The 51,116-nt window shown below is 59.4% G+C and carries 54 protein-coding genes and 1 tRNA gene (1 of these 55 only partly in view); 35 read left to right on the forward strand and 20 right to left on the reverse strand.

Annotated elements, in window-relative coordinates; translation table 11 throughout:
* On the forward strand, positions 1 to 114 hold the final stretch of the coding sequence (gene sbcB, locus ACW9H9_RS10800) for an exodeoxyribonuclease I (protein ID WP_457343141.1). The gene continues 1,314 nt to the left of window position 1, outside the view; the window shows 114 of its 1,428 coding nt (coding positions 1,315-1,428); its start codon lies beyond the left edge, outside the window; its stop codon occupies positions 112 to 114.
* A 91-nt stretch (positions 115 to 205) separates the two neighbouring features.
* Here the strand turns inward: sbcB and mvaT are convergent, their stop codons facing one another.
* Positions 206 to 583 carry a histone-like nucleoid-structuring protein MvaT gene (gene mvaT, locus ACW9H9_RS10805; RefSeq protein ID WP_457343140.1) on the reverse strand — a complete coding sequence of 126 codons (378 nt, stop codon included), beginning with the start codon at positions 581 to 583 and terminating at the stop codon, positions 206 to 208.
* A 349-nt stretch (positions 584 to 932) separates the two neighbouring features.
* Here mvaT and purU point away from each other — a divergent pair, with 349 nt between their 5' ends.
* The 3 genes from purU (at position 933) to ACW9H9_RS10820 (ending at position 3,698) form a co-directional block, all read left to right on the forward strand.
* Entirely contained in the window at positions 933 to 1,781 is an 849-nt protein-coding gene (purU, locus tag ACW9H9_RS10810) for a formyltetrahydrofolate deformylase (RefSeq protein WP_457343139.1), read from the forward strand.
* Between the two features lie 78 nt (positions 1,782 to 1,859).
* Positions 1,860 to 2,057, forward strand: coding sequence for a hypothetical protein (locus tag ACW9H9_RS10815; protein WP_457343138.1), 198 nt, complete (start codon positions 1,860 to 1,862; stop codon positions 2,055 to 2,057).
* A 162-nt stretch (positions 2,058 to 2,219) separates the two neighbouring features.
* Positions 2,220 to 3,698, forward strand: coding sequence for a helicase HerA-like domain-containing protein (locus tag ACW9H9_RS10820; protein WP_457343137.1), 1,479 nt, complete (start codon positions 2,220 to 2,222; stop codon positions 3,696 to 3,698).
* Positions 3,699 to 3,701: 3 nt separating this feature from the next.
* On the opposite strand, the gene ACW9H9_RS10825 is transcribed toward ACW9H9_RS10820, so the two are convergent.
* A complete protein-coding gene (locus tag ACW9H9_RS10825; RefSeq protein WP_457343136.1) occupies positions 3,702 to 4,157 on the reverse strand; it encodes a DUF721 domain-containing protein in 456 nt (151 codons plus the stop codon).
* A gap of 305 nt (positions 4,158 to 4,462) precedes the next feature.
* On the opposite strand from ACW9H9_RS10825, the gene secA reads away from it, so the two are divergent.
* From secA to ACW9H9_RS10840, 3 genes are all read left to right on the forward strand, one after another.
* A complete protein-coding gene (secA, locus tag ACW9H9_RS10830; RefSeq protein WP_457343135.1) occupies positions 4,463 to 7,198 on the forward strand; it encodes a preprotein translocase subunit SecA in 2,736 nt (911 codons plus the stop codon).
* A gap of 104 nt (positions 7,199 to 7,302) precedes the next feature.
* Positions 7,303 to 8,520 (forward strand): bifunctional glutamate N-acetyltransferase/amino-acid acetyltransferase ArgJ, encoded by a 1,218-nt coding sequence (gene argJ, locus ACW9H9_RS10835; protein ID WP_457343134.1) that lies wholly within the window; start codon positions 7,303 to 7,305, stop codon positions 8,518 to 8,520.
* 19 nt (positions 8,521 to 8,539) lie between these two features.
* Entirely contained in the window at positions 8,540 to 9,484 is a 945-nt protein-coding gene (locus ACW9H9_RS10840) for a Nudix family hydrolase (protein WP_457343133.1), read from the forward strand.
* 69 nt (positions 9,485 to 9,553) lie between these two features.
* Here the strand turns inward: ACW9H9_RS10840 and ACW9H9_RS10845 are convergent, their stop codons facing one another.
* Genes ACW9H9_RS10845 through ACW9H9_RS10855 form a run of 3 tightly spaced genes read right to left on the reverse strand, consistent with a single transcriptional unit; the run spans position 9,554 to position 13,134 of the window.
* Positions 9,554 to 10,132: a cob(I)yrinic acid a,c-diamide adenosyltransferase gene (locus tag ACW9H9_RS10845; protein WP_457343132.1), complete on the reverse strand. Its 579-nt coding sequence runs from the start codon at positions 10,130 to 10,132 to the stop codon at positions 9,554 to 9,556.
* Between the two features lie 2 nt (positions 10,133 to 10,134).
* A complete protein-coding gene (locus ACW9H9_RS10850) occupies positions 10,135 to 12,171 on the reverse strand; it encodes an ATP-binding protein (protein ID WP_457343131.1) in 2,037 nt (678 codons plus the stop codon).
* A 45-nt stretch (positions 12,172 to 12,216) separates the two neighbouring features.
* Positions 12,217 to 13,134 (reverse strand): putative 2-dehydropantoate 2-reductase, encoded by a 918-nt coding sequence (locus ACW9H9_RS10855; RefSeq protein WP_457343130.1) that lies wholly within the window; start codon positions 13,132 to 13,134, stop codon positions 12,217 to 12,219.
* 113 nt (positions 13,135 to 13,247) lie between these two features.
* Here ACW9H9_RS10855 and ACW9H9_RS10860 point away from each other — a divergent pair, with 113 nt between their 5' ends.
* Both ACW9H9_RS10860 and ACW9H9_RS10865 read left to right on the forward strand, forming a co-directional pair.
* Complete coding sequence (locus ACW9H9_RS10860) at positions 13,248 to 13,733, forward strand: YajQ family cyclic di-GMP-binding protein (protein WP_457343129.1); 486 nt, start codon at positions 13,248 to 13,250, stop codon at positions 13,731 to 13,733.
* Positions 13,734 to 13,869: 136 nt separating this feature from the next.
* A complete protein-coding gene (locus tag ACW9H9_RS10865; protein ID WP_457343128.1) occupies positions 13,870 to 14,715 on the forward strand; it encodes a mechanosensitive ion channel family protein in 846 nt (281 codons plus the stop codon).
* 175 nt (positions 14,716 to 14,890) lie between these two features.
* Here the strand turns inward: ACW9H9_RS10865 and ACW9H9_RS10870 are convergent, their stop codons facing one another.
* The gene (locus ACW9H9_RS10870) at positions 14,891 to 16,192 is read right to left on the reverse strand and encodes an OprD family porin (RefSeq protein WP_457343127.1); all 1,302 of its coding nucleotides are present in this window, start codon (positions 16,190 to 16,192) and stop codon (positions 14,891 to 14,893) included.
* A gap of 681 nt (positions 16,193 to 16,873) precedes the next feature.
* Between ACW9H9_RS10870 and ACW9H9_RS10875 the strand changes: the two genes are divergently transcribed.
* Both ACW9H9_RS10875 and ACW9H9_RS10880 read left to right on the forward strand, forming a co-directional pair.
* Entirely contained in the window at positions 16,874 to 17,299 is a 426-nt protein-coding gene (locus ACW9H9_RS10875; RefSeq protein WP_457343126.1) for an HIT domain-containing protein, read from the forward strand.
* Between the two features lie 3 nt (positions 17,300 to 17,302).
* Positions 17,303 to 17,509 (forward strand): SlyX family protein, encoded by a 207-nt coding sequence (locus ACW9H9_RS10880; protein ID WP_457343125.1) that lies wholly within the window; start codon positions 17,303 to 17,305, stop codon positions 17,507 to 17,509.
* A gap of 68 nt (positions 17,510 to 17,577) precedes the next feature.
* Here ACW9H9_RS10880 and ACW9H9_RS10885 read toward each other — a convergent pair whose 3' ends face one another.
* Entirely contained in the window at positions 17,578 to 18,183 is a 606-nt protein-coding gene (locus ACW9H9_RS10885) for a cold shock domain-containing protein membrane protein (protein WP_457343124.1), read from the reverse strand.
* A 427-nt stretch (positions 18,184 to 18,610) separates the two neighbouring features.
* Between ACW9H9_RS10885 and ACW9H9_RS10890 the strand changes: the two genes are divergently transcribed.
* The 17 genes from ACW9H9_RS10890 to ACW9H9_RS10970 all read left to right on the forward strand — a co-directional run bounded on the left by ACW9H9_RS10890 (position 18,611) and on the right by ACW9H9_RS10970 (position 31,690).
* Entirely contained in the window at positions 18,611 to 19,084 is a 474-nt protein-coding gene (locus tag ACW9H9_RS10890; protein ID WP_457343123.1) for a Dps family protein, read from the forward strand.
* A 187-nt stretch (positions 19,085 to 19,271) separates the two neighbouring features.
* Positions 19,272 to 19,619 carry a ribbon-helix-helix domain-containing protein gene (locus ACW9H9_RS10895; RefSeq protein WP_457343122.1) on the forward strand — a complete coding sequence of 116 codons (348 nt, stop codon included), beginning with the start codon at positions 19,272 to 19,274 and terminating at the stop codon, positions 19,617 to 19,619.
* 178 nt (positions 19,620 to 19,797) lie between these two features.
* On the forward strand, positions 19,798 to 20,019 hold the full coding sequence (locus ACW9H9_RS10900) for an FmdB family zinc ribbon protein (protein WP_075945722.1): 222 nt from the start codon (positions 19,798 to 19,800) through the stop codon (positions 20,017 to 20,019).
* A gap of 78 nt (positions 20,020 to 20,097) precedes the next feature.
* The gene (gene aspS, locus ACW9H9_RS10905) at positions 20,098 to 21,873 is read left to right on the forward strand and encodes an aspartate--tRNA ligase (RefSeq protein ID WP_457343191.1); all 1,776 of its coding nucleotides are present in this window, start codon (positions 20,098 to 20,100) and stop codon (positions 21,871 to 21,873) included.
* Between the two features lie 134 nt (positions 21,874 to 22,007).
* Positions 22,008 to 22,754, forward strand: coding sequence for a YebC/PmpR family DNA-binding transcriptional regulator (locus ACW9H9_RS10910; protein WP_457343121.1), 747 nt, complete (start codon positions 22,008 to 22,010; stop codon positions 22,752 to 22,754).
* Positions 22,755 to 22,833: 79 nt separating this feature from the next.
* The gene (gene ruvC, locus ACW9H9_RS10915) at positions 22,834 to 23,358 is read left to right on the forward strand and encodes a crossover junction endodeoxyribonuclease RuvC (protein ID WP_457343120.1); all 525 of its coding nucleotides are present in this window, start codon (positions 22,834 to 22,836) and stop codon (positions 23,356 to 23,358) included.
* A gap of 62 nt (positions 23,359 to 23,420) precedes the next feature.
* A complete protein-coding gene (gene ruvA / locus ACW9H9_RS10920; RefSeq protein ID WP_457343119.1) occupies positions 23,421 to 24,032 on the forward strand; it encodes a Holliday junction branch migration protein RuvA in 612 nt (203 codons plus the stop codon).
* Positions 24,033 to 25,091: a Holliday junction branch migration DNA helicase RuvB gene (ruvB, locus tag ACW9H9_RS10925; RefSeq protein WP_457343118.1), complete on the forward strand. Its 1,059-nt coding sequence runs from the start codon at positions 24,033 to 24,035 to the stop codon at positions 25,089 to 25,091.
* A gap of 139 nt (positions 25,092 to 25,230) precedes the next feature.
* Positions 25,231 to 25,686, forward strand: a complete 456-nt coding sequence (gene ybgC / locus ACW9H9_RS10930) for a tol-pal system-associated acyl-CoA thioesterase (RefSeq protein ID WP_457343117.1) — start codon at positions 25,231 to 25,233, stop codon at positions 25,684 to 25,686.
* Between the two features lies 1 nt (position 25,687).
* Positions 25,688 to 26,383, forward strand: coding sequence for a protein TolQ (gene tolQ, locus ACW9H9_RS10935; protein WP_457343116.1), 696 nt, complete (start codon positions 25,688 to 25,690; stop codon positions 26,381 to 26,383).
* 23 nt (positions 26,384 to 26,406) lie between these two features.
* On the forward strand, positions 26,407 to 26,859 hold the full coding sequence (tolR, locus tag ACW9H9_RS10940) for a protein TolR (RefSeq protein ID WP_457343190.1): 453 nt from the start codon (positions 26,407 to 26,409) through the stop codon (positions 26,857 to 26,859).
* Complete coding sequence (gene tolA, locus ACW9H9_RS10945; protein WP_457343115.1) at positions 26,859 to 27,932, forward strand: cell envelope integrity protein TolA; 1,074 nt, start codon at positions 26,859 to 26,861, stop codon at positions 27,930 to 27,932. Before tolR ends, tolA begins: the two co-directional genes overlap by 1 nt.
* 17 nt (positions 27,933 to 27,949) lie before the next feature.
* Entirely contained in the window at positions 27,950 to 29,230 is a 1,281-nt protein-coding gene (gene tolB / locus ACW9H9_RS10950; RefSeq protein WP_457343114.1) for a Tol-Pal system beta propeller repeat protein TolB, read from the forward strand.
* 52 nt (positions 29,231 to 29,282) lie between these two features.
* A complete protein-coding gene (gene pal, locus ACW9H9_RS10955) occupies positions 29,283 to 29,783 on the forward strand; it encodes a peptidoglycan-associated lipoprotein Pal (protein WP_034100156.1) in 501 nt (166 codons plus the stop codon).
* A 6-nt stretch (positions 29,784 to 29,789) separates the two neighbouring features.
* Positions 29,790 to 30,620 (forward strand): tol-pal system protein YbgF, encoded by an 831-nt coding sequence (ybgF, locus tag ACW9H9_RS10960; RefSeq protein ID WP_457343113.1) that lies wholly within the window; start codon positions 29,790 to 29,792, stop codon positions 30,618 to 30,620.
* A 177-nt stretch (positions 30,621 to 30,797) separates the two neighbouring features.
* Positions 30,798 to 31,445, forward strand: a complete 648-nt coding sequence (queE, locus tag ACW9H9_RS10965) for a 7-carboxy-7-deazaguanine synthase QueE (RefSeq protein ID WP_457343112.1) — start codon at positions 30,798 to 30,800, stop codon at positions 31,443 to 31,445.
* 169 nt (positions 31,446 to 31,614) lie between these two features.
* A tRNA-Lys gene (locus tag ACW9H9_RS10970) sits at positions 31,615 to 31,690 on the forward strand.
* A 250-nt stretch (positions 31,691 to 31,940) separates the two neighbouring features.
* Here ACW9H9_RS10970 and ACW9H9_RS10975 read toward each other — a convergent pair.
* The 6 genes from ACW9H9_RS10975 to ACW9H9_RS11000 form a co-directional block, all read right to left on the reverse strand.
* A complete protein-coding gene (locus tag ACW9H9_RS10975; protein WP_457343111.1) occupies positions 31,941 to 32,480 on the reverse strand; it encodes a dihydrofolate reductase family protein in 540 nt (179 codons plus the stop codon).
* Between the two features lie 235 nt (positions 32,481 to 32,715).
* The gene (locus tag ACW9H9_RS10980; RefSeq protein WP_457343110.1) at positions 32,716 to 33,351 is read right to left on the reverse strand and encodes an FMN-binding negative transcriptional regulator; all 636 of its coding nucleotides are present in this window, start codon (positions 33,349 to 33,351) and stop codon (positions 32,716 to 32,718) included.
* An 11-nt stretch (positions 33,352 to 33,362) separates the two neighbouring features.
* Entirely contained in the window at positions 33,363 to 34,214 is an 852-nt protein-coding gene (locus ACW9H9_RS10985; RefSeq protein ID WP_457343109.1) for a TauD/TfdA dioxygenase family protein, read from the reverse strand.
* Between the two features lie 42 nt (positions 34,215 to 34,256).
* On the reverse strand, positions 34,257 to 35,261 hold the full coding sequence (locus tag ACW9H9_RS10990) for a TauD/TfdA family dioxygenase (RefSeq protein WP_457343108.1): 1,005 nt from the start codon (positions 35,259 to 35,261) through the stop codon (positions 34,257 to 34,259).
* Positions 35,262 to 35,289: 28 nt separating this feature from the next.
* A complete protein-coding gene (locus ACW9H9_RS10995) occupies positions 35,290 to 35,829 on the reverse strand; it encodes an FcoT family thioesterase (protein ID WP_457343107.1) in 540 nt (179 codons plus the stop codon).
* 655 nt (positions 35,830 to 36,484) lie between these two features.
* Positions 36,485 to 37,408 carry a LysR family transcriptional regulator gene (locus ACW9H9_RS11000; protein WP_457343106.1) on the reverse strand — a complete coding sequence of 308 codons (924 nt, stop codon included), beginning with the start codon at positions 37,406 to 37,408 and terminating at the stop codon, positions 36,485 to 36,487.
* Positions 37,409 to 37,608: 200 nt separating this feature from the next.
* Between ACW9H9_RS11000 and ACW9H9_RS11005 the strand changes: the two genes are divergently transcribed.
* Complete coding sequence (locus ACW9H9_RS11005; RefSeq protein ID WP_457343105.1) at positions 37,609 to 38,010, forward strand: DUF4442 domain-containing protein; 402 nt, start codon at positions 37,609 to 37,611, stop codon at positions 38,008 to 38,010.
* 253 nt (positions 38,011 to 38,263) lie between these two features.
* On the opposite strand, the gene pstB is transcribed toward ACW9H9_RS11005, so the two are convergent.
* From pstB to ACW9H9_RS11035, 6 genes are all read right to left on the reverse strand, one after another.
* A complete protein-coding gene (pstB, locus tag ACW9H9_RS11010) occupies positions 38,264 to 39,043 on the reverse strand; it encodes a phosphate ABC transporter ATP-binding protein PstB (protein ID WP_457343104.1) in 780 nt (259 codons plus the stop codon).
* Complete coding sequence (pstA, locus tag ACW9H9_RS11015) at positions 39,043 to 39,915, reverse strand: phosphate ABC transporter permease PstA (RefSeq protein ID WP_457343103.1); 873 nt, start codon at positions 39,913 to 39,915, stop codon at positions 39,043 to 39,045. Before pstA ends, pstB begins: the two co-directional genes overlap by 1 nt.
* Positions 39,912 to 40,907 carry a phosphate ABC transporter permease subunit PstC gene (gene pstC, locus ACW9H9_RS11020; RefSeq protein ID WP_457343189.1) on the reverse strand — a complete coding sequence of 332 codons (996 nt, stop codon included), beginning with the start codon at positions 40,905 to 40,907 and terminating at the stop codon, positions 39,912 to 39,914. The genes pstA and pstC overlap by 4 nt, the downstream gene beginning before the upstream one ends.
* 68 nt (positions 40,908 to 40,975) lie before the next feature.
* A complete protein-coding gene (gene pstS / locus ACW9H9_RS11025) occupies positions 40,976 to 41,992 on the reverse strand; it encodes a phosphate ABC transporter substrate-binding protein PstS (protein ID WP_457343102.1) in 1,017 nt (338 codons plus the stop codon).
* Positions 41,993 to 42,187: 195 nt separating this feature from the next.
* Positions 42,188 to 43,330 (reverse strand): FMN-dependent L-lactate dehydrogenase LldD, encoded by a 1,143-nt coding sequence (gene lldD, locus ACW9H9_RS11030; protein WP_457343101.1) that lies wholly within the window; start codon positions 43,328 to 43,330, stop codon positions 42,188 to 42,190.
* Between the two features lie 121 nt (positions 43,331 to 43,451).
* Positions 43,452 to 44,078, reverse strand: coding sequence for a helix-turn-helix transcriptional regulator (locus ACW9H9_RS11035; RefSeq protein ID WP_457343100.1), 627 nt, complete (start codon positions 44,076 to 44,078; stop codon positions 43,452 to 43,454).
* Between the two features lie 153 nt (positions 44,079 to 44,231).
* Here ACW9H9_RS11035 and ACW9H9_RS11040 point away from each other — a divergent pair, with 153 nt between their 5' ends.
* The 6 genes from ACW9H9_RS11040 to nadA all read left to right on the forward strand — a co-directional run bounded on the left by ACW9H9_RS11040 (position 44,232) and on the right by nadA (position 50,485).
* The gene (locus ACW9H9_RS11040) at positions 44,232 to 45,224 is read left to right on the forward strand and encodes a catalase family peroxidase (RefSeq protein WP_457343099.1); all 993 of its coding nucleotides are present in this window, start codon (positions 44,232 to 44,234) and stop codon (positions 45,222 to 45,224) included.
* 20 nt (positions 45,225 to 45,244) lie between these two features.
* The gene (locus ACW9H9_RS11045) at positions 45,245 to 45,475 is read left to right on the forward strand and encodes a hexameric tyrosine-coordinated heme protein (RefSeq protein WP_457343098.1); all 231 of its coding nucleotides are present in this window, start codon (positions 45,245 to 45,247) and stop codon (positions 45,473 to 45,475) included.
* Positions 45,476 to 45,596: 121 nt separating this feature from the next.
* On the forward strand, positions 45,597 to 46,070 hold the full coding sequence (locus tag ACW9H9_RS11050; RefSeq protein WP_457343097.1) for a RidA family protein: 474 nt from the start codon (positions 45,597 to 45,599) through the stop codon (positions 46,068 to 46,070).
* A gap of 146 nt (positions 46,071 to 46,216) precedes the next feature.
* On the forward strand, positions 46,217 to 47,503 hold the full coding sequence (locus ACW9H9_RS11055; protein ID WP_457343096.1) for an OmpP1/FadL family transporter: 1,287 nt from the start codon (positions 46,217 to 46,219) through the stop codon (positions 47,501 to 47,503).
* Positions 47,504 to 47,635: 132 nt separating this feature from the next.
* Entirely contained in the window at positions 47,636 to 49,198 is a 1,563-nt protein-coding gene (locus tag ACW9H9_RS11060) for a lactate dehydrogenase (protein WP_457343095.1), read from the forward strand.
* Between the two features lie 228 nt (positions 49,199 to 49,426).
* Complete coding sequence (gene nadA, locus ACW9H9_RS11065) at positions 49,427 to 50,485, forward strand: quinolinate synthase NadA (protein ID WP_457343094.1); 1,059 nt, start codon at positions 49,427 to 49,429, stop codon at positions 50,483 to 50,485.
* 34 nt (positions 50,486 to 50,519) lie between these two features.
* On the opposite strand, the gene ACW9H9_RS11070 is transcribed toward nadA, so the two are convergent.
* Entirely contained in the window at positions 50,520 to 51,008 is a 489-nt protein-coding gene (locus ACW9H9_RS11070; protein WP_457343093.1) for an RDD family protein, read from the reverse strand.
* Between the last annotated feature and the right edge of the window lie 108 nt (positions 51,009 to 51,116).

A 51,116-nucleotide genomic window follows, 5' to 3' on the forward strand; every position in this document is an offset into this window, starting at 1 on the left:
GCGTTTAAGCAGGGCCGGCTGGAGTTGGCTGTTAGTGCTACACCGTTTCAGCAGCAGGTGCTGGATGAATGGCAGCAATATGCCGATTCTTTAGCGGCTCGATTAGGACTCTAGTCCAAGGACGGAAGAAGCACAGGCAATAAAAAACGCCAGCAAGCTGGCGTTTTTTTATTGCAATACGTATCAGGCAGCGTCCTTGCCGACCTTAGCCCAGCAGGCTCGACCAGCCTTCAACGACGTCACCGCCCCACTTGGCTTTCCACTCTTTCAGGGTCTTGTGGTTGCCACCTTTGGTTTCAATCACTTCGCCGTTGTGCGGGTTTTTGTATTGTTTAACTTTGCGCGCACGCTTGGTGCCGGTAGTTTTGACCGCGCCGCGTGGTGCTTTATTCAGTTTTGCTTCTGGGTCCAGCAACGCGATGATGTCGCGCAGGGACTTGTTGTACTCGCCCATCAGGGCGCGCAATTTGCCTTCGAATTCCAGCTCGGTTTTCAGTTTGTCGTCTTGGGACAGGTTCTTCAAACGGGCTTGCAGCTCTTTGATAGCTTCTTCGGTGGCGCGGTATTCGTTGATCAGAGACATGAGGACTACCTTATGTTGGACGCTGAGTGAAAGGGTTAGTGGCTCAATAATAGTCAGACCCTTACTCTAAGTAAACATACAAGGGTGCATTTATTTAATTTAGTTTGAAAGTTTGTGGGGAATGCAGGAGAACGACTTAATTAGTAAGGCAAATGCCCTAAAGAGGGGGTGTTAAACCGGGCTGAACGGGTATGAGTAGGTGAAAGTACGCACATATAGCAAGGTGAAACCGCCCGCGACTAAGGGGCGGTTGCCGTCGTCTTGATCAGAATAAGCGTGAGGAATACTGCAGTTTTTCTACGCAATCGCTAGAATGGCGGCCTTTGTGAAGTTCTGGAGTTTCCCCCTAATGCGCACTTTTCGTCTGGTGATTGCGTGCCCGGACCGGGTTGGCATCGTTGCCAAGGTCAGTAACTTTCTGGCTTCCCACAACGGCTGGATCACCGAAGCAAGCCACCACTCGGACAATCTCAGCGGTTGGTTTTTCATGCGTCACGAAATTCGCGCCGACACGTTGCCGTTCGGCCTTGAAGCGTTTCGCGAGGCGTTCGCGCCGATCGCCGAAGAGTTTTCGATGACCTGGCGTATCACCGATACCGAACAGAAAAAGCGTGTAGTGCTGATGGCCAGCCGTGAATCCCACTGCTTGGCCGACTTGCTGCACCGCTGGCACAGCGACGAGCTGGACTGCGAGATTGCCTGCGTGATCTCCAACCACGATGACCTGCGCAGCATGGTTGAGTGGCACGGTATCCCGTACTACCACGTCCCGGTCAACCCGCAGGACAAACAGCCCGCCTTTGCCGAGGTGTCGCGCCTGGTCAAGCACCACGCTGCCGACGTGGTGGTGCTGGCGCGCTACATGCAGATCCTGCCGCCAGACCTGTGCCGTGAGTACGCTGGCAAGGTCATCAATATTCACCACAGCTTCCTGCCGTCGTTCGTGGGTGCCAAGCCTTACCACCAGGCGTCGTTGCGCGGCGTGAAGCTGATTGGCGCCACGTGCCATTACGTGACCGAAGAGCTGGATGCCGGCCCGATCATCGAGCAGGACGTGGTACGCGTCAGCCACAGTGACAGCATTGAAGACATGGTGCGGTTCGGTCGGGACGTCGAGAAGATGGTCCTGGCGCGTGGCCTGCGTTATCACCTGGAAGACCGCGTGCTGGTGCATGGCAACAAGACCGTTGTGTTCTGATTGATGGCTTGAACACACAAGGGCCTGGGCGTTAAATCGCTTCAGGCCCTTTTTTTGCGCGCTGTTGAGGACTGGACGATGAACGATCCACTGGACAAAGCCACCTCCAAGGCCCCGGCGACATTGGGGGAGAGGTGTTTGAGCCGCTACGACCCGGATGACCTGGACGCTGAAGACGGCACCGACTTTCCAGGGGCGGCCCAATTATGGAAACAGCAGCAGGGCACGCCCGAACCTGAGGACGAACAGCCCGGTATCGCGCACCCGCCTGGTTAGACGTGGCACAGATTTTTGCTCAGGGTGTGTGGGCTCCGCTAAGGTCTTACTGTGACGTTTCCAGTGGGGTGGTAGGAAGTGTCTGATTTTTTTTAGGCGGATTGAACCTTTCGCGCGTCTGTATCAACCGTACAGTGCTAATGCAAAACCATGGGTGACCCGATGACCGATTCCTCGCAACTCCTTATTGGTGCAGACCTTGACGGTCAGCCGGTTTCGCAGGCCCTGCGCCTGGGCAACCGTCATGGCCTGATCGCGGGTGCGACCGGCACCGGCAAAACGGTCACGTTGCAGCGCCTGGCCGAAGCCTTCAGTGAAGCGGGCGTCGCGGTGTTTGCCGCCGACATCAAGGGGGATTTGTGCGGGCTGGGTGCTGCCGGTAATCCCCAGGGCAAGGTCGCTGAGCGTATCGCGGGGATGCCGTTTCTCAACTACACGTCAAAGGCTTATCCGGTGACGTTGTGGGACATTCACGGGCAGTCCGGTCATCCACTGCGCACCACCATGAGCGAAATGGGGCCGTTGTTGCTCGGCAGCCTGCTTGAACTCACGGACAGCCAACAATCGGCGCTCTACGCAGCCTTTAAGGTGGCGGACCGCGAAGGCCTGTTACTGCTCGACCTCAAGGACCTCAAGGCCTTACTCAACCACTTGCGCTATCACCCGCAACTGTTGGGCGACGACGCGGCCTTGATGACCACGGGTTCCAGCCAGGCGTTGTTGCGCCGTCTGGCCGTGCTGGAGCAACAGGGCGCGGATGCCTTGTTTGGCGAGCCCGCCTTGCAGCTGGAAGACATCCTGCAGCCGGCCAGTGACGGGCGCGGGCGCATTCATCTGTTGGATGCCAGCCGGCTGGTGCACGAAGCGCCGAAGGTCTACGCGACGTTTCTACTGTGGCTGCTGGCTGAGCTGTTCGAGCAATTGCCAGAGCGGGGTGACGCCGAAAAACCGCTGTTGGCGCTGTTTTTTGACGAAGCCCACTTGCTGTTTGCCGACACGCCCAAGGCGTTGCAGGAGCGCTTGGAGCAGGTGGTACGGCTGATTCGCTCGAAAGGTGTCGGGGTGTATTTCGTCACCCAATCGCCGGGCGACTTGCCAGACACGGTGCTCGCGCAACTGGGCCTGCGCATCCAGCACGGCCTGCGGGCGTTCACGACCAAAGAGCAGAAGTCGTTACGGGCAGTGGCCGATGGTTTTCGTCCCAACCCGGCGTTTGATGCCTTGGCGGTGTTGACCGAACTGGGCACAGGTGAGGCGCTGGTGGGGACGTTGCAGGAAAAAGGTACGCCCGAGGTCGTCCAGCGAGTATTGGTGGCGCCGCCGCAATCAAGGATCGGGCCGTTGAGCGACGCTGAACGGGCGGCCTTGATTGCCGGTTCGCCGCTGTTGGGGCGCTACGACAAGCCGATTGACCGCGAGTCTGCGTATGAGGTGCTGATGGCACGCAAGGACCTGGGTACCCAGGAAGAAGCCGCCCCCACGGCGCAAGAGCCCAGTTTTACCGACAAGGCCGGTGCGTTCCTGGGGACTGCCGCAGGCAAGGCCTTGAAGTCGGCGATGCAGCAAGCCGCGAATCAGATGGGCCGGCAGTTGGTGCGCGGGTTGCTGGGGTCGCTGTTGGGCGGCAACAAGCGCAAATAAAGGTCAGGCCTTGGGTTTGGCGTGGGCGGCCAGCCGTTCAAGCGCCGCTCGCAGGCTAGGGTCGCTGATGCCGTCGGCGGTGGCCTGGATGGTTTCGGCCGCGTCCACCGACAACCCCATCGTGTGCCCCACCGCGCCGTGCTGCACGGTGGGCGGCTGTACCTTGAACTGAATTCGCGTTAACCGCGCAAACTCTTCAAACGCTTGCAATTGGCGTTGCAGCCGCTTCTGTTGATAGCGCAAACGTGTCGCCCAATGGCCATCGGTGACGATCAACAGCAGATTGCCCTCGCGCCACGACGCCACATGGCAGTGTTCGCGGGCAGCGGGTTGCAGTTGGCTTTCCAGCAAGCGTTGCAGGTGGCCCAGGCGCTGCGCATGGCCCAGGATGGCTTTGAGCGGCTTGGCTTCGCGAAGCAGCACGGCCGGAGCACGGGCCGTAAGAGGGCGAAATGCCATGTTCAGACACCTTAAGTAACAGAGCCGCCATGTTAGCAGAAAGCGTCTACCACGCCCCGAGGCATTGTGCTGCCTGGGGTCGCCCCTCAATTCAATCGGTAACTTCTGCACCTGACGGGTTGAAGTTCTTTGAAAAGCCCTTATTTTAAACGAGCCCTCTCACTGCACCGTGCCAGCATCGTGGAATAACGCCACTTTCCTCACCCACGTTTCCGGGTAGAATGCGCGTTCGCATGCGGCCGTGAGGGCTGCTCGGGCCACTCACGGTGCGCCCTCCATCCCTAAGTGTGGAAGAACCTGCCGATATGTTTGCGCCTTTGTTAAAGAAACTTTTTGGAAGCAAGAATGAGCGTGAAGTTAAACGCATGCTCAAGACGGTGCAGCTGGTCAATGCCTTCGAAGAGCAGATGGTTGCGCTGTCGGACGAGCAATTGCGCGCCAAGACCGAAGAGTTCAAGGCCCGCATAGCCAAAGGTGAAACCCTCGACAAGCTGCTGCCCGAAGCCTTTGCGGTCGCCCGCGAAGCCGGCAAGCGCGTCATGGGCATGCGTCACTTCGACGTACAGCTGATCGGCGGCATGACCCTGCACGAAGGCATGATTGCCGAAATGCGTACCGGTGAAGGCAAGACCCTGGTGGCAACCCTGGGCGTTTACCTCAACGCACTGTCCGGCAAGGGCGTGCACGTTGTGACGGTGAACGACTACCTGGCTCGCCGGGACGCCAACTGGATGCGCCCGCTTTACGAATACCTGGGCCTGACCGTCGGCGTGGTCACGCCGTTCCAGCCGCCTGAAGAAAAGCGCGCCGCCTACGCCGCCGATATTACCTACGGCACCAACAACGAATTCGGGTTCGACTACCTGCGCGACAACATGGCGTTCAGCATGGAAGAAAAATTCCAGCGCGAACTCAACTTTGCCGTGATCGACGAAGTCGACTCCATCCTGATCGACGAAGCCCGTACCCCGTTGATCATTTCCGGCCAGGCCGAGGACAGCTCGCGCCTGTACACCGAGATCAACAAGCTGATCCCGCGCCTGACCCAGCACATCGAAGAAGTCGAAGGCGTAGTGACCAAAGAAGGTCACTTCACCATCGACGAGAAGACCCGCCAGGTCGAGCTCAACGAATCCGGCCACCAGTATGTGGAAGACATGCTGACCCAGATCGGCCTGCTCGCCGAAGGCGAGAGCCTGTACTCCGCACACAACCTGGGCTTGTTGACCCACGTGTACGCTGGCCTGCGCGCCCACAAGCTGTTCCATCGCAACGTTGAATACATCGTGCAGGATGGCCAAGTGGTACTGGTCGACGAACACACCGGTCGTACCATGCCGGGTCGCCGTCTGTCGGAAGGCCTGCACCAGGCCATCGAAGCCAAGGAAGTGCTCAACATCCAGGCTGAAAGCCAGACGTTGGCGTCCACCACCTTCCAGAACTACTTCCGTCTGTATAACAAGCTGTCCGGCATGACCGGTACTGCCGACACCGAAGCGTTCGAGTTCCATCAGATCTACGGCCTGTCGGTGATGGTGATCCCGCCGAACAAACCGCTGGCGCGTAAAGACTTCAACGACCTGGTGTTCCTGACCGCCGACGAGAAATACGCGGCGATCATCAACGACATCAAGGAAGGCATGGCCCAAGGCCGTCCGATCCTCGTCGGTACGGCGACCATCGAGACGTCCGAGCACGTGTCCAGCCTGCTTAATAAGGAAGGCATCGAGCACAAGGTTCTCAACGCCAAGTTCCACGAAAAAGAAGCCGAGATCATCGCCCAGGCCGGTCGCCCAGGCGCGCTGACCATCGCCACCAACATGGCCGGTCGCGGTACTGACATCCTGTTGGGCGGCAACTGGGAAGTGGAAGTGGCTTCGCTGGAAAACCCGACCCCCGAGCAGATCGCCCAGATCAAGGCCGACTGGCAAAAACGTCACCAGGCCGTGCTGGAGTCCGGTGGCTTGCAGGTGATCGCGTCCGAGCGTCACGAATCGCGCCGTATCGACAACCAGCTGCGTGGCCGTGCGGGCCGTCAGGGTGATGCCGGTTCCAGCCGCTTCTACCTGTCGCTGGAAGACAGCCTGATGCGCATCTTCGCCTCTGACCGGGTGAAGAACTTCATGAAGGCCCTGGGCATGCAGTCCGGTGAGGCGATCGAGCACCGCATGGTGACCAACGCCATCGAGAAGGCCCAGCGCAAGGTTGAAGGCCGTAACTTCGACATTCGTAAACAGCTGCTGGAGTTCGATGACGTCAACAACGAACAGCGTAAAGTGATTTATCACATGCGTAACACGTTGCTGGGCGCCACCAACATTGGTGAAACCATCGCCGACTTCCGCCAGGACGTGCTCAACGCCACCGTCAGCGCGCACATTCCGCCTCAGTCCCTGCCAGAGCAGTGGGATGTCGCCGGTCTGGAAGCGTCGTTGAAGAGCGACTTTGGTGTCGACTTGCCGGTCCAGCAATGGCTTGACGAAGACGACCACCTGTACGAAGAAACCCTGCGCGAAAAGCTCATGGTGGAACTGCTGGCCGCCTACAACGAGAAAGAAGAGCAAGCGAGCGCCGAAGCGCTGCGCACCTTCGAGAAGCAAATCGTACTGCGCGTGCTGGACGATCTGTGGAAAGACCACTTGTCGACCATGGACCACCTGCGTCACGGCATCCACCTGCGTGGCTATGCCCAGAAGAACCCGAAGCAGGAGTACAAGCGCGAGTCGTTCACGCTGTTCTCCGAACTGTTGGATTCGATCAAGCGCGATTCCATCCGTGTGCTCTCTCATGTTCAGGTGCGTCGCGAAGACCCGATCGAAGAAGAAGCCCGCCTGCGCCAGGAGGCCGAAGCACTGGCCGCCCGCATGCAGTTCCAGCACGACGAGGCCCCAGGCCTTGAGCAACCGGAAGTGTTGGGCGAGGAGGTCGATGTGGCCCTGGCGCAAACCCCAGTACGCAACGAGCAGAAGCTGGGCCGTAACGAGCTGTGCTGGTGCGGTTCGGGCAAGAAGTTCAAACACTGCCACGGCGAAATCAACTAAGGTTTTTGCCTGACGCTGCAACACCCTGCGCCGCGACCGGTTCTCACCGTCGCGGCGTTTTGCCATTTCATCACTGACATCAAATATTGTTTAGGAGCGCATTCATGGCTGTTGGTCTTGGTCCTTTGCCCACATTGCACCCGGTTGCCGGTTTTGAACTCGGTATCTCCTCGGCCGGTATCAAGCGCCCGGGGCGCAAGGATGTGGTGGTGATGCGCTGTGCCGAAGGCTCGACCGTCGCCGGTGTGTTTACCCTGAATGCGTTTTGCGCAGCGCCGGTGATCCTGGCCAAACAACGTGTTGAAGGCCCGATACGCTACCTGTTGACCAACACCGGCAATGCCAACGCCGGCACCGGCGAACCGGGTCTTGCCGCTGCCGCGCGCACCTGCGCCAAGCTGGCCGAGCTGACCGGTGTGGACGCCAGCCAAGTACTGCCGTACTCCACCGGTGTGATCGGCGAGCCGTTGCCGGTGGAAAAAATCGAAGGTGCGCTGCAAGCCGCGCTGGATGACCTGTCTGTGGATAACTGGGCGGCTGCGGCTACTGGCATCATGACCACCGACACCCTGCCCAAAGGCGCGAGCCGCCAGTTCGTGCATGAGGGCGTGACCGTCACCGTGACCGGCATCAGCAAAGGCGCGGGCATGATTCGCCCGAACATGGCGACCATGCTGGGTTACATCGCCACCGACGCCAAGGTCTCGCGTGACGTGCTGCAACGGCTGATGCTTGATGGTGCCAACAAGTCGTTCAACCGCATCACCATCGATGGCGACACCTCCACCAACGATTGCTGCATGCTGATTGCCACCGGCCAGGCGAACCTGCCGACCATCACCTCCACCGAAGGCCCGCTGTTCGCAGCCCTCAAACAGGCTGTGTTCGAGGTGTGCATGGACGTGGCCCAAGCCATCGTGCGTGACGGTGAAGGTGCGACCAAATTTGTGACCGTCGAAGTCAACGGTGGCGGCAATCATCAGGAATGCCTGGACGTGGGCTACACCGTGGCCCACTCGCCGCTGATCAAGACCGCACTGTTTGCGTCCGACCCGAACTGGGGCCGAATCCTGGCTGCCGTGGGGCGTGCCGGTGTGCCGGACCTGGACGTGAGCAAGATCGACGTGTTCCTGGGCGAGGTGTGCATCGCCAGCCGTGGCGCCCGTGCACAAACGTACACCGAAGCCCAGGGTTCGGCGGTGATGCAGCAGGAAGAAATCACCATCCGCATCGAATTGGGTCGCGGCGACTGCAGCGAAACCATCTGGACCACCGACCTGTCCCACGAATACGTGAAGATCAACGCGGAATACCGCACCTGAGATTGAGAGGATACGTGCGGTGAAACGAGTGCATGTAGCAGCAGCGGTGATTCGCGGTGTCGACGGCAGGATTCTGCTGGCGCGCCGCGCCGACACTCAGCATCAGGGCGGCCTGTGGGAGTTTCCCGGGGGCAAAGTGGAGGCCGATGAGTCGGTCGCCACGGCGCTGTCGCGCGAGTTGCGCGAAGAATTGGGCATCGAGGTCACCACGGCTCGCCCGCTGATAGAGGTACAGCACGACTACCCGGACAAACAGGTGTTGCTGGATGTGTGGGAAGTGTCGGCGTTTAGCGGCGAGCCCCATGGCGTCGAAGGCCAGCCACTGGAATGGGTGGCCCCGCGTGACCTGGTGAACTACGCGTTTCCGGCAGCGAACGCCCCCATCGTATCGGCGGCACGTTTGCCCAGTGATTACCTGATCACGCCGGGCGAGCTGGAAACACCGACCTTGTTGCGCGGTATCCAAAAAGCCATTGCTGGCGGTATCAAGCTGGTCCAGTTGCGCGCACCCAACGGCTACGACCCCAAATACCGCGACCTGGCGGTGGATGCGGTAGGCCTGTGTGCGGGCAAGGCACAACTGATGCTCAAGGGGCCGTTTGAATGGTTGGGGGATTTTCCTTCAGCGGGCTGGCACATGACCTCGGCGCAACTGCGCAAGTACGCCAGTAAAGGGCGACCGTTCGGCAAGGACCGCTGGCTCGCGGCCTCTTGCCATAACGCCGAAGAGCTGGCGCTGGCCGAACAGATGGACGTGGATTTTGTCACCCTGTCGCCGGTGCAACCGACCCAGACGCATCCCGACGCGCAACCGTTGGGTTGGGCGCAGGCGGCGGAGTTGATTCGCGGGTTCAGCAGGCCGGTATTTCTGTTGGGCGGGGTAGGGCCTGCCGAGCGGGAACAGGCTTGGCAGGCCGGGGCTCAAGGCGTGGCGGGCATCCGCGCGTTCTGGCCGCACGACTAAGCACAGGCACGCCCACCCTCATACCTTCAAACCTGTGGGGGTGGGCTTGATTGGCTTGTGGCCTGCTCGTCAATGCGGTTTGGCCGCCGCCTGCCACAAGATCTCCGCCACACCCTGGCGCTTGGCAATCACCCGCGCTACCACAAACAGCAAGTCCGATAGCCGGTTGATATACGCAAGCCCCACGCCCTCCAGCGGTTCCACCGCGTTCAAATGCTGACAGCGCCGTTCCGCACTGCGGGCCAGGCTACGGCACACATGGGCCTGGGCAATCAGCATCGAACCACCCGGCAAGATGAAGTTCTCCAGCGGCCCCACCTCTTCATTCCAGCGGTCAATCGCCGCTTCCAGGCGGTCGACCTCCGCCGCATTCAGCGCCTTGTACACGGGCATCGCCAGCTCGCCGCCCAGGTCGAACAACCGATGCTGACAAGGTGCCAGTACCTCACTCACTTCCTTCAGGGCTGGGTGTTGACCACCCTGTGCCTCAAGCCCCGCCAGCAGTAGCCCCAGCTGGCTGTTCAGTGCATCGACTTCGCCAATGGCCTCGACCCGCGGGTGGTCCTTGGGCACGCGGCGCCCGTCACCCAGACCGGTTTCGCCCTTGTCGCCGGTACGGGTATAAATTTTCGACAGGCGAAAGCCCATGGTCAACGCTCCAGATGAGTGAGTGGATCAGGCGGCAGGTGGCTGCCAGCCAAGGGCAGGCGCAGGGTAAAACAGGTGCCCTGGCCGAGGGTCGATTGCACCTCCATCTGCCCCTTGTGGTTGTTGGTGATGATGAAATATGACACCGACAACCCAAGCCCTGTGCCCTGGCCGATTTCCTTGGTGGTAAAAAACGGCTCGAAGGTGCGCTTGCGCACGCTCTCGCTCATGCCGATGCCGTTGTCCTCCACCTGGATCTCCGCCCACGGCGGGTTGAGCCGGGTGCGCAGGATGATGCGCCCGGGTTCGCTGTCGTCTTCGCGCAGGTGAATGGCCTGGGCAGCGTTTTTCAACAGGTTGAGCAGCACCTGCTCCAGCTCGTTGGCGGTGCCCGGCACCGGGCCCAATTGCGGGTCGAACTGGCGGATGATCGCCTGGCCCTTGAAGTCGAAACCGATGGCCAGGTCAAAATCATTGCCGGCGATGTCTACCGCCTGATCGATCAACGCTGGCAAGTCGCAAGGCGCCAGCTGCCGGTTGCTGCGCCGGCTGAAGCTGAGCATATGGGTCACGATCTTTGCTGCGCGGGCGCCGGCCTGTTGGATGCCGTCGAGTAATTGCGGGACTTCGCGGTTTTGCAGGTAGCGGTTGACGGTTTGCAGTTCGATGCCGACCTGTTCGGCATGCTCGAGGTTTTTTGGCAGTTCGGCGGACAGGCGGCGGCGGATGTTCTGCACGTTGTGCAAGATGGCGCCCAGCGGGTTGTTGATCTCGTGGGCCATGCCGGCCGCAAGGCCGCCGACCGAGAGCATTTTTTCCGATTGCACCATCATTTCTTCCAGGGACAGGCGTTGGGTGATGTCGTCGATCCGGATCACCACGCCGCGCCCGGCGCCGCCCATCAGTGGGTAGAACGTCAGGGCGTAGTGGCGGGGCTCGTCATCCTTGAGCCAGGTCACCCGCTCGATGCGCTCCACGGTGTGCTGCTCTACAGTGGCCTTGAGCTGGGGCAAGTACGGCTTGAGTGGCTGGAAGGCGAGAAAGATCGGCTGGTTCAACGCTTCGTCCAGCCGGGTGCCGGAAAGCGCGCTGGCTTCCTGGTTCCATTGGGTGACGTAGAGCTGTTCGTCGAGGGCGATCAGGGCCGAGGGCATCGAGTCGATGATGCTGTTGAGGTAGTTCTGAAAGCCGGTGAGCTTCTTCTCGATCTTGCTGCGCACCTGGACTTCCAGCTCCAGCTTGCGGTTGGTGTGGCGGGTTTCTTCGGCCAGCCCCTGGGCCTGGTCGTAGGCGGCTTGGGCGTCATCCCGCGCGCGCTTGAGTTGCTGCTCGCGCGCTTCGATGCGCGACAGCATGGTGTTGAAGGCTTCGGCCAGGCTGCCGATTTCGTCGTGGTTGCCACGCCCGGCCCGTAGGGCGTAGTTCTCTTCGCGGGTGACCTGGCGTGACAACTCTTCAAGTTCGTGGATGGGGCGGGTGATCAGGCGTTTGATCTGCCGGGCGATGACCAGCCACAGCAGCACGCTGAAAATCAGGATGCCCAGGCTGGCAGTGAGGGTGCCGGTATAAAAGGCCACTGGCAGTTCGCTGCTGGCCACCAGCAGCAAATGCCCGGGGGGTTGGCCCGGGCGGGGCAGGGTGATGATCTGGTTGCTGCGAAATTCGGTGGTGCGCCAGTCGTCGATGTCCCCGTAGCTGTCCGGCAGGTGCAGGCGGTCGCGGTGTTGCAACTGGGCCAGGCGGGTGCCTTGGCCGTCATACAGCGCGGCAGCGCGCAGCGGGGAGTAGCTGGTCAGTTCGTCGAGCAGGTTTTGGGCCTTGAGCGGGGAGTCCAGTGCCTGCGCAGCCAGGGACGGGTTGGACACCAGGCGTCCGATGGCCTGCAGGGCCTGGGGTGCCATGCTTTCCTGGGAGATCCAGTAAGCGGCGCTGATAAAGGTCAGGTTGGCCACCAGCAACACGGTGGTCAGCAGGACCAGCAGGGCCGCCAGCAGTTTCTGCCCAACGGGTAGGTTTTCGAGACGCTGGCGCAGTGGCATCAAGTTTTCACGGCAAAGGAACAGGTGGGCAGGGTAGCGCGTGGTTCAGTCGCTGGGCAATCCGCGAGCGTTTAGCACCTGCACCAACCGGACTTGAAGCTGTTGCAAGTGCGCCAGGTTGAGCCGGTGACGGGCGGCCGCCTGGCAAGCGTAGCCCAACAGGTAGCTGATCTCGGTGCGGCGGGCATTGGCCACATCCTGGTACATCGACGAGTAATTGGCGGCGGTGGCCTGGATCACCCGTTCCACTTCGCTGTGCAGGTCAATGGCGGCGGCGGGCTGGCCACAGCATTGCAGCAGTTCTGCCAGTTCGGCGCACAAGGTGGCGACTTCATAGTGGTGGGCTTGCAGTTCCCCGTTGCGGCATTGGTACAGCACCGTGAGCGGGTTGATCGCGCAGTTCAGCGCCAGTTTGCGCCACAGGCGGGTGAGGATGTCGGTGCTCCATTCATGGGGAATGCCGGCGGCGGTCAAGTCCTGCAGCCAAGGCGGTGGCGTGGGCTGGCGTGCGTCGCCCAGCCAGGTATAGCCATGGCCGGCAAACACCACGTGCCCGTCGCTTTGCCGAAAGGCGCCCTCGGTGCTGGAGGCAACGATACAACGCACATGCGGCACTTGCGCGGCGACCTCGTCCTGGCTGCCCAGGCCGTTTTGCAGCAGGATCAGTTCGGCGCCGGGTGCGAGCCGGTGCCCCAGTTGTGCGACCGCAGAGCGTGCATCGTAGGCTTTGCACGCCACCAACAGGCGACGGATAGGTTCAGGTGCGTCAGGCGTTTGGCCAATCACCGGGTAGGTGTGGGCCACGCCCTGTTCAATCAGGGTCAGGCCGAGGGTGGCCCGATAGCGCGCCAGCCGGGCCGTGTCTCGCAGGATCAGGCGCACGGGCACACCGGCGCGGGCCAGCCGTGCGGCCCATAACGTGCCCAGGCTGCCCGCACCGAGGATGTGCCAAGGGGTCGACATCAATGTTTGCTCCGCAGTGAACGACACGAAAGAACCGCTATAATGCCCGGGCATTTTAGCCCGGGCGCGCTCCATCTCTACTGAGCGTGCCCCTTTTTTACTGGAGAAATTACATGCCGTCGTTCGACGTGGTATCTGAACTGGACAAGCACGAAGTCACCAACGCCGTCGAGAACGCCGTCAAGGAGCTGGACCGCCGCTATGACTTGAAAGGCAAGGGCACCTTTGAGTTCAAGGAAAAGGAACTGACTGTCAATTTGACCGCAGAAGCTGATTACCAGCTGGAAGCGATGATCGAAATCCTCAAGCTGGCCCTGGTCAAGCGCAAAATCGACGTGCAGTGCCTTGAGGTCAAGGATTCCTACGCGTCCGGCAAGCTGATGAAGCAGGAAGCCGTCCTCAAAGAAGGCATCGACAAGGAGCTGGCGAAGAAAATCGTCGCGCACATCAAGGATGCCAAGCTCAAGGTTCAGGCCGCCATTCAGGGCGAGCAGGTTCGCGTCACGGGCAAGAAGCGTGACGATTTGCAAGAAGCCATCGCGGCCCTGCGCATCAAAACCTTTGAAATGCCGCTACAGTTCAACAACTTCCGCGACTGATTCGGCCGTTCGGGAACCTGTGGGGTTTTTTGGCGTCCCACGCCCCGAACGTGCAGAAACGATTGAGCCCTTCGGGGCTCATTTGCTATGTGGGCCTTTGAAAACGCCGCACATCCGCTAAAACAGGAGAAGGTAGATGGATTTGAACGCTGAAGTGGATCACTTGATCAAGGCCTCCGAGGCCTGGATCCCGATGATCATGGAATACGGCAGCCGGGTATTGCTGGCGGTTGTCACGCTGTCCATCGGCTGGTGGCTGATCAACAAGTTGACCCATAAAGTGGGCCGCTTGCTGGCCATGCGCAATGCGGACCTGGCGTTGCAGGGGTTTGTGACCAGCCTTGCGAACATCGTGCTCAAGATCATGTTGATGGTCAGCGTGGCCTCGATGATCGGTGTCGAAACCACCTCCTTCGTGGCCGCGATTGGTGCCGCGACCCTGGCCATTGGCCTGGCGTTGCAGGGCAGCCTGGCAAACTTTGCCGGCGGGGTGCTGATCTTGCTGTTCCGCCCGTTCCGCATCGGTGACTGGATCGAGGCTCAAGGCACGGCGGGTACTGTCGACAGTATTCAGATCTTCCATACGGTGATTCGTACCGGCGACAACAAGACGGTGATTGTGCCGAACGGCATCCTGTCCAACGGGATCATCACCAACACCAACCGTCAGCTCACCCGTAAAGTGGTGTTTGACGTGGGGGTGGATTATGAGGCGGACCTGCAGAAGGCGCGCGAGGTGCTGTTGGAACTGGCCAAGGACCCTCGTGTGTTGGCTGACCCTGCGCCCGCGGCAGTGGTGTCGACCCTGGGCGACAGTTCTATCACGGTTTCTTTGCGGATCTGGACCAAGACGCCGGATTATTGGGATGTGATGTTTATGCTCAATGAATTAGCGCGAGACCGGTTAAAAGCCGCGGGGATTGATATTCCGTTTCCGCAGCGTGTTATTCGCGTAGTGCAGGAAGCGCCCGCCAAGTCATGAAGTCACACCTGTCCAGGCAGTCAAGTTTAAACAGAGTGTGAAACTAGATAGCTTGCTTGCTAGTTGGTCGGTGATTAAATAAAGCTGCACAAAAAAGCCGCTCACGTGTTTACACGGTGAGCGGCTTTTTATTAGGGCTTGACGCCCTAAGCCATCGTTGTAATCAAACGTGCAATTACAAGATGTTCAGCGGGTAGTTGGCGATCAGGCGCAGTTCGTCGATCGACGGAGAACCGTAGTACACGCCATCGCCGGAGCGGTAGGTGGCTTGACGCAGGCGCAGGCTCAGGTTTTTGGCCGGGCCGCTCTGGATCACGTACTTGGCTTCGATGTCACGTTCCCACTCTTTACCGTTCGAGGTGGTGCCGGTGTTGGCGCCGCTACCCGATACGTAACGAGTCATGAAGCTCAGGCCTGGGATGCCGAAAGTGGCCATGTTCAGGTCGTAGCGAGCTTGCCAGGATTTCTCGTCTTCAGCGTTGAAGTCGGAACGGGCGATGGAGTTGGCCAGGAAAACCGTGCCGCCGCCGTCGATGCCGTAGCCGTAGTCGCCGTCACCGCTAACCTTCTGGTAGGCCAGGGTAAAGGTGTGGGCGTCGTAGGTGTACGCACCCTGCAGGCTGTAAGCGCGGTTGTCGAGCTTGGTGGTGTTGTCTTTCTCGGCACGTTGCAAGCCAAGACCGTCGCTTTTGGTGCTGTAGATGTTGAAGTCCAGAGCGAACGACTGCTTGTCATCCAGCGCGTGGGTGTAGTTCACGTTGCTGTAGAGCTTTTTCCAGTAGTCCTCGACTTTCGAGTAGTACAGGCTGGCGGTCAGCTCTGGGGTGAAGGAGTAAACCGCACCGCCGAAGTTGGTTTGCTTGAGGCCGACGTGGCCAACATCGCTGCTGTCGCTGATGCTGTCACGGAAGGTCTGGTTCTGGGCGACGATCGAGGTGAAGTGACCGGCCTCCAGTTTCAAACCCTTGATTTCGTTGCTGGTGATCGAAATGCCTTGTGGCAGTTCTGGCAGCAAACGGCTGTCGTCAGAGGCGAAGACCGGCGCGGTGGTGTACTGGTCGCCGATTTTCAGCACGGTATTGGAGAAGCGGAATTTAATAGCGCCGCCGCCCTTGGAGTAGTCGTCCTGGGCACGGCCGTCTTCGCCGTTAGGGAACAGGCCGGTGCCAGCGCGACCCTTGCCGCTGTCAAGTTTGACGCCCAGCAGGCCGATGGCGTCGAAGCCCACACCGATGGTGCCTTGGGTGAAACCCGACTGGAACAGGGCGTTGAAGCCCAGGCCGGTTTCTTCGCGACGGCTTTGCCTGTCGTTCGGCACGTTACGGAAGTCACGGCTGAAATACAGGACTCGGGTGTTGACCCCCAGGGTGCTGTCTTCGACAAAGCCTTTGGCGTCGTCTTGGGCGGATGCCATTGCGAACTGTGTTGTACCTGCTGAAACAGCCAGGGCGATCATGCTCCACTTCATCACGCGCATCGTGATTTGCTCCTTTGGTTTAGGAAGAGTACTGCCGTCCCACCTATATTTTTGTCTGGGCGGCTCTTTCTTTTTGATGCCGGCGCAAAGCTATATCACGTCGACATTATTGGCGATACTTGCACTTCTATCCTTGCAACTTCTTTACGGGCGTGTCGCAAAGGGTAAGGCCCGTGTCGCAATTTTATAGTCCGGATTCAACCGGCATGACCCCTTCAATATCGCGTTGAAGCCTTCGGGAGTCTCCTTGAAAGTTTCAATTTCTCCAGACTGCATTGAATCGCTATTGTTTTAAATCGCGAAACACCGGCTTCCCTCCGGTGCCGTTGCCGGCTATGTGAGAGTGAATGCAACAAGCGTGCACAAACCGGTAACCCAATGTCATTTTTTTGTGAAAATTGTCAACGCCCTGTAAAAACCGCATAAGCGCGGGCTTTTTAAGCCGTTTGGTTTGGCCTTGACGTTGTTGCCTGTAGCCGGTGTGGTGGTACATAAAACCAGAACCAGGGGAAACTGTTACCCGTTCACCCCCTTGAGTGGGTAGACGGTGGAGCCCAACGAAGCACCGGTGTGTCATTTTGGTGCAGTCCTTTGACAGTTTGTGCTTTGGCCGTGAAGCCGTTGGCATTCGCGGGTATGCTGGGCGCCTCGAACCTGACCAGCCGAATGGGAGTGACTGCGGTGTTCACCTTGGATCCACGTCTTCAACAAGACACACTGCCCATCGGGGACTTTCCTCTGTGCCGGTTGCTGCTGTCCAACGACTCGAATTACCCCTGGTTTATCCTGGTACCACGCCTGGACGGTATCAGCGAAGTGTTTCAACTGGATGTCGCTGACCAGCAGCGGCTGTGGCAGGAGAGCACGGCGCTGGCTCAATGCCTTAATGAAGGGTTTGCCGCCGATAAAATGAACATCGGCGCGTTGGGCAATGTGGTGAGCCAATTGCACGTGCACGTCATCGTGCGCAGGCGCGGTGACGCTGCCTGGCCTGCGCCGGTCTGGGGCAAGCACCCGGCGCAGCCCTATACCGAGCAGCAGGTAGCAGCCATTCGCACGCGGTTGCGTGAAGTGTTACCGGCCGACTTTATCTTTACCCAGGACTGAACCATGGACTTGCAAACGCGTGTGATGGACCTGGAGAGCCGCCTGGCGTTTCAGGACGACACGATAGAGACGTTGAACGACATTTTGGTCGCCCAACAGCGGGCGGTCGAACACCTGCAGTTGCAAATGACGGCCTTGCTCAAGCGTCAGGCCGAAATGGGCGGGCAGTTTGAAACGTCGGAAGAAGAGGCGCCGCCGCCCCACTATTAATAAGGTGTAAAAGCGCGCAATAAAAAACCGCGACCGGCTTACGCCGTGTCGCGGTTTTTTTGGGCTGATCAGCGACGCGGCAGGGCGGCGATCACATCTTCAGCTTGCAGGCCTTTGTCACGGTTCATCACGGAAAACTCCACGCGCTGGCCTTCTACCAGAACGCGATGGCCTTCGCCGCGAATGGCGCGGAAGTGGACGAAGATATCGTCGCCCGAATCGCGGGAAATGAAACCGAAGCCTTTGGAGGTGTTGAACCACTTGACGGTGCCGGTATCCCGGTTGGTCATGTCGTAGGTTTGCGACGAGGCAGACACCGGGGCGTGACGGTAAAAACTGACGGCCAGGTGAATGACAATGGCGATCACTGCGGTGGCCAGGCTGAGCAGGATGGCGGGATGGCCACCGACTTCAGGCATGGGCGCCAGCAGGGTGAGGGTTTGCACGACAACGGCCAGTATCAGCAGGGCGCTGACCAGGCTTTGCAGTTGATGACGCAGGCCTTTGTTCCAGTAGGGGATCGCGGGTGCCAGTGTCAGGTTGAGAAGGCCGAAGAGGGCCAGGTACAGAGCGTCAGGTTGTTCAAGGTAGGGCGGGCTGCCCGGTTGCAGGCTTGGTATCAGGGACAGCAGCAAAGCTGCAACGCCCGTCACCAGATGGACGATTTTCAACATTTTGATTAACTCACGTTTAGACGGATCACAAGGAAGAGCTGACTGGCACGGTTCGCTTCTGAACTATGGGAGGCGGTGGGCACGTGCGCGGGTATCAGCCTATGCGCTGGCCGCAGGAAAGAATGGCAGCGACACGCCGCCTATTTAACAGCAAAGCTTGTGCCTACTCAAATCAAGCAGTTCAGGCCGTTGCGACGGCTGCGGCATTTGTGCGTCAAACGCTTGTCCTAGAGATGTGCAGCCTTTTTTGAAGGCCAAAAGCGATTTTTCCTGAGCGCCTTCACGCTGTACTTGTCGCAGCGGCCCGCCGGGCAAGAGTCGATTTGCCGCAGGGCGCGCAAGGTGGGCGGGCTGCACAAGGTGGGCACTCTTGCTAGAGTGGTCCTGCACCTGATCAATGAATGGCTATCAATTGAAGGGGATAAACATGGCAATCGATATTGGTATCAGTGAACAAGACCGCAAGAAAATCGTCGAGGGGCTTTCCCGACTGCTGTCCGATACCTATGTGCTCTACCTCAAGACCCACAACTTCCATTGGAACGTCACGGGCCCCATGTTCCGCACCCTGCACCTGATGTTCGAAGAGCAATACAACGAACTGGCACTGGCCGTGGATTCGATCGCAGAACGTATTCGCGCCCTGGGCTTTCCGGCGCCGGGGGCTTATTCGGTGTATGCCCGCCTGTCTTCCATCAAGGAAGAGGAGGGCGTGCCGGGTGCCGAAGACATGATCAAGCAATTGGTCGAAGGCCAGGAAGCGGTCACCCGCACCGCGCGCAGTATTTTCCCGCTGCTGGACAAAGTCAGTGACGAGCCCACCGCCGACTTGCTGACCCAGCGTATGCAAGTGCACGAAAAAACCGCGTGGATGCTGCGCGCCCTGCTGGAAAACAAGTAACACCGGTCGCTGGCGGTGCCGACCGGGCGCCGCCTCGCCTTGCGCGCTTCCTGATAGGTGCGTTGGCTTGTCCTACGGGTATCGACTCCCCGTCTTCTGTTCCCCGCTTGTGCACTTGATGTTTTATAGACCCAACGGCCAATGAGCGTACTCATGGCTGGCCGTCAGGCAATGGAGTGTCAAGTGTATGTCTCGTGGAATGGGTAATGGAGTGATGGAAACCTGTGGTTTTCACAAGATAAAGGTCGACCCCTTTGTCAAAGAGTTCGACATGGACCTGGCCAGGCCATTGTCCAGGTCCGTGAGGCTCAACGGCTTTTCAACGTGCCTGCGGCTCGAACAGGTCTACTGGAACATCCTCACGGAAATCGCCAGGATCAACACCTGTTCGGTCAGTGCGCTGTTGTCTTACGTGGACCGGGAAGTGCACCTGCGTTATGGCGGGGTCAAGAACTTCAGCGGTCTGGTCAGGGTGGTGTGCGTCGTGCACGTGTTGAAAGGACGTGCGGCCGTTGCCCAGCCAACTCAGGGATGAGGCGCCCGCCCGGCACCCGGTCAGGGTGTCGGGCACAAAACCGCGCATATCAACGGTGGCGCGCCGTTAGGGCTGCGCCGTATAATCTCGCTCTTTGCCACGCATGCCGGGACTTTTCCACAGGGCACAGTCAAGACAGGGCGTGGCGCAGCAGTGATCTGATCGCCGAGACATCTCCATGCCCATGTACGACTATCAATGCGCTTCCTGCGGTCATCAATTGGAAGCCATTCAGAAGATCAGCGACGCGCCGCTGGTCGATTGCCCGGCATGCCAGGCGCCGGAGCTCAAGAAGATGTTGTCCATGCCAGGCTTTCGCCTGAGCGGCAATGGCTGGTACGAAACCGACTTCAAGACCGGCTCGAAGAAGAACCTGGCCGGCGGCGACAAGGCCGACTGAGTTGAACTCTACGCGCAGGCTCCTGCATTATCCGTCGCCTGCACCGAATATCGAATGACGAGAAGCGAAACCACTATCATGATGCGCAGCCACTATTGCGGCCAACTGAACGAGACCCTGGATGGTCAGGAAATCACCCTGTGCGGATGGGTTCACCGTCGCCGCGACCACGGCGGGGTGATCTTCCTCGACATCCGTGATCGTGACGGTCTGGCCCAGGTGGTGTTCGATCCGGACCGCGCCGAGAGCTTTGCCGCCGCCGACCGCGTGCGCAGCGAGTACGTCGTCAAGATCACCGGCAAGGTCCGCCTGCGTCCGGCGGGCGCGGTGAACGCGAACATGGCGTCGGGCGCTATCGAAGTGCTGGGTTACGAGCTTGAAGTGCTGAACGAGTCGGAAACCCCGCCGTTCCCGCTCAACGAATTTTCTGACGTGGGCGAGGAAACCCGCCTGCGCTATCGCTTCCTGGACCTGCGTCGCCCGGAAATGGCCGAGAAGCTGCGCCTGCGTTCGCGCATGACCACCAGCATCCGCCGCTTCCTCGACGAAAACGGCTTCCTGGACGTCGAAACGCCGATCCTCACCCGTGCGACCCCGGAAGGTGCCCGCGACTATCTGGTGCCGAGCCGTACCCACGCCGGCAGCTTCTTCGCCTTGCCGCAATCGCCACAGCTGTTCAAGCAACTGCTGATGGTGGCGGGCTTCGACCGCTACTACCAGATCGCCAAGTGCTTCCGTGACGAAGACCTGCGCGCTGACCGTCAGCCTGAATTCACCCAGATCGACATCGAAACCAGCTTCCTCGATGAAAAAGAGATCATGGGCCTCACCGAAAAAATGATCCGCAACCTGTTCAAGGAAGTGCTGGGTCTGGAATTCGGTGACTTCCCGCACATGACTTTCGAAGAAGCCATGCGCCGCTACGGTTCCGACAAGCCAGACCTGCGTAACCCGCTGGAACTGGTAGACGTTGCCGACCAGCTCAAAGAAGTCGACTTCAAGGTGTTCAGCGGCCCGGCCAACGACCCTAAATGCCGCATTGCCGCCCTGCGTGTACCCGGTGGCGCGAGCATGCCGCGTAAACAGATCGACGATTACACCAAGTTCGTCGGCATCTACGGTGCCAAGGGCCTGGCGTACATCAAGGTCAACGAGCGCGCCAACGGTGTTGACGGCCTGCAATCGCCGATCGTCAAGAACATCCCTGAAGCCAACCTCAACGTGATCCTGGATCGCGTGGGCGCGGTCGACGGCGACATCGTGTTCTTCGGCGCCGACAAGGCCAAGATCGTCAGCGAAGCCCTGGGCGCGCTGCGGATCAAGCTGGGTCACGACCTGAACCTGCTGACCTGCGAGTGGGCACCGATGTGGGTCGTCGACTTCCCGATGTTCGAAGAGAACGATGACGGCAGCTTCTCGGCCCTGCACCACCCGTTCACTGCGCCGAAGTGCTCGCCGCAAGAGCTGGAAGCCAGCCCGGCTGGCGCGTTGTCCCGTGCCTACGACATGGTGCTCAACGGCACTGAGCTGGGGGGCGGTTCGATCCGTATCCACCGCAAAGAAATGCAACAAGCGGTGTTCCGCCTGCTGGGCATCAACGAAGCGGAACAGGAAGAGAAGTTCGGCTTCCTGCTCGACGCGCTGAAGTACGGCGCACCGCCACACGGCGGCCTGGCCTTCGGCCTGGACCGTCTGGTGATGCTGATGACCGGCGCCCAGTCGATCCGTGAAGTGATCGCGTTCCCGAAAACCCAGAGTGCTGCCGACGTCATGACGCAGGCCCCGGGTGTCGTGGATGCCAAGGCACTGCGCGAGCTGCACATTCGTCTGCGCGAGGCGCCAAAGGCTGAGTAAGGCCACTGCGTGAAAGCGCGATAAGGTTTTACGCAGTCAAAAAGGCGCATCTTCGGATGCGCCTTTGCGTTTAAAGAGAACAACCCTGCGTGAAGCGGGGGTCGAAAGGTTTCTAGAGAATTCGGAGTTGTGTAATGGCTGGCCATTCCAAGTGGGCGAACATCAAGCACCGCAAAGAGCGTCAGGATGCCAAGAAAGGCAAGATTTTCACCAAGTGGATTCGCGAACTGACCGTCGCGGCCCGCCAGGGTGGCGGTGACCCGGGCTCCAACCCGCGCCTGCGCCTGGCGTTGGACAAGGCGCTGGGCGCCAACATGAGCCGCGACATCATCGACCGCGCGGTGGCCCGTGGCGCTGGCGCGGCCGACACCGACGACATGGTCGAGCTGAGCTACGAAGGCTACGGCCCGGGCGGCGTGGCGGTGATGGTCGAGTGCATGACCGACAACCGCAACCGCACCGCGGCAGCCGTGCGCCACGCGTTCAGCAAGTGTGGCGGCAACCTCGGGACTGACGGCTCGGTGGCGTACCTGTTTGAGCGCAAGGGGCAGATCTCCTTCGCGCCCGGCGCGGACGAAGACGCGCTGATGGAAGCGGCGATGGAAGCGGATGCCGACGACGTCGTGACCAACGAAGACGGCTCCATCGACGTGTTTACCTCTTTCGCCGGGTTCTACGCCGTGCGTAATGCCCTGGAGGCGGCGGGTTTCAAAGGCACCGATGCAGAAATCGTGATGCTGCCGACCACCAGTGCCGAACTGGACCTGGACGGCGCACAAAAAGTGCTCAAGATGCTCGATATGCTTGAAGACCTGGATGACGTGCAGAACGTGTACTCCAACGCCGACATCCCCGAGTCCGTAGCCGAGCAGTTGGCCTGATATCCCTACGGACCCCTGGGGGCGCGGGCTTGCCCGTCCCCCAGGGTTTTCATGTTGTGTCAAAAATGTTGCAGGCGTTATGACTTTAATCCTAGGGATCGACCCCGGCTCACGCATCACCGGCTTCGGCGTGGTCGAGCAGACCCCGCGTGGCTGTGTTTATGTCGCTTCGGGCTGTATCCGTACCGGCGCCGGTGAACTGGCCGAGCGCTTGCAGATTGTGTATCGCGGCGTGCGTGAAGTGATCCAGACGTACGGCCCTGTGACCATGGGCATCGAAAAAGTGTTCATGGCCAAAAACGCCGACTCGGCGCTCAAACTTGGCCAGGCGCGTGGCGCGGCCATTGTTGCGGGGGCGGAGGAGGGGCTGGAAATCTCGGAATACACCGCCACCCAAGTCAAGCAAGCCGTGGTCGGCACGGGCGCCGCGAATAAAGAGCAGGTGCAGATGATGGTCATGCACATGCTCAAGCTCACGGCCAAACCGCAAATCGACGCCTCCGACGCCCTGGCTATCGCCATTTGCCATGCTCATACCCGTTCCAGCCTGTTGCCGCATGGCTTGAGCACGGCACGCAGTCGTGGCGGTCGGCTGCGTCTCTGATAGCATCAGCGCAATCATTCTGCGGGCGGCCTTGAACGGGCCCGACTTTTAGGGATTCAAACGTGATTGGACGCTTGCGCGGCACCTTGGCTGAAAAGCAGCCGCCGTACCTGATTCTGGATGTAAACGGGCTGGGCTATGAGCTGGAAGTGCCCATGACCACCCTCTATCGCCTACCGTCGGTCGGTGAGCCACTGACCCTGCACACTCACCTGGTGGTGCGCGAAGATGCGCAATTGCTCTATGGTTTCACTAGCAAGCGCGACCGGGACTTCTTCCGCGAGCTGATCCGCCTCAATGGCGTGGGGCCCAAATTGGCGCTGGCGCTGATGTCGAGCCTGGAAGTCGATGAGTTGGTGCGTGCGGTTTCGGCCCAGGACACCTCGGCGCTGACCAAGGTGCCGGGTGTCGGCAAGAAAACCGCCGAGCGTTTGCTGGTGGAACTCAAGGACCGCTTCAAGGCCTGGGAGGTTGTACCGAGCATGTTTGCCCTGGTGCCGAACCAGCCTGATGCGCCGCGCGAGTCAGTGGCCAGTGCCGAAAGCGATGCGGTCAGCGCGTTGATCTCCTTGGGCTATAAACCGCAGGAGGCGAGCAAGGCCGTATCGGCCATCAAGGACAAGAACCTGAGCAGCGAAGACATGATCCGCCGCGCCCTGAAGGGAATGATTTAAGTGATTGAAGCTGATCGTCTGATCGCTGCCACCGGGCCGCGTGACCGTGAAGAAGTCCAGGATCGCGCCATCCGGCCCCTGAGCCTGGCCGAATACATCGGCCAGCCCACCGTGCGCGAGCAGATGGAGTTGTTCATCCAGGCCGCGCGCGGGCGCGCCGAGTCGTTGGACCACACGCTGATTTTCGGCCCGCCTGGGCTCGGCAAGACCACGCTGGCCAACATCATCGCCCAGGAAATGGGGGTGTCGATCAAGTCCACCTCCGGGCCGGTGCTGGAGCGTCCGGGCGACCTGGCGGCGCTGTTGACCAACCTTGAGCCCCATGACGTGCTGTTCATCGACGAGATCCACCGGCTTTCGCCCATCGTCGAGGAAGTGCTGTACCCGGCCATGGAAGACTTCCAGCTGGACATCATGATCGGCGAAGGCCCGGCCGCGCGCTCGATCAAGCTGGACCTGCCACCGTTCACCCTGGTGGGGGCCACCACCCGCGCAGGGATGCTGACCAACCCGCTGCGAGACCGTTTCGGCATTGTTCAACGTCTAGAGTTCTATAGCACCACGGATCTGGCGACCATCGTCAGCCGTTCGGCGGGCATCCTCGGGTTGCCGCTGGACCCGGAAGGCGCGTTCGAGATCGCCCGCCGGGCCCGGGGTACACCGCGCATTGCCAACCGTTTGTTGCGTCGGGTGCGTGATTTTGCCGAGGTGCGGGCCAAGGGGCACATCACTAAGGGCGTGGCGGACCTGGCGTTGAACCTGCTGGATGTGGACGAGCACGGCTTCGATCATCAGGACAGGCGTCTACTCTTGACCCTGATCGAGAAGTTTGACGGGGGCCCGGTGGGCGTCGACAGCCTGGCGGCGGCGATCAGCGAGGAGCGTCACACCATCGAGGATGTCCTGGAGCCTTACCTGATCCAGCAGGGTTACATCATGCGCACCCCCAGGGGGCGCGTGGTCACCCGGCACGCCTACTTGCACTTCGGGTTAAACATTCCGTCACGATTGGGCGAGATGCCCGTGGTAGACGAATCCCTTGAGGCAGGGGACGATTAAAAAGGTGGGACAAGTCGATTTATTCGACGATTGTGCTGTCCTAGTGGCGGGCGTCGTCATTCTTTCGTTAGAAATGTTTCAGAGAATGGAAAAACAGTTGCCTGGCCGGATTGGCAACCTGAGGAGTAAGCACTAGAGTATGCGCGCGCAAAACGGGGATCAGTCGTTCGCACATCGCTGTCGCGTTTATTACGAGGACACCGATGCTGGCGGTATCGTTTATCACGTCAACTACCTAAAGTTCATGGAGCGGGCTCGAACCGAGTTGTTGCGGGCGCTGGGTTTTTCCAGTTCCACGCTGGCAGGGGAGGACCTGTTGCTTGTCGTGCATTCCAGCGAGGCCCGTTATTGCGCGCCTGGGCGGCTGGACGATGAACTGCTCGTCAGCGCAGAAATAATCGAATTGAACCGTGCCAGCCTGCGCTTTAAACAGCAGGTCAGGCGGGCAACGGATGCAACACTGCTCTGTGAGGGGCAGTTTCTGGTGGCCTGTGTGCGCACCGACAGTTTAAAACCCAGGGCCATTCCCGAAACTCTACGCGCGGCGTTCGCCAGCGTGAGCGGCGCGGGTAAACATTCAGAGCAGGAGATTTAGCGTGGAACCTACCGTCGTCGACCATTCCTCGATGTGGAGCCTGGTCAGCAATGCCAGTGTCGTGGTGCAACTGGTCATGCTGACCCTGGTAGCCGCATCGGTTACTTCTTGGGTCATGATTTTTCAGCGCAGCAACCTGCTGCGCGCCGGTCGACGTGCCCTGGAGAGCTTTGAAGAGCGCTTCTGGTCGGGGATCGACCTGTCCAAACTGTACCGCCAGGCCGGCAGCAACCCGGACCCGGACTCGGGCGTCGAGCAAATCTTTCGTGCGGGTTTCAAGGAGTTCTCCCGCCTGCGCCAGCAGCCCGGTGTCGACCCTGAAGCGGTGATGGAAGGCGTGGCCCGTGCGATGCGCGTCGCCATCTCCCGCGAAGAAGAAAAGCTGGAGCAAAGCCTGCCGTTCCTCGCCACCGTCGGTTCGGTCAGCCCGTACATCGGCCTGTTCGGTACGGTGTGGGGCATCATGAACTCCTTCCGCGGCCTGGCCCAGGCCCAGCAGGCCACCCTGGCCACCGTGGCCCCGGGTATTGCCGAGGCACTGGTCGCCACGGCCATCGGCCTGTTCGCTGCGATTCCTGCCGTTATCGCCTACAACCGTTTTGCGGCCCGTAGCGAAACCCTGATCGGCCGCTACTACACCTTCGCCGACGAGTTCCAGGCGATCCTGCACCGTAAAGTGCACACCAGCGAAGAATAAGCAGGTATTTCCCGATGGCTTTAATCACTCGAGCTCGAACCAAGCGCAAGCCGGTCGCCGAGATGAACGTGGTGCCTTACATCGACGTGATGCTGGTGCTGCTGGTTATCTTCATGGTGACCGCGCCCATGCTTAACCAGGGCGTGAAAGTGGACTTGCCCAAGGTTTCCAGTGAAGCCTTGCCGCAGGACAACAACACCCAGGTGCTGACCATTTCGATCAAGGCCGACAAGACCTACTACTGGAACCTTGGCAGCGAAGTCGACACCCAGAAGCAGCAGGACAAGGCCATGACCTTGCCGCAGATGACCGACGCCGTGACCAAGATCATTCGCGTGGGCAACGAAGGCGGCAAGCACACCCAGGTGTTCATCCGGGGCGACAAGTCCGTCGACTACGGCTCTGTCATGGGCGCCATGGGCGGGCTGCAGAAGGCCGGCGTCGGTAATGTTGGCTTGATTACCGAGGCGCCCTGATGCAGCAACAGCGAGAGCCGTCCGCCTCGGAAAGCTTCTTCTGGCCTAGCGTGTGGGCAATTGCCCTGCACGTGCTGGTGTTTGGCATGCTGTTTGTCAGCTTTGCCATGACCCCGGACCTGCCGCCAGCCAAGCCGATCGTGCAGGCGACCCTGTATCAGCTGAAATCGAAAAGTCAGGCCACCACCCAGACCAATCAGAAGATTGCGGGTGAGGCCCAGAAGTCGGCTGCGCGCCAGACTGAAGTCGAGCAGATGGAACAGAAGAAGGTCGAGCAGGAAGCGGTCAAGGCTGCTGCGGAACAAAAGAAAGAAGAGTCGGCTCAAAAGGCCGAGGAAGCCAAGAAAGCTGACGAGGCAAAGAAAGCCGACGAGGCCAAAAAGGCGGATGAGGCCAAGAAAGCCGAGAAAGCTGCCGAAGCTAAAAAGGCAGAAGAGAAACAATTGGCTGATATAGCCAAGAAGAAGTCTGAAGAGGAAGCCAAAAAGGCTGCCGAAGAAGAGGCCAAGAAAAAGGCCGCTGAAGACGCGAAGAAAAAGATCGTCGAAGACGCGAAGAAAAAAACCGCCGAAGACGCCAAGAAAAAAGCTGAAGCTGACGAGGCGAAGAAAAAAGTCGCCGATGATGCGAAGAAGAAAGCTGCCGCCGACGCCCAGAAGAAAAAGGCCCAGGAAGCAGCGCGCAAATCCGCCGAAGACAAAAAGGCCCAGGCCTTGGCTGACTTGCTTTCCGACACGCCGCAGCGTCAACAAGCCTTGGCCGATGAGCGTGGTGATGAAGTCGCGGGCAGTTTCGATGACCTGATTCGCTCGCGCGCAGCAGAGGGTTGGACACGTCCACCTTCGGCACGCAAGAACATGACGGTGGTGCTGCAGATCGGCATGCTGCCGGACGGTACGGTGACTTCGGTCAGCGTGGCCAAGTCCAGTGGTGATGGTCCGTTCGACAGTTCTGCGGTCGCAGCGGTCAAGAATATTGGCCGGTTGACCGAAATGCAGGGAATGAAACCAAGCGACTTCGCTCCCTATCGTTCATTCAAGATGACATTCACACCTGAGGATCTAGCCTTGTGAGAAACCTTCTTCGAGGAATGCTTGTCGTTATTTGCTGTATGGCAGGGATAGCGGCGGCGGATGAAAAGAACATCCTGGTCACCAGCGGCAGCGATCGGGCCACTCCGATCGCGGTTGTACCGTTTGGCTGGCAGGGCGGCAGCGTGCTGCCGGATGACATGGCCCAGATCGTCAGTGACGACCTGCGCAACTCCGGTTACTACGCGCCGATCGACAAAGGCAACATGATCAGCCAGCCGACCCAGGCCAGCGAAGTCATCTTCCGTGACTGGAAAGCCCTTGGTGCCCAATACCTGATGGTGGGTAGCATCGTGCCTGTCGGCGGCCGCCTGCAGATCCAGTACGCGTTGTTCAACGTCGCCACCGAGCAGCAAGTGCTGACCGGCAGCGTGTCGGGCACCGTGGATCAACTGCGTGACATGGCGCACTACATCTCCGACCAGTCGTTTGAAAAACTGACCGGGATCAAGGGCGCGTTTTCGACGCGTTTGCTCTACGTCACCGCTGAGCGTTTCTCTGTAGACAACACTCGTTACACTTTACAGCGCTCCGATTATGACGGCGCCCGCGCGGTCACCTTGCTGCAATCGCGTGAGCCGATCCTGTCGCCACGCTTTGCACCGGATGGCAAACGCATCGCCTACGTGTCGTTTGAACAGAAGCGCCCGCGCATTTTTGTTCAGCACATCGACACCGGTCGCCGTGAGCAAATCACCAACTTCGAAGGCCTGAACGGTGCGCCTGCCTGGTCGCCGGATGGCTCGCGCCTGGCGTTCGTACTGTCCAAGGACGGTAACCCGGACATCTACGTGATGAACATGGCATCGCGCCAGATCTCCCGTGTAACCAGTGGTCCTGGCATCAATACCGAGCCGTTCTGGGGCAAGGATGGTTCGACCATCTACTTCACCTCCGACCGTGGCGGCAAACCACAAATCTACAAAACCAGCGTGGGCGGTGGCGGTGCTGAGCGTGTGACCTTTATCGGTAACTACAACGCCAACCCGAAGTTGTCGGCTGATGAAAAGACACTGGTGATGATTCACCGTCAGGATGGTTTCACTAATTTCCGGGTTGCGGCCCAGGATTTGCAGCGCGGCAGCGTAAAAATCCTTACAGATACCAACCTTGATGAGTCAGCCACTGTCGCGCCCAACGGCACCATGGTAATCTACGCCACCCGCCAGCAGGGCCGGGGAGTCTTGATGCTCGTGTCCATTAATGGACGCGTGAGGCTCCCGCTTCCTACCGCTCAAGGCGAAGTCAGAGAACCGTCCTGGTCCCCTTACCTGAACTGACGCGGCGCTACACGTTTTACTTAACACACTGGGGTTCATTAGGAGTTTCACGATGGAAATGCTGAAGTTTGGTAAGTTTGCTGCTCTGGCTCTGGCTCTGTCCGTAGCCGTAGGTTGCTCCTCTAAAGGCGGCGACAATGCCGGCGAAGGCGCAGCTGTTGATCCAAACGCTGGTTACGGCGCCAACACCGGTGCAGTTGACGGCTCCCTGAGCGAAGAAGCTGCTCTGCGCGCTATCACCACTTTCTACTTCGAATACGACAGTTCTGACCTGAAGCCAGAAGCCATGCGCGCTCTGGACGTTCACGCCAAGGACCTGAAAGCTAACGGCGCTCGCGTTGTTCTGGAAGGTAACACTGACGAACGTGGTACTCGCGAGTACAACATGGCTCTGGGCGAGCGTCGTGCGAAAGCCGTTCAACGCTACCTAGTCCTGCAAGGCGTTTCGCCAGCTCAGCTGGAACTGGTTTCCTACGGTAAAGAGCGTCCAGTTGCTACTGGCCACGACGAGCAGTCCTGGGCTCAAAACCGTCGCGTCGAACTGCGTAAGTAATTCGTCATGCGAACGTGCCGTCGTGCTCTGACTGTATTGGCTCTCAGCCTCGCACCGCTTGCGGTGTGGGCTGCGGTTCCTGTGGAAGACAGCAACTCTGGCTATAACAATAGCGGGAGCAGCTATCCCCCAGCAGGTTATGGCACGAACGGCGCCTATGCCGGGGGAGGGGTTTCGACTCCTGCCTCGGCACAGGGCGAACTGTTCAACCAACTGCAACGCATGCAGGAACAACTTGCGCAGCAACAAGGCGTGATCGAAGTTCTGCAAAATGATGTCGCGCGCATGAAGCAGGAAAACCTGGAGCGATACCAGGATCTTGATCGGCGCATAGGAACCGGCGTTACACCTGCCGCCACTCCTGATAATTCTTCTGCCGGTGGCGCGCCCAGTGCCGCCGCCGGTGGTGCAGCAGCAGGGGCTGCCAGTCAGCCGCCTGCCGCCAGCAGTGAACCGGGTGATCCGGCGAAGGAAAAGCTGTACTACGACGCAGCCTTCGACCTGATCAAAGCCAAGGATTTCGACAAGGCCAGCAAGGCGTTCACCGCATTCCTGGGCCGCTACCCCAACAGCCAATACGCGGGCAACGCCCAATATTGGTTGGGTGAAGTGAACCTGGCCAAGGGTGACCTGCAAGGTGCGGGCACCGCATTCGCCAAGGTCAGCCAGCTGTACCCAAAGCACGCCAAGGTGCCGGATTCTCTGTACAAACTGGCTGACGTAGAGCGTCGCCTGGGTCATACCGACAAGGTCAAAGGCATCTTGCAGCAAGTGGTTGCCCAGTACCTGGGCACCTCGGCTGCTCAGCTGGCTCAGCGGGACCTGCAACGCATGTAAAGCGTGAGCCGGTGTAAACCGCTCCGTTTATAAGAAACCCGCGCTTGGCGCGGGTTTTTTCGTTAGAATCCACGCCCTTTTATGAAATACGCTTCTTGGGGTCTACGCGTTGACGGGATCCCTTGAAGTGCCTGACGGAGGCGGACGGCCTGTGTAGCTGTTACGCCCGTGGCGACTATGCAAGACACATTACGTATTACAGAAGTTTTTTACTCGTTACAGGGTGAAACGCGGACGGCCGGGCTGCCCACTGTATTTGTGCGCCTCACCGGGTGCCCGCTGCGTTGCCAGTACTGCGACAGCGCCTACGCCTTCAGCGGCGGCACCGTGCGTACCCTTGAAGACATCCTCCAGCAAGTGGCCGGTTACCGGCCCCGCTATGTCTGCGTCACCGGTGGCGAGCCGCTGGCGCAGCCCAATGCCATTCCCTTGCTCAAGCAACTGTGCGATGCCGGTTACGAAGTGTCCCTGGAAACCAGCGGTGCCCTGGATATTTCGGCGGTCGACCCGCGCGTCAGCCGCGTGGTAGACCTCAAGACGCCGGGCTCAAAGGAAGCGCACCGCAACCTCTACGAAAACATCGAACAGCTGACGCCCAATGATCAGGTCAAGTTCGTCATCTGCTCGCGTGATGACTACGATTGGGCAGCCTCCAAGCTGATCCAGTACGGCCTGGACAACCGCGCAGGCGAAGTGCTGTTTTCCCCAAGCCATCATGATTTGAACGCCCGTGACCTCGCCGATTGGGTTGTAGCGGACAACCTGCCGGTGCGCCTGCAATTGCAGCTGCATAAATACTTGTGGAACGACGAGCCCGGGCGCTGAGATCTGCATGCCTTGCCCCTTGGAGCAAGGGCCTGCGAGTGCGATGCCTGCTGAGCGTTTCCTGCCAGCAGGCCATCAAAATGATCGACTTACCACGCTATTTTTGATTTTTTTGAAAAAAGTGTTGAATAGTCCTTAAAAATCAGTATTATACGCGCCACCACACAGCGGGTCGTTAGCTCAGTTGGTAGAGCAGTTGGCTTTTAACCAATTGGTCGTAGGTTCGAATCCCACACGACCCACCATATTTGGCGGTTTAGAAAATCCGGAAGGCCCACGTAAGTGAGGATTTCCGGGTTTTTTTTTGCCTGAAATAAAGTGCGCCGCCATGCGGTAGAGCACGTTGCGCCTTGCAAGCGCTCGGAAAACCCGCCAGCAGCAAGCCGGGGATGACGACCAGATAGCAAAGGCTGGGCGCATAGAATGCGAGTGCTGCGCGGGCAACGCCGAACTTCACTGGCCCCGGGTGCCGACGACAGAATCGTCTTGCGCCTGTTAACCCGCTTTCACGTCCCATACGCATTCCATGGCGCCGCTCTGTAACGTACGTTGCTTTTTGACGACAACTTCAAGCGAGCGCTCAACGGGCAGTACCGGAACCCCGCTACCAAGAAAAATCGGAAGGGTGGTGATGAAAAGTTGCTGCAATTGCCCGGCGTCAGCAAAACAGGCTGCTGTTTTTCCGCCACCCACCAGCCAGACATTCTTGCCCTTTGCCGCTTGCCTGGCCTTGGCCGCGATGGTTTCAGCGTCGCCGCTTACAAACGTGATATCCAGGTTGGCGGGCGCGGACAGCGTCCGGCTGCTCATGACAAAGGCGGGTACGTCCGGGTAGGGCCAATTATCGGGTGCATTCGACAGGATCCAGTGATAGGTGTCCGACCCCATGACCACCGCCCCGATCGTCTGGTAAAAATCATGATAGGCCGTCGCGTCATCGCCTAAGGCAAAGTTTTCCAGCCAATCCAGTGTGTGTTGCTCGGTGGCGATGTACCCATCCAGGGTGGCGGCTACGTAATAGACCAGCGTCGACATGTGCGTTCCTTGTAATCATGCGGGCGGGAAATAACCCTTTGATAAAAACGCCCCTCTGTCAGTGACGAGGGGCGAGGGGGGCACTATAAAGCTTGTTTTATTTGTTGAGGCACTGCGCAACACGGCTTTCGGTCCGGTAGGGCGCCTGATTCACTGGACCGGGTTACAGACGCACAGATTAGCTGCTGGACGAACCCAGTGACGCGCGTCAGAACCTTACCTTGCACCCCCGGTGCTATCGCAGATGTGCCTCCATGATCTGCGCCACAGCGCTGGGGTTTTCGCTGTTCTCACGCCTGAGCCCCTCAATGGCGCCCCTGCGGTCTTCGGTGGATGCGTATTGGCTCATCTTCCATTTCCCTTGGATGTGCTCCACGGGGATCTCAAAACCGACCACGCCACCGGCCATGGTTTTTATGTGGTCCGACGGTGCCTGCGCCGGGCTCCAGGGGCACGCCCGCCCTGACTCGTGCTGCGCGGTTTGACGGGTAAGAAGCTCAAGGATCTGCTCCTCCTCCTCGAAAAAGCGGATCCTGCCGCGAATGTGCACGGCCGTGTAATTCCAGGTCGGAACTGAACGGCCTGTTTGGGCTGTACTGGGATACCACTGGGGAGATATGTACGCATTGGGCCCCATAAACATGACGATCGCGCGATCGTCGCCTGACCGGCGTTGGAACTGGGGGTTGTTGCGGGACAAATGGCCTACCAGGCGCAGCGGGCCTTTTTCGTCTTCCTCGAGCGACAGCGGGATATGGCTGATTTCAAGGTCCGAGTCATTGAACGTCAGCAGCGTGCCGAACCCGATCTGGTTCACGGCCGCTCGCAGTACGTCCAGGCTTTTTTCCTCGAATAGGGGGGGAAGGTACATGGAAAGTCCTTTTAAACGTAGAAGGCTTGGTTGTCATAAACACCGATGCGGTAACTCACACTTTTCTCCCCTTTGGCCAGGGCAGAAGATTGGTGCAACGTGGTTCGGTTGTCCCAAATCAACAAGTCACCTTCTTCCCACAGATGCTTGTAAATATGCTCGGGCTTTTCGATAAAGCTGATCAGCGCCTGGAGCGCCGCCGTACTTTGCTCGGCAGGCATATCCGCGATACCCACGGTAAAACCGCTGCTGATGTACAACGCTTTTTTGCCGGTGACTGGGTGGGTAATAACGGCCGGATGTTTCACCGCAGGGGCCATTTGCCCTTTTTCCGCGAGCAGTTCGCTGATAGAGCGGTCGATATCTTCTTCCTGAATCTTGTAGCGCCACTTACCCTCGTGAATGGCCTCGCGCCCTGTAATCAACTCGCGCAGTGAATCGGGCAGCGCTTCATAGACGGCGACCATGTCGATATATTCTGTCGCGCGACTGCCAGCCGATATTTGCGGCAGCAGCGTCGTCAGGGGTAAAGGAGTGCTCAGAAACTGGCAGTCGGTATGCCAATAGCGCCCGGTGCCGGACACACCCACTTTTTTGCCATTTTCGGGCAAGTTCGACGAGACAAAGATCTCTGGGTAGTCCGGATGATGATAATTAGCCTGTGGGTAAATTTGTGGTGTGCCCAGCTGGCGCGAAAAATTGACGTAGTCGTGTTTGCTCAGGGCTTGCTGCTTGATAACCACTAACTTGTGCTCATATACAAGTTCCAGCAACTTCGCGCTGTCTTGAGCGGACAGGGCCAACACATCGACTTGGCTCACAGCGACACCCATCATACTGTTGGGTAATGTAGAAATAAGCATAAAAGAATCCTTCTTGATTAAGCGATTTCTCGGGGCTGAAAATCAGTCAATATTAAAGTCGGCGGCGTGCGCCGGTTGGCGAAACGAGGCGAGTATCGAGCGTTGACCGGAAAAAGGTTTTCTTCCATGGGACGCTAACATGTTGTCTATGTAGAGCATGTCGCCCGACTGCCAGGCGATGTCCAGCTCCTGTTCTTCATAAGCGCTGCGAATAAGGTTAATCGTCGCGTCTGGAATAACACCGCCGTCGGCAAACTGCGCATCTTGCCAAAGGTCGCCGGGCGTTTGAGGTTCTGGCGCGCCCGGGTAAACACGGCGCATGATGTCCAACCAATACGCCGGGTGCCACAGCACTAACGTATTGAAAAAGACAGATTCACCCGTCTCGGGATGTTTGCGCACGGCGGGGCCGATCTGCCGAAGTTGCAGCGTGGTTTCATCTTGCCATTCGGTTTGAATGTTGTTCTTTTCACAAAACGCGTCGATCACTTGGCGATCGGTAGTGCCAAACGTTTCTTGGATGGATTTATACGGCACACGTTTGGAGTAGTTTCTGACATAGCGGATACCGCGCGCATTCAACTCGTCACGTACTTCGTTCGGCAGGCATTCAAGCATTCGGCGGGCGTCACACACCGTCGTTGCACCCCCTTCACTGGGAGCCTTTTCGCAGAAAAACATCACCCGCATCGGCCAAGTAGACGAATACGACATCTCATTATGGGAGGCCAGCCCTACAGCGGGGGGCAAATCCGTCGAGGTGAACACATCCTCCTCAACCAGATGGCGAGGCCCGATACCCCCGGTGTAGTCGATGGCATCCGGCTCCAAAATCCGGCCGACGGCACCAAATTGTTGCCTGTCCAGGCCCAGGCCGCGAATCTGGATAGCCCCATGTTTGAGCAGTGCTTCGTGCAGGGCCGTACGGTTTTCGCGTGCCCATTCCTCTGCTGGCACATTGGCGGGCGCGTGGACCAGCAAGAAGGGGTGTTGATGAGACAGTTGTTCGGCATTCAAGTTGCCAAAACGCAGGGTCGATAAAGTCATGGGAACGTCCTTGAATAGAAGAGGTGTATCAGTGAAGAGGGATGGCGAACATCACATCGCCATAAGCGCTATTGTTATCTTCGCCAAAACCGAACTCGGCCTGGCACAGAATCAACCCCATCTTTTTAGAGATGCTTTTCCAGCGCAGGCTTCCACTGAAGGCGCGGGCATCCAGGGCTTGGCGAAAGCGTGAAGAAAGCGAAATGATAAAGATTTTGGCCAGTTGCTTTTCTTTAAAGGTGTCCAGGTCAAACGCTCCAAGGATTTTCCAGAACGGATGTGTCATACGCTGCGAAACAAATTCTGCGAACAAAAGATATGACATCTGATTCAGGCAGATATTGGCTTCGACCGCATTGAAGTGGCCGGTCGATTCAATATAGAACGACTTGGGAATGGAGAATTGCGCATTGAGCACAACGTCCGATGTTGTGCTGCAGACGACTTTGCACGCTGACCTTAAATAACGGCATTCTGCCGTATAAGGGCCAAGTGCCAGCTTCATTGCACTGTCGGAAATAGCGGTTTCTGCTGTTTGGTTAGATGGGATCACATCGTTATCTTCCATAGTGAAGTGTGCACAGGTGCATCAAAATGATGCACTTCCTTTTCGGGGGGAGTTGAAACTTGAGAGTGCTTGTTTGGCACGCCGGGATAGTACGTCAAAGAAAATAATAGAGGGATAACATATTTCTATTTTTACGAAAGGGTGTATTGGTTTAAATCATGGAATAAATAGCACGTTCAAGTGTTTTGGTGCGCGCTTAATAAGGCAGCGTTGGCAAGAGTGAAACTTACGTGATGTGTGGACGCTGCTGCTGATGACAGCGGGTGATGAGTTAATTATCGATGGAGGACTGGCACGTTGTGTTGGCAGGACACGGGGTAAACAGGTAGGTTGGCCTGTATACAGTCATTACCCCTTATGCGTTTAAACAGAGAAAATAAAATGCTATGCCCACGGTGTGAACAAGATCACGTAATCAGTGCAACACTCAAAGCGAACGGCACCTGCTTGGTGGTATGCCCGGAGTGTGAGGCCTCATGGTTTTCACTGGAGGATGTGGGGGGCAGCGCGTTTTTTGATTATGGGACTTACATGGAAGGCATCGGCCTGACAGGGCTGTGGACCGAGTTGGAAATTCTTCCAGGCTAGCCTGTTCAAGAACAGGCTTGAGGGGGCGATTAAAAGGACGACCGTGCTTTTTATACCCTGCACCGAGTTAGAGCATATCGTCCGTCATGCACGTTTCCATCAACTGGCGAAACCACAGGTTCACCGGGTCGAACGCTTTATTGCTATGCCAGTACATATGCAATTGGGGGGCTTCTAACGCAAAGGGCAGTTCCCACTGAGTGAGTGACTGTGAAAGGTCGATCGCCGATACGACTCTTTTGGGGACCACCAGCAAATAATCGGACTGTTCGACGATCCGGCAGGCCGAAAAGTAGTTCTGACACCGAATCGACACCTTGCGCTGCAAGCCCTGTTTGGACAATGCAATGTCTTCGATGACCGCCCCCGTGGCGCGGCTGGACACGGCCACGTGTTGGGCGTCCAGGTACTGCTGCAGTGTTGGCGGGACGTTGAGCGGGTGGCCGCGCCGGGTGACGACGCACAGGGTGTCGCTGAGCAGCGGTTGATGACGTACAGGCTCGTTGATCGCCAGGGCGACGTCAAAACACAGGTCCAGGTTGCCTGCCGACAACGCCCGCGTCATCCCCCGGCGCTCACACATCACGCTGGCCAGCGCGGCGTTGGGCGCATGCTCATTCAATCGCTTGACGATCCAGGGCAACAGGATGGGTTCGATGGAGTCCGGCACGCCGATACGAAAGGTCTGGTGGGCGTTGCGTGGCTCAAAAGTGCCCCATTGCTGCAAGAGCGTTCTCAACTGCGCCAGGCGCTCCAGCACCAGGGGGGCCATCAACAGGCATTGAGGCGTGGGCACCATCCGCTTGCCATCACGCACGAACAGTTGATCATTCAAGCGGATCCGCAAGCGATGAATCGCATGGCTGACCGCCGACGGTGTCAACGACAGGCTCGCGGCGGCACGTGTCACGTGTTGTTCGCGGTAGACCGCCTCAAACACCCTCAGCAGGTTGAGGTCGATGTCATCGCGGGCGTTGTGAATTTCATTCATCAAGTGCGTTCACCAAATATCACTTCACAGGCCGGGACGCGCGCCCTAGGCTTTTATTCACCGGCACACAATGACGCATCGTCACCGCTATCGGCCAGCGGCCCTATCGATCGTTCAGGCCGGTTCGGGCCCGGCACACAATACCCTGTGTGGGCTAAACAGGTTGATAACGCTCATTCATTCAAGCCCCAAGGTTAACTATGAACAATGTTTCGCACCGGCTAAAGCGTATTTACGCCTGCTGGGGGGGGCGCTGGCTGATCGGTAAGCTGATTGGTCTGGGCGCACCTTACTCCGGCACTATTGGCGCCCGCGTGATTGAACTTGATGAGTGTTTTGCCCGCGTGTGTATGAAAGACAAGCGCCGGGTTCGCAACCACATGAACAGCATTCACGCCTGTGCACTGTCGACGCTCACCGAAACCACGGCGGGCCTGTCGGTGCTGTACAGCTTGCCGGCGAATGTGCGTGGCATCCCCACGCGGTTGTCGGTGGACTATCACGCCAAGGCCCGTGGGCTGATGACAGCCGAATGCCGGTGGACGCTGCCCGCCAAAAACTGCATCAGCGAACAGGACCTGTGTGTCGAAATACGCAACTAGGACAATGTCGTGGTTGCGACCGGCCATGTCTACTTTCGGTTTGGGCCTGTCGAGAAAAGGCCGGGAAGTTCAGACAAGCCCGCTTCCACATGACGTGGGAGCGGGCGTAGGTAGTGTGAGATCCGCATGACCATCACCGGCGCTGTTGCCGTGCGGTCAGGATGTATGGCCTTTTTCAGTTCACCGTATCACCCACGATTCACGCAGTAGTTAAACCGTAAACGCACCTGTCCAAGGTGCACGCTACGGTGACTTACCCAAAACGCCCGGTAATGTAATCCTCGGTCTGCTTCATCACAGGCTTGGTGAAGATCTGGTCCGTGTTGCCGTGCTCGATCAACTCCCCCATGAACATGAACGCGGTGTTGTCCGACACCCGCGCCGCCTGTTGCATGTTGTGCGTGACGATGATCACGGTGTACTGCTCTTTCAACTCGGTGATCAGTTGCTCGATGCGCCCGGTGGAAATCGGGTCGAGCGCCGAGGTGGGTTCGTCCAGCAGCAATACCTGGGGCCGCAGCGCGATGGTACGGGCGATGCACAAGCGCTGTTGCTGGCCGCCCGAGAGGCTTTGGGCGCTTTGCTTGAGCTTGTCTCTGACTTCATCCCACAGGGCCGCGCCGCGCAGTGCCTGTTCGACGCGTGCGTCCATGTCGCGGCGTGACAGCGATTCGTGGTGCCTGACGGCGTAGGCGATGTTTTCGTAGATCGACATCGGAAACGGCACCGGCTTCTGGAACACCATGCCTACGTGGCTGCGCAGGCGGTTCATCGAGTAGCCGGGGGCCAGGATGTTTTCGCCGTTCAACAGCACTTCACCGCGCGCCTCTTGCTTGGGGTACATGGAGTAGATGCGGTTGAACACGCGCAGCATGGTCGACTTGCCACAGCCCGACGGGCCGATGATGGCCGTGATGCGCTTTTCGGGAATGTCGATGTCGATGGACTTGAGCGAGCGGTGCCCGTTGTAGAAAAACTCCAACCCACGAACACGGATTTTCATTCTTTCGTTTTCAATGTCGTTGGTGTTCATCAGGTAGACCTATTACGCAAAAGAATCAGGCGGGATAGCAGGCTCAGCGCCAGCACAAACAGGGTCAGCACCAACGCGCCGGCCCAGGCCAGGGCGTGCCAGTCATCGAACGGGCTCATGGCGTACTGGAAAATCACCACCGGCACACTGGCGATTGGCTTGAGCAGGTTGCTGCTCCAGAACTGGTTGCCAAAGGCGGTGAACAGCAGCGGGGCGGTTTCCCCGGTGATGCGGGCCAGGGCCAGCAGGATGCCGGTGACCACCCCGGCCTTGGCCGCCCGCAGCACAATCTGCAGCGTCAGCTTCCACTGCGGAACACCCAGTGCCAGCGCAGCTTCACGCATGGTCGAAGGTTGCAGCTGAAGCATTTCGTCGGTGGTGCGCACCACCACGGGGATCACCAGCAACGCCAGCGCCAGCGCACCGGCGATGGCAGAGAAACCCACCTGGTGATTGGTGAGCAGGTTCAGCGGCAGGATGATCGCGGTGTAAATAAACAAACCCAGCACGATTGAGGGCGCAGACAACAGGATGTCGTTGATGAACCGCACCGTGGTGCCCAGGCGCGAGTGACGGGCGAACTCTGCCAGCCAGATGCCCGCCATCAAGCCGATCGGCGTGCCGATCAACAAGGCGATTGCCGACATCAGGGCGCTGCCGTAAAACGCGTTGGCCAGGCCACCGTCAGTGCCCGGCGGGGGTGTCATCTCGGTAAACAGGCGCAGGTTGAGCGCCTGGAAGCCGTTGATGATAGTGGTCAGCAGAATCCACGCCAGCCACACCAGGCCAAACAGCGTCGCGCCGCAGCTGAGCAGCATGGCGAGACGGTTCTTGAAGGCGCGGCGACGGTAGAGGCGTTCATTGCTCTTCATAGACCCTCCTTGCGAGACAGGCGCATGAGCATCAACCGCGCCAGTGCCAGTACGACAAAGGTCACGATGAACAGCAAAAAGCCCAGTGCGATAAGGGCCGAACGGTGCAGGTCGGTGTAGGCCTCGCTGAACTCGTTGGCGATGACGGACGCGATGGAACTGCTGGGCATCAGCAACGAGGCCGAGAACTGTTGGGCGTTACCCAGTACAAAGGTCACCGCCATGGTTTCGCCCAGTGCCCGGCCCAGCCCCAGGAAAATGCCACCGACCACCGCCGAGCGGGTGTACGGCAGGACGATGTCCCAGACCACTTCCCAAGTGGTGCCGCCCAGGGCGTAGGCCGATTCTTTCAACTGCGTCGGCACACTGCGGAACACCTCGTGCATCACCGAGGTGATAAACGGCATGATCATCACCGCCAGCACAATGCCGGCGGTCAGCATGCCAATGCCCAGCGGCGGGCCCTGGAGCAGCGAGCCTACAAACGGCAGCGCCCCCAGGTAGTCATTGATCCAGGGGGAAATGTGCTCGGCCATGAACGGCCCGAACACAAACAGGCCCCACATGCCGTAGATGATCGAAGGGATACCGGCGAGTAATTCAATCGCCGACGCCACCGGCATTCTCAGCCAGGGCGGTGCCACTTCAGTCAGGAAAATGGCGATGCCAAAACTCACCGGCACCGCAATCAGCAACGCCAGAAACGACGTCACCAAGGTGCCATAGATCGGCACCACGGCACCAAAGTGGTTGTTGACGGCGTCCCACTCGGTGCTGGTAATAAAACCCAGGCCGAAGGTCTTGAAGGCCAGGCCTCCGCCCCACAGTGTGGAGGCGGCAATACTGGCGAGCAGCAACAGGACCAGCATGGCCGCGCCAAACATCGCGCGTTTGAACCACAGGTCGTGGCGTTGGTCGCGGGCGGCGCGTTTATCGTCGTTTGCATCGCTTGCGTGAGTCGTCATGGCCAGGGGTTGCAGGGTTTCATTCATATCAAATGCGCTCACCCCCTTCACTCACGCGCACACGGGTGAGGAAGGGGGCCGGTCATGGGCTCGGATCAGTGGGCGAAATCAGACTTCCAGTAACCTTCGATCCGGGTCACGAGGGAGCTTGGCAGCGCGACATAATCGAGGGCCGCCGCTTGTTGTTGACCGTTTTCCAGCGACCATTTGAAGAAGTCGAAGGCGGCCTTGCTTTGCTCGGCGTTCTTGGACTGCTTGTACATGATGATCCAGGTGGTGGCGGTGATCGGCCATGCGCCTTCGCCTGGCGCGTTGGTCATGATCAGGTTGAAGTCTTGGGCGCTGGCCCAGTCGGCGGTGTCAGCGGCGGCCTGGAACGCTTTTGCGTTAGGCTCGACAAACTTGCCGGCGGCGTTTTTCAAGTCGGCGTAGGCCATTTTGTTTTGCAGGGCGTAGGCGTATTCCACAAAGCCGATCGAGTTTTTGATCTGCTTCACGTAGGCCGACACACCTTCGTTACCCTTGCCGCCCACGCCCACTGGCCAAGGCACGGTGGTGCCGAAACCAATTTTGGTTTTCCAGCTGTCACTGACTTTGGCCAAGTAGTTGGTGAAGTTGTAGGAGGTGCCCGAACCGTCAGAGCGGTGAACCACGGTGATGTTGGCGCTTGGCAGTTTCAGGCCGGGGTTGAGCGCGGCGATGGCCGGGTCGTTCCAGGCCTTGATGTCGCCCATGAAGATCTTGGCCAGGGTGTCGCCGTCCAGGTTCAGTTTGCCGGCCGCAACGCCTTCCACGTTCAGCACCGGCACGATGCCGCCAATCACGCTCGGGAACTGGCCCAGGCCGCTGGCCTTGAGGTCGTCAGCCGACAGCGGGGCGTCGGAGGCGCCGAAGTCGACGGTGGCGGCCTTGATTTGAGCGATGCCGCCGCCGGAACCGATCGACTGGTAGTTGATACGGTTGCTGGAAGTCTTGCTGTAATCCTGCGACCACTTGGACAGCACCGGATAGACGAAACTGGAGCCGGCGCCGGTCACGTCGGTGGCGTGAGCGACACCGCTCAGGCACAGGGCAGACAACAAAACGGACAGACTCTTTTTGGTCAGCAACATCACGACAACACCTCAATCAAAGGGCTCGGTGGAACGTTCCACCTGTCTTGGGACGTGACGATTTAATTCTCGATATGTTGCTGTTTGGTGACAGTTTTGCTTTATGAGGAAATATTTAGAAATAACTCGACGTGTGGGCGGGGCCAAGCGGCCCCGGTATTGGCCTTAGGCCGGAGGGTTTGCAGGTGCCCGGGCTCAGAGACGCCCGTTGACCAGAATCGATTCGTCAATTTGCTCGATCGAGGTCACGCCCGTGAGCGTCATCGCCACGCGCATTTCCTTGGCGAAGATTTCCAGCAGGTTTTCCACGCCCCTGCGCCCGTCGGCGGCCAGGGCGTAGGCACCGGCGCGTCCCAGCAACACGCCCCGGGCCCCGAGGGCGAGCATGCGCACCACGTCCAGCCCGGAGCGCACGCCCGAGTCCACCAGCACGGTCAGGTCGCTGCCCACCGCCTGCGCGATACCAGGCAATGCCTTGGCCGTCGACAACACACCGTCGAGTTGCCGGCCGCCGTGGTTGGACACCACGATGCCGTCGGCGCCAAAGCTCACGGCATCCTTGGCGTCCTGGGGGTCCAGGATGCCTTTGATGATCATCGGGCCTTTCCAGACGTCGCGGATCCACTCCAGGTCTTTCCAACTGATGGACGGGTCGAAATTGTTCGCCAGCCAGCCGATGTAGTCCTCAAGGTGAGTGGGTTTGCCCAGGTAGCGGGAGATGTTGCCCAGGTCATGGGGGCGGCCGAGCAGGCCGACGTCGAGTGCCCAGGCCGGTTTGGTCAGGGCTTGCAACATCCGCCGTTGCGCGCCGTAGGGGCCCGACATCCCCGAGTGCGCATCACGGTAGCGGGCGCCCGGGGTCGGCATGTCGACGGTAAATACCAGCGTGGTGACGCCCGCCGCTTGCGCCCGTTCCAGGGCGTTTTTCATGAAGCCACGGTCTTTGAGCACGTACAGCTGAAACCAGATGGCTTGCGCGCTCTGGGACGCCACTTCCTCGATGGAGCACACCGACACGGTCGACAGGCAATAGGGAATGCCTTTGCCTGCTGCCGCCTGGGCCGCCTGTACTTCACCGCGGCGCGCAAACATGCCGCTCAAGCCCACCGGGCTCAGCACCAGCGGCATTGCCAGCGGCTGGTCGAACAGGGTGGTTTGCAGGTTCAGGTCGGCGACGTTTCTGAGCACGCGCTGGCGCAGGCTGATGCCTGAAAGGTCTGAGCTGTTCGCCCGAAGGGTGTGTTCGGCATAGGCGCCGCCGTCGATGTAGTCGAACAGAAAGCGCGGCAGTTTGCGGCGTGCGGCTTCGCGGTAATCCGAGGCGGACGAAATGATCATGAACAGGCAGGCCCCAGCGGGAATACGGTGAGTGGAGCATAGACAAACGTATTTCAGGCTTGAAACAACTTTTTCAACTGGATTGCAGTCGAAAATGGAATACACCCGCCGGGCCGCGCGCTTAGGCGCTGTCGCCTGAGCCTGCGTTTTTCTGGATGAAATATTGGCAAATCAGCCGGTCCTCCCGCAGGCATTCCTCCCGCGCGGGGAACCCCGTGGCTTCGGAGAAAAACGCGGCCATTGCCCGGCACACACACTGTTCCTCGCGCACCACGCTGCCCACCGGGCAGGTGAAGTTGCGCACCATCACGCCACCGTCCTGCACCACCGCTTCGGTGCTGGCGCCCAGCGAGTCGGCGGCCGCCATGGCGGCGCGCAGGCCTGTGTCAAAGTCCTTGGGGTGGGCAAGGCCGGCGCTCTGCGCCAGTTGGCGGCCTGTCTGTTCCAGTACGTCGCCCAGCTCTTGGGCGCTGTAGCGGTCCTTGAGCACGGCGAGCAGGTTGCTCAGCAAAATCTGGTAAGCGGTGGAGGTGACGTCTTCACTACCCGGGGCGGCCTCGAAGACCACCGGCGGCTTGCCGACGGTATGGCGTGGCCTAAGCTTGCTACGACGCACCAGCCCCTCGGCTTCGAGCTGCTTGAGTTGCACGATCACCGCGTTGCGGGTCACGGCGAGGTATTCGCAGAGCTGCACCACGGTCAGTGGCTCACGTTGCAACAGGCTCAGGATGTCACTTTTGGTACTCACGGCAGATGGGTTCGCTGGTGGGCTGGGGAGGCGAGTATAGCGCCGTGACGTGAAACAACGGGACAAAAAACAATAATGACAAAATTTATTGTTATTATTGTTTTTTGGTGATTAAAATCCGCTCAATTCACCCACCACCCCACAGGTCGTACCATGAAAAACTCCCGTCACCTGCTGTTGGCTTTACCGGTTGCACTTGCGCTGATCGGCAACGCAGCGGCGCAAGACGCACCTGCGCAATCCTCAACGCCCACCCAATTGGTCGATGCCCTCAACGGCGTATTCGGCAAACACGCTGGCGCGCGTGCGGTTCACGCCAAGGGCGTGGTGCTGGAAGGCCAATTCACCCCGAGCCCGTCGGCGGCGTCCATCAGTAAGGCGGCGCATTTGCAGACCACCCAGGTTCCGGTCACGGTACGGTTTTCCGACTTCGCCGGTATCCCGGACATCCCCGACAACCACGGCCTGGCCAGCCCGCGGGGCATGGCGATTCGCTTCACCTTGCCCAATGGGGGCTCCACCGACATCGTCGCCCATTCGTTCAACGGTTTTCCGTCGCCCACTGCCGATGACTTTCGCGAGTTGCTGATCGCCCTTGGCACCAGCGGCCCGGATGCCCCCAAGCCCACCCCGCTGGACGGCTACCTCGCCAGCCACCCGGCTGCCAAAACCTTCCTGACCACGCCCAAGCCCGCGCCGCAGAGCTTCGCCACGCTGCCGTACTTTGGCGTGAACACCTTCCGGTTTATCAATGAGGCGGGCACGGTCACGTTTGGTCGCTACCAGTTCCTGCCGGTCAGCGGCGCGCATTACCTCACCGACGCGCAAGCGGCAGACGCCAAGCCTGATTACCTGAGCGACGAAATCCACGCGCGCCTCACCAAGGCACCGGTCGCGTTCAAACTGGTGGTTCAAGTAGCCGAGGCCGGTGACAAGCTGGACGACCCGTCCACCACCTGGTCTGACAGCCACCGCCTGGTAGAACTGGGCACCATTAGCATCACCCAGGCCGTGGCTGATAACGTCGCCGCGCAGAAAAGCCTGATGTTCCTGCCCAACAACGTGCCAGCGGGCATCGAAGTGCAAGACCCGATGATCAACGCACGTTCGGCGGCTTACCCGATTTCTTTCGGGCGTCGTCAATAAACAATAAGAGGAAAAACCTGATGAGCTTGATACCGAACAATTCACTGATCACCGAAACCCCCGAAGAGGGCCGCCAACTCGCGATCAAGATGGCCCGCCTGGTGATCAAGGCCACGCAGCCGGACGACGAAGTGCGCAACCGTCTACGGGGCGTGTATGCCAATGACGCCGCCATGCTGATCAGCATCGGTCAGGTGGTCGCGACCGAGTTTGCAACCATTGCGGCCGCCAATCACTACTGGCGAAGCTAGCGGTGGTCTTTGCGGGGGGCGCATGCAAAGCCCCTCGCAAAGAGCGCAGGCGCAGGCTGCAAATTCGCACGCGGGTGTGGGACAGTGGCGTCCTTCAACCACTGCACCGTGAGCACCCGCCATGAGCATCGCCGAGCGTCTACAGCAACTGGGCATCGTCTTGCCCGCCCCGATCAACCCCCTTGGCTCCTACCGCACCGTCAGTGTGTCGGGCAATCAGTTGCACGTTTCGGGCCTGGGGCCTTTTGAGAACGGCAAGCCGCTGACGGGCATCGTCGGGGACGACATCAGCGTGGAACAGGGCCAATACGCGGCGCGCCTGACGCTGTTGATGATCCTCTCCTGCCTGGAACAGGCCTGTGGCCTGGACAACATCGAACGTTGCACGCGGTTGACGGTGTATGTGCGCGCAACGCAGTCATTCACTCAACATCCCACCATCGCCAACGGCGCCAGTGACGTGTTGCAGGCGTTGTTCGGCGCCGACAAGTTGCCTGCGCGCAGTGCCCTTGGCGTGTACTCGCTACCGATGGGAATTGCGGTGGAAATAGACAGTGTTTTCGAGATGAAACCGGGCAGTCAGGTTGCGGTTTAAAGGTCTGAAAACGCAATAGAAAAGCGGCCAAAGTCTTTGAAAACAGTAGGATTGTCGGACAATAACGCGGATGAAAAAAACTTCATAATCGCCCTGCTCGAACATTGCTAGCTTTTGGCCGCTGCCCCATCATTCGAGTTCTAATAATGAATAAAAAACTCCTCAAAAGCGCCTTGGCGCTGTCCGTTGCTGTTGCCTCCACTCAGCTGTTTGCCGGTGGTTTCTCCCTGAACGAACAAAGCGTCAGCGGCATGGGCACCGGCTACGCTGGCCGGTCCTCTTCCGCTGAAGATGCCAGCACGGTGTACGGTAACCCGGCGGGCATGTCCCGTCTCAAGCACAACGAAGTCAGCCTGGGTGCCACCTACCTGGATGCCAAAACAGATATCAAGGACGCCAGTTCCTCCCAATTCGGTGCCGATAACCCTGGCACCAACAAGGGCGACATGGTGCCCGGCATTGCCGTGCCGTTTGGCTACCTGGTGACGCCGATCGATGAGCACTGGGCGTTTGGCCTCGGGATCTACGCGCCGTTTGGCCTGATCACCGACTATGAACACAGCTTCCAGGGCAATGGCTTTGGTAACAAAAGCAAGGTTCAAGTCATCACCGTCCAGCCGACTGTCAGCTATGCCTTCAACGACAAGGTGTCGGTAGGTTTCGGCCCGACCTTCAACAAAATCAGCGGCGAACTGGACTCCAAAGTGCCGGCCTTTGGCCTGGGCACCGAAACCGTCAAGATCAAGGGTGACGACACCGCCACCGGCTTTAACGCCGGTATTTTGGTGCAGCCGCTGGACAGCACCCGCATCGGTGTGACCTACCACTCGCAAGTGGTCTATCACCTCACCGGCAAGACCAATGCCTCGGGCTTTCTCACCGACCTGGTGGACGGCGGGCCGCAGCGCTATGACGCCAAGCTGAATGTCACCACACCGTCGTCGGTCGACTTCTCTGTCACCCAGCAACTCAACGACGACTGGACCCTGTACCTGGGCAGCACCTACACCCGCTGGAGCCAGTTGAAGAAGATCACGGTCAACAACTCAGGCGTGTCCGACCTCGCCAGCGAACTGGCCGGCCTGGACTCCATCACCGAAGAACAGCACTGGCATGACACCTGGTCGCACGCCATCGGCGCGGCCTACCGGGTCAACAAACAACTGGTACTGCGGACCGGGTTCACTGTGGACCAGACACCGACCAACAACACGGACCGCTCGGTACGTATTCCTACGGGTGATCGCACCGTCTTCAGCGTGGGCGCGGGCTGGACCCCTGTCGACAACCTGACCTTTGATGTCGCCTATTCCTACCTCAAGGAAGAACCGATCAAAATCCGCCAAAACCAACCCGCGTTGGGCCTGACGTACGATGCCAAGTATGACAACAGCGCCAATGGCTTCGGTGGTTCGGTGACTTACCGCTTCTGATAAGCGCGCGTAACCCGCAGCAGTCCCTGCTTGCGGGAATGGCTTATTGCTATCTATTCGGGTGCATTGGCTGTCAATCGGTCCCTGTCTTGGCTAAATTGAGCGGTATCAAGCTTTAAGACAGGGACCGTCATGACCACGCTTACGCCCATCCGTCATCCAACTCCCCTCATTTTTGTACGCAACGCAGAGCCGCCTGCCACCTTGCAACCGTCAGCGGGTGTCACGACGCGGCTTTCTTCGGTGGTCAGCCTTGGCGCCGTGGCGACGGCGGTCGACACCTATTCCCGACGGGGACTGTTGCCCGGCCAGGAGCCGGTTCAGGTGTGGGAACGTGACGGCGGTGATGCGGTAAGCGAGGCGATCAGCAACCGTTTCTCTGCGCTTTCGCCCGCCTCACGGTTCTCTGGATTGGGCGCGACCTTGGTCGGGCAATTCGCCAAGAGCGGCGCGAACATTTCCCAATCCCTGTTGAGTTCCACCACGGCCAAAACCCAGAACGTTGCCGAACTCAAGACTGAGCAGGCCCTGCTGCACAGCAAGGCCGACAACCTAGCCAGCCTCAGCGTCAAGACCGCCAGTGGCAAAACTGTCACGTTCAGCCTGGCCAGCCAGGACGGCGGCCTGGGTGTACAGGCCAACGTTGACGGCGGTAGCCTCAGCGACGCCGAACTCAAGGAAATCGCCACGTTGGGCGAGGCCTTCCAAGGGGCCATCGATGGCTTGACGGCCCAGCCGCCAAAGCTGGACCTGGGCAAATTGACCCGGTTTGATTCCAGCGTGCTGGCCTCGATCGACCTGAGCGGCAAATTGAAAGTGGACGGCCAGGACCTGACGCTGGCGTTTCATGCCGACAGCCAAGGCCGCACCACACGCATGAGCGGCCCCGCAGGTGAAATCAGCGTGGCGGTCGACCTGAAAAACACCGCCCTTTTGGGCAACGCGAAACAACAGGCCCAGGCGCTGAAAAGCTACCTGAGCCAGTTTGACCAGGCCCAGGCCCGAGGCAACGCCAACCCTGCACTGATGGGCCTGTTCAAAGACGCGTTCAGCGCGCTGAACAGCCACTACCCGCAGAGCGCCACAGCACCCGTGGCGTTGACCCGCAGCCCTTCAGACCAGAGCTTGTTGAGCGGTCTTGCGGATTTCAAGGCGTCCATCAGCCAGGCGGGCGATTCCCCCAACCCCATGCGCCCGTCGGAAATAGACAGCTTTGCCTATCAGATCGTGCAAAAAACGCGGGTGGGCGGACGGGACATGCAAAACCGCAGTATCGACCAGACGCAGCAGTCGAGCCTGTCCGCCAGCTACCACCAGGGCCTGCGCGGTGAAAAGTCCCCAGCCTTGGGCAGCACCGCCGAGTCGCAGAACTACCTTTATGTGCAGATCCAAGACAAGGCCAGCAGCTCAGCCAGTATCGGCTACAAGGACGGCCAACTCGTCAAGGCCGCGGTGGAGCAAACCGCCAGCCAGAACACCCGCACCCAGCAATACGTGATGGGCCAGTTGGTGGATGATGTGTCGTTGCCCAAAGAGGCGTCGAGTAAGCGCGACTACGTGGCGCTGCTGGAGCACGCGGCGCGTGAAGGCCGCAAGTCCAAGGACGCGCTGGAGGCGTTCACGCTCAATGAGGCCTTGGCGAACATGCACCAATCGGTAATGTTGCAAAGCGACCCTGCTGGCCTCACGCGCTAGAGGGCGTTGGCTCAGCAACAACGAGCGCCGTGCTCCCGCCCCGTCAGCCCTGACTGACGGGCATTGCCCCGCCATATTTGGCTTTTGCATCCCCTCGATATTCTGTAGCCTTGCGCAGCTTCACCCGTGCTTGATGAACACAACCACTTCGTCCGGCGGCGCCCGATGGGCTCCAGAGCCGGTGGTACACTCGATTTTCGCGCAACTGCGCCTGCAGGTCTTGCGAACATGACGCATATTTCCGAACGCCTTCTGGTCCAGGCCCACCTCGACGCCAAACAGCCCAAGGTGCTCAGCGCCGAGGAAGAGGCCGGCTACCGCGCTGCCATCGCCGCCGAGCTCAAGGCTCAGGACGCGGTCCTGGTGGCTCACTTCTACTGCGACCCGGTGATTCAGGCCCTGGCCGAAGAAACCGGTGGTTGTGTCTCCGACTCCCTTGAAATGGCACGCTTTGGCGCCGCCCATCCGGCCAAGACCGTGTTGGTGGCCGGTGTCCGTTTCATGGGCGAGACGGCCAAGATCCTCACCCCCGAAAAGCGCATCCTCATGCCCACCCTGGAGGCCACGTGCTCCCTGGACCTTGGCTGCCCGGTGGATGAGTTTTCGGCGTTTTGCGACCAACACCCCGAGCGCACGGTGGTGGTGTATGCCAACACCTCGGCGGCGGTCAAAGCCCGTGCAGACTGGGTGGTGACGTCCAGCTGTGCGCTGGAAATCGTCGAAAGCCTGATGGACAACGGCGAAACCATCATCTGGGGCCCCGATAAACACCTGGGCACCTACATCCAGCGCCAGACCGGCGCCGACATGCTGCTGTGGGACGGGGCGTGCATCGTCCACGAAGAGTTCAAGTCCAAGCAACTGGAAGACATGCGCGCGCTGTACCCGGATGCGGCGATTCTGGTGCACCCGGAGTCCCCGACCTCGGTGATCGAGTTGGCGGACGCGGTGGGTTCCACCAGCCAGTTGATCGCGGCAGCGCAGCGCTTGCCCAACAAGACGTTTATCGTCGCCACCGATCGCGGCATTTTCTACAAGATGCAGCAGGTGTGCCCGGACAAGGTGTTTATCGAAGCGCCGACGGCGGGGAATGGCGCGGCGTGCCGCAGTTGCGCGCACTGCCCGTGGATGGCGATGAACACGCTGGAGCGCACGCTGCAGTGCTTGCGTGAAGGCACCAACGAAATCTTCGTGGAGCCTTCGTTGATCCCGCAGGCCGTGCGCCCGCTCAAGCGCATGCTGGACTTCACTCAGGCGGCGCGCCTGAAGCTGGCTGGCAACGCTTGACCTGCCGCAAGTGGGGAGCCGGCGCGCCTGCTCCCTATTTTTTGTGCTTGGGGATCCGCACCAGTCGGGTGTCGGAATAGATGTCATGCCAACTGCGCTTTTGCCGGTCGAACAGTGACCAGATAAACCCCAGCCCTGCGCACAACCCCGACGCAATCGCCACCACGAAGCGCAACAGCGCCTGCCACAGGCTGATCCGCGAGCCGTCGGCGTTCTGTACCCGCACGCCCCAGACCTGCATGCCCAGGGTCTGCCCGGAATAGGTCCAGAAGTGGGCGAAGAAGCCAAACAGCACAAAAAACAGGATCGTGGAGAGCAGTGGATCACCGTCCAGCGCGCCCGCTTCAGACAGCTCGCGCAGCCGGGCTTCGCCGACAAAGGCCATCCATACCAGTTTGTAGATAAACGTCGTGACGATCAGCAGGGCGGTGCACAACAGCGCGTCATAGAACATCGCTGCCAGGCGACGGCCCAGGCCAACGGCGGGAAACTCGCCCTGGGGGCTCAGCAGAGGGTTCGGCATGGCAGGGCTCTCAGGCAAAAGACGCCATTTTACGGGACAACGCCCATAAAAAGGGTTCTTCACGGATTACCGGGAAAGTCATTCTTGATCTTCATGAAAAAGAATTCG

The organism is Pseudomonas sp. SDO5215_S409 (genome assembly GCF_054071325.1).

Bases quoted from the DNA above. Each gene is read 5' to 3' on its own strand.
- mvaT (WP_457343140.1), bottom strand. From the start codon at position 583: ATGTCTCTGATCAACGAATACCGCGCCACCGAAGAAGCTATCAAAGAG.
- purU (WP_457343139.1), top strand. From the start codon at position 933: ATGCGCACTTTTCGTCTGGTGATTGCGTGCCCGGACCGGGTTGGCATC.
- ACW9H9_RS10815 (WP_457343138.1), top strand. From the start codon at position 1,860: ATGAACGATCCACTGGACAAAGCCACCTCCAAGGCCCCGGCGACATTG.
- ACW9H9_RS10820 (WP_457343137.1), top strand. From the start codon at position 2,220: ATGACCGATTCCTCGCAACTCCTTATTGGTGCAGACCTTGACGGTCAG.
- ACW9H9_RS10825 (WP_457343136.1), bottom strand. From the start codon at position 4,157: ATGGCATTTCGCCCTCTTACGGCCCGTGCTCCGGCCGTGCTGCTTCGC.
- secA (WP_457343135.1), top strand. From the start codon at position 4,463: ATGTTTGCGCCTTTGTTAAAGAAACTTTTTGGAAGCAAGAATGAGCGT.
- argJ (WP_457343134.1), top strand. From the start codon at position 7,303: ATGGCTGTTGGTCTTGGTCCTTTGCCCACATTGCACCCGGTTGCCGGT.
- ACW9H9_RS10845 (WP_457343132.1), bottom strand. From the start codon at position 10,132: ATGGGCTTTCGCCTGTCGAAAATTTATACCCGTACCGGCGACAAGGGC.
- ACW9H9_RS10850 (WP_457343131.1), bottom strand. From the start codon at position 12,171: ATGCCACTGCGCCAGCGTCTCGAAAACCTACCCGTTGGGCAGAAACTG.
- ACW9H9_RS10855 (WP_457343130.1), bottom strand. From the start codon at position 13,134: ATGTCGACCCCTTGGCACATCCTCGGTGCGGGCAGCCTGGGCACGTTA.
- ACW9H9_RS10860 (WP_457343129.1), top strand. From the start codon at position 13,248: ATGCCGTCGTTCGACGTGGTATCTGAACTGGACAAGCACGAAGTCACC.
- ACW9H9_RS10865 (WP_457343128.1), top strand. From the start codon at position 13,870: ATGGATTTGAACGCTGAAGTGGATCACTTGATCAAGGCCTCCGAGGCC.
- ACW9H9_RS10870 (WP_457343127.1), bottom strand. From the start codon at position 16,192: ATGCGCGTGATGAAGTGGAGCATGATCGCCCTGGCTGTTTCAGCAGGT.
- ACW9H9_RS10880 (WP_457343125.1), top strand. From the start codon at position 17,303: ATGGACTTGCAAACGCGTGTGATGGACCTGGAGAGCCGCCTGGCGTTT.
- ACW9H9_RS10885 (WP_457343124.1), bottom strand. From the start codon at position 18,183: ATGTTGAAAATCGTCCATCTGGTGACGGGCGTTGCAGCTTTGCTGCTG.
- ACW9H9_RS10890 (WP_457343123.1), top strand. From the start codon at position 18,611: ATGGCAATCGATATTGGTATCAGTGAACAAGACCGCAAGAAAATCGTC.
- ACW9H9_RS10895 (WP_457343122.1), top strand. From the start codon at position 19,272: ATGTCTCGTGGAATGGGTAATGGAGTGATGGAAACCTGTGGTTTTCAC.
- ACW9H9_RS10900 (WP_075945722.1), top strand. From the start codon at position 19,798: ATGCCCATGTACGACTATCAATGCGCTTCCTGCGGTCATCAATTGGAA.
- aspS (WP_457343191.1), top strand. From the start codon at position 20,098: ATGATGCGCAGCCACTATTGCGGCCAACTGAACGAGACCCTGGATGGT.
- ACW9H9_RS10910 (WP_457343121.1), top strand. From the start codon at position 22,008: ATGGCTGGCCATTCCAAGTGGGCGAACATCAAGCACCGCAAAGAGCGT.
- ruvC (WP_457343120.1), top strand. From the start codon at position 22,834: ATGACTTTAATCCTAGGGATCGACCCCGGCTCACGCATCACCGGCTTC.
- ybgC (WP_457343117.1), top strand. From the start codon at position 25,231: ATGCGCGCGCAAAACGGGGATCAGTCGTTCGCACATCGCTGTCGCGTT.
- tolA (WP_457343115.1), top strand. From the start codon at position 26,859: ATGCAGCAACAGCGAGAGCCGTCCGCCTCGGAAAGCTTCTTCTGGCCT.
- tolB (WP_457343114.1), top strand. From the start codon at position 27,950: ATGCTTGTCGTTATTTGCTGTATGGCAGGGATAGCGGCGGCGGATGAA.
- pal (WP_034100156.1), top strand. From the start codon at position 29,283: ATGGAAATGCTGAAGTTTGGTAAGTTTGCTGCTCTGGCTCTGGCTCTG.
- ybgF (WP_457343113.1), top strand. From the start codon at position 29,790: ATGCGAACGTGCCGTCGTGCTCTGACTGTATTGGCTCTCAGCCTCGCA.
- queE (WP_457343112.1), top strand. From the start codon at position 30,798: ATGCAAGACACATTACGTATTACAGAAGTTTTTTACTCGTTACAGGGT.
- ACW9H9_RS10975 (WP_457343111.1), bottom strand. From the start codon at position 32,480: ATGTCGACGCTGGTCTATTACGTAGCCGCCACCCTGGATGGGTACATC.
- ACW9H9_RS10980 (WP_457343110.1), bottom strand. From the start codon at position 33,351: ATGTACCTTCCCCCCCTATTCGAGGAAAAAAGCCTGGACGTACTGCGA.
- ACW9H9_RS10985 (WP_457343109.1), bottom strand. From the start codon at position 34,214: ATGCTTATTTCTACATTACCCAACAGTATGATGGGTGTCGCTGTGAGC.
- ACW9H9_RS10990 (WP_457343108.1), bottom strand. From the start codon at position 35,261: ATGACTTTATCGACCCTGCGTTTTGGCAACTTGAATGCCGAACAACTG.
- ACW9H9_RS10995 (WP_457343107.1), bottom strand. From the start codon at position 35,829: ATGGAAGATAACGATGTGATCCCATCTAACCAAACAGCAGAAACCGCT.
- ACW9H9_RS11000 (WP_457343106.1), bottom strand. From the start codon at position 37,408: ATGAATGAAATTCACAACGCCCGCGATGACATCGACCTCAACCTGCTG.
- ACW9H9_RS11005 (WP_457343105.1), top strand. From the start codon at position 37,609: ATGAACAATGTTTCGCACCGGCTAAAGCGTATTTACGCCTGCTGGGGG.
- pstB (WP_457343104.1), bottom strand. From the start codon at position 39,043: ATGAACACCAACGACATTGAAAACGAAAGAATGAAAATCCGTGTTCGT.
- pstA (WP_457343103.1), bottom strand. From the start codon at position 39,915: ATGAAGAGCAATGAACGCCTCTACCGTCGCCGCGCCTTCAAGAACCGT.
- pstC (WP_457343189.1), bottom strand. From the start codon at position 40,907: ATGAATGAAACCCTGCAACCCCTGGCCATGACGACTCACGCAAGCGAT.
- pstS (WP_457343102.1), bottom strand. From the start codon at position 41,992: ATGTTGCTGACCAAAAAGAGTCTGTCCGTTTTGTTGTCTGCCCTGTGC.
- lldD (WP_457343101.1), bottom strand. From the start codon at position 43,330: ATGATCATTTCGTCCGCCTCGGATTACCGCGAAGCCGCACGCCGCAAA.
- ACW9H9_RS11040 (WP_457343099.1), top strand. From the start codon at position 44,232: ATGAAAAACTCCCGTCACCTGCTGTTGGCTTTACCGGTTGCACTTGCG.
- ACW9H9_RS11045 (WP_457343098.1), top strand. From the start codon at position 45,245: ATGAGCTTGATACCGAACAATTCACTGATCACCGAAACCCCCGAAGAG.
- ACW9H9_RS11050 (WP_457343097.1), top strand. From the start codon at position 45,597: ATGAGCATCGCCGAGCGTCTACAGCAACTGGGCATCGTCTTGCCCGCC.
- ACW9H9_RS11055 (WP_457343096.1), top strand. From the start codon at position 46,217: ATGAATAAAAAACTCCTCAAAAGCGCCTTGGCGCTGTCCGTTGCTGTT.
- ACW9H9_RS11060 (WP_457343095.1), top strand. From the start codon at position 47,636: ATGACCACGCTTACGCCCATCCGTCATCCAACTCCCCTCATTTTTGTA.
- nadA (WP_457343094.1), top strand. From the start codon at position 49,427: ATGACGCATATTTCCGAACGCCTTCTGGTCCAGGCCCACCTCGACGCC.
- ACW9H9_RS11070 (WP_457343093.1), bottom strand. From the start codon at position 51,008: ATGCCGAACCCTCTGCTGAGCCCCCAGGGCGAGTTTCCCGCCGTTGGC.